Source organism: Brevibacillus sp. HB2.2, assembly GCF_013284275.1.
Lineage (GTDB): Bacteria > Bacillota > Bacilli > Brevibacillales > Brevibacillaceae > Brevibacillus > Brevibacillus brevis_D.
In genome coordinates this window covers 1-41773 of record NZ_JABSUV010000053.1, presented here as the reverse complement: position 1 = coordinate 41773, position 41773 = coordinate 1, and the positions used below count along the sequence as shown (strand labels likewise).

Sequence of the window (41773 nt, the reverse complement as noted above, 5' to 3'; positions counted from 1 at the left end):
CACAACAACCATTTCATCTTATCAGGTTGTCCAGGCCGTGTCAACAAGTTTTTTCAACATGTTTTTCAGCGACCTCATTAATCTATCACATACCTTGAGGGAAAAGCAAGAACTATTTTCACATCATTTTCGTGATCGATTAAGTAAAAAAGAAGAACAGGTATTAATATAACACTTAACCATTTTAAGTGCAAGTAAAAAAATAGAACCACCTGAGTTTTTCTCAGATGGTTCTATTCTACAAAAGACTAGTCGCGGTTACGCATGTGAGGGAACAACAGTACGTCGCGAATGGAAGGAGAGTTGGTCAACAGCATTACCAGACGGTCAATTCCGATTCCAAGTCCTCCAGTTGGCGGCATACCGTACTCAAGTGCTTCAATGAAATCGTCGTCCATATCATGCGCTTCGTCGTTACCAGCTTCTTTTTCCAAGAGCTGCGCTTCAAAGCGTTCACGCTGGTCAATTGGATCATTGAGCTCTGTAAATGCATTAGCATGCTCACGAGCTACGATAAACAACTCAAAACGATCCGTGAATCGCGGATCCTGGTCATTTTTCTTCGCCAATGGCGAAATCGCCACAGGATGACCGTAAACAAAGGTAGGCTGAATCAACGTATGCTCCAGCTTTTGCTCAAAGAATTCATTCACTACATGTCCGAACGTATGGTGAGGCTCAACGGATATGCCATGCTCTTTTGCCAAAGCACGCGCTTCGTCGTCGCTCATTTCCTTCCAGAAATCGACGCCGAGATTTTCCTTAATCAAATCTACCATGTGTACACGACGCCATTTTGGTGTCAGGTCAATCTCATTGCCTTGGTATTGAATTTTCATGGTGCCCAATACTTCCTGTGCAATATGAGCAACCATTTCTTCTGTCAGGCTCATGATATCCTGGTAGTCGGCATAGGCTTCATACAGCTCAATCATCGTGAACTCAGGGTTGTGACGAGTAGAGATCCCTTCGTTGCGGTATACGCGACCGATCTCATACACCTTCTCCAGGCCACCAACGATCAGGCGTTTCAAGTGCAATTCAATTGCAATACGCATATACAGCTGCATATCCAACGCATTGTGATGCGTGATAAATGGACGAGCAGATGCACCACCGGCAATCGCGTGGAGTGTAGGTGTTTCTACTTCCAGATAGCCAAGGTTGTCCAAATAACGACGCATCGAAGTCAGAATACGGCTACGCGTAATGAACGTATCGCGAACTTCTGGATTCACAATCAAATCCACGTAACGCTTACGGTAGCGAGTCTCGATATCTTTGAGACCATGGTATTTCTCAGGTAGTGGACGCAATGATTTCGTCAGGTAGGATAGTTCCTTTGCTTTTACACTGAGCTCACCCGTTTTTGTTTTGAAAACAACACCAGTTACACCGATCATGTCACCGATATCAGCCAAATCAAATACTTTGCTCAGCTCTTCCCCAACAGTATCCTGACGGACGTAGATTTGAATCTGACCGGAACGATCCAGCAGTTGAGCAAAGCTCGCCTTACCCATTCCACGTTTCGCCATCAAGCGGCCTGCAATCGTAACCACGTTCTCTTCCGCTTCCAGCTCTTCCTTGCTCTTTTCGCTAAAAGCTTTCGTTATATCTGCAGCGTGATGCGTTTGCTCGAATTTTTTACCGAACGGATCAAAGCCCCACTCACGCAATTGATTCATTTTGTCGTGACGAACTTGAAGAAGCTCGTGAAGCCCTTCCTGTTGCTGTTCTTCCTGCTGAAGGTCTTGCTCGTTTGCCATTTTGCTCACTCCTCTAGAAAATGCCTGCATTAACAATTTTGTACAGACTTTTATAATAGCGATACGGCGTACCTCGCAAAAGGTACGCCATAGATCCACTGCTTACAGGTTAATATCAAGAATCTCGTACTGAATGACTCCTGCCGGTACGTTCACGTCAACAATCGCGCCTTTTGCTTTGCCGAGGAGTGCTTGACCTACCGGGGACTCGTTGGAAATCTTGTTGTTCATCGGATCGGATTCAGCAGAACCTACAATCGTGTAATCCATAACATCACCGAACTCTAGGTCTTTCAGCTTCACGCGGGATCCAACGCTTACAACACCTGTATCTACATCTTCATTTGTGATGATACGGGCATTGCGTAGCATTTTTTCCAGGGTCAGAATGCGACCTTCAATGAACGCTTGCTCATTCTTTGCTTCTTCGTATTCAGAGTTCTCACTGATATCTCCAAAGCTAATCGCTTCTTTAATACGAGCAGCTACTTCCTTACGTTTAACCGTTTTCAAATCTTCAAGCTCTTGTTCCAGCTTTGTTAAACCTTCAGGTGTAAGGATGACTTCTTTTTCAGACATGGTTCAATTCCCCCGTTTTAAAAAATGATTCCATTTATACTGGGTAAAGTACAAAGGATTATATGTAGATGTTCTATACAATATACAGCAGAATGCAATCGTCTGTGAGGTTCAAAGGTAAAGCTGCCAGTGAGGACTGGCAGCTCGGCACCCAATATTACGGAGTATTATAGGATATGAAGGAACCCTTGTCAATGTCTGGAATGAACCACCAGTTTTAGTAGCTGACAGCCTCATCACTTGCTGTTTCCAGCAGTTCTTCGTTGTCATCTGCGTAGTTTTCGATCCAGTCAACAAAGTTCATGAGGACGCTGCGAAGCTCCTCTTCTGTCTCAACCGCATTCACGAGATTTTTCGTGTGCGTCGAGCCCTTCAAGCCTTTCAAGTAATACGCCGCGTGCTTACGCATCTCAAGGACTCCCACTCTCGGACCCTTCAGCGCGATTAAACGCTCTGCATGCAATAAACAAATATTCATCTTTTCACGTGCGGTTGGCTCTGGACCCAGCTCTCCCGTCGTCAGGTATTGAATGGTGCGATACAGCATCCATGGATTTCCGAGCGCAGCCCGCCCAATCATAACACCATCGCATCCCGTTGTATCCAGCATGCGTCTCGCATCCTCAGGAGTAGCCACATCCCCGTTCCCGATTACTGGAATCGAAACGGTTTCCTTCACTCGACGGATCCAGTCCCAGTCGGCTTTCCCTTTGTACATTTGTACGCGGGTGCGTCCATGAACAGCGATCGCTTTGCCGCCTGCACGTTCTACTGCCTTGGCATTATCCAGTACGTACAGATGGTCTTCGTCCCAGCCCAATCTCATCTTGACGGTAACCGGCTTGTCGACCGCATCGACCACAGAAGATACGACTTCGTAGATTTTATCTGGATCGAGCAACAGACGCGCACCTGCATCACAGCTCGTAATTTTCGGCACAGGACAGCCCATGTTGATATCAATGATATCCGCGTTCGTGTGCTGGTCTACATATTTCGCTGCACTCACCAAGGTTTCCTTGTCTCCACCAAAAATCTGCAAACTTAGTGGTTTTTCGCGTTCGTCGACAAATAGCATATCTATCGTTTTTTTGTTTCCGTGCACAATGCCTTTGTCGCTTACCATCTCGGCGCAAACTAATCCAGTACCGAACTCCTTGGCAATCAGACGAAAAGCAGGGTTACAGACACCTGCCATTGGAGCGAGCACTACGTTGTTCTTTAATTCAATATTGCCGATTTTCATCTATATTCGCCTCCTTATTCCCGCTTAGTCGGGGTCTTGGAGAGGACAATCCTATCCAAACTTCATTACATCACTTATTTATAGCACATAATTCATCGTAGTCTACCTGTAAAGTGCTGGCGATCTTCCGTAATACAGGCTCTGTTGGCGTACGAGTTCCTCTCTCTAGTGATCCAACAAAAGACAATGACACTCCCATCTTGTCCGAAAGGGACTGTTGTGTATACCCTTTTAGCTTTCGGAAGGACCGGATTCGATTTCCCAGTTGATTGCTCCCCACTCACGTACCCCCTTGTGATCTTCTACCAATAAGGAAAGATAATGATCAATGGTCTGGTTATGCTCAGGTAAAACGCCGCCTTCCCAAACGTCTCGAAGCGGCACGAGTACAAAAGCACGCTCGCTCAGCCCGGGATGAGGAATCATGAGATTGTCTTGCGAAACACGAGATGTCCCGTACAACAGTAAGTCAATATCAATTGTGCGCGGTCCCCATCGTACCGTTCGCACACGACCTAGCTCTCGCTCTACTGACAGAGCCGTCTCTAGCAGCTGATCCGGGCTCTGTTCTGTTTCCACAGCGATCGCCATATTTAGAAATGCATCTTGCTCGACGTAACCAAATGGATCGGTCTCATAAACAGAGGAGACACGTAGCACGCGAATTCCAGGTTGCTCGTTCAATCTCTGTATCGCCCGGCGCAAGTTCTGTGCCCGATCCCCGAGATTGGAGCCTAGCGCCAAATACGCACAAACTGTCATGAAGCAAAATCCTCTCTTCTACGGATCATCTCAATCGCAACCGACTCATAATGCCCATTGATCGGCGGATTCGGCTTGGTCACTTTTGCTTTGACTTCATGCAAAGGGAATTGCTCCAGTAGACGTTCTGCTATCACAGCGGTCAGTTTTTCTACCAGATGAAATCGTTCACCCTCGACAATTTTTTGCACACAAGTAAAGATATCGGCGTAATTGACTGTATCGTGAAGATCGTCACTTGCTCCGGCTTTGGATAAATCGAGCGATAGCTCCAAATCGACATAAAACCGTTGGCCCAGTTCAGCCTCTGCTCCAAATACACCGTGATATCCGTAAAAAGACATGCCATTGAAGTAGATTTTATCCACGGTTTAAATGCCCCCTTTTAGCATCGCGTCCATCATCTTCGTAACGCGCTTCATTTCTTTGACATCATGCACCCGTACCATATGGCAGCCTTTTGCCGCCCCGAGAGCAACTGTCGCTGCCGTACCTTCGACACGTTCATCTACAGGCAAGTCGAGAACATGACCGATCATCCGCTTGCGTGAAGTAGCAAGTAGAACGGGATAGCCCAGCCCTACCAGATCATCCAGCCTGCGCATCGTTTCGAGATTTTGCTCGACAGTCCTTACAAACCCGATCCCCGGATCGAGGATGATTCGCTCCTGCTTTACCCCTGCCTGCAAGGCGATCTGTACGGACTCACGCAGGTCTTTAATATAGTTTGGGAAAAAGTCGTGATAGTTCGTGTCTTCGCGGTTGTGCATCAGGATAATGGGCACATCGAGACGAGCAGCTACCTCTGCCATCCGCGGGTCACGCTTCGCTCCCCATACATCATTGATGATATGTGCCCCCTCCATAATAGCCCGTTCTGCAACCGACGCTTTGTACGTGTCAATGGACAGCGGAACAGACAATTCCTGCGAAAGCGTCCGAATGACTGGCAGCACTCTGTCCAGCTCCGTCGCCTCATCGACTGCTTCCGACCCCGGACGTGTCGATTCTCCCCCGATATCAATCAGGTCAGCTCCAGCCTCAACCATTGCACGCGCTTGTGCCAGTGCTGCCTCCACATCGACATAACGGCCGCCATCCGAAAATGAATCAGGCGTCACATTCAAAATACCCATGACTAGCGTACGCTCCCCCAATGGCAGGACATACTGGCCACAGTTCAGCTCACGCCGAGCACGAAGCTTGGCAGGCATAGCTAAAACTTCCCGTACCTCTGCCGCCAACGCTCGTAGTTCTTCTGTTTGGGTTTTCATATAATCCAACACCAAATCCATCTTCTTGTGTGAAGCCAACAGCAGCACGTATTTTTTGTCGGCAGTACGTGGTTGGTCTGAGATAACAGCTTCCGCATCGAAAGAGTGCATAATCTCTCTCACACTCTGTGCTGTTGCCACACTCATGTTTTCCGTGTGAATCTTCAGGCTCGTCCCCGCTTCCGTCATGCGTTCCGCTTCAGGAACAGGAACTCCCCTTTTGACAAGCTCCGAAACCATCTCAGCGAAGGTCGCAGCATGGATTCGAAATGAATTGTATTTCATGATCAAACTCCCTTTTTCCGTCTTCGCACATTGAATAGTAGCATACCATAATTTACTCGCTAGCCGCTACAGACTGACGGTAGGCGCGGTGCAGTTCGCACGAATATGTACCATATGTCGAAGGGACGGAATACCCGTCAATTTCGGTAATTGGAACGATCTCTTGCACGGAATTTGTCGTAAAGACTTCATCAGCGTTGAGCAGCTCCTCCAAGCGATATCGACCTTCTTCGACAGGCATCGATAATTGCTGTGCCAACGCCAAAACATGTCGCCGCGTCACACCATCAAGAATGCCCGTATCAATAGAAGGGGTAAACAACTGGCCGTTCTTGACCCAGAACACATTGCTCACAATTCCTTCCGCCACGAAGCCATCATGCGTCAAAAAAAGACCTTCCACATCGGGACGGGCACCGAGTTCTTGGCGAGCAAGGGCATTGTTTAAGTAATTGTGCGATTTAAAGCGCTGCTGGCCTTCTGCTGTCTGTCTAGCCAACGCCAATGTCTGCAACCGTTTTGGCATGGGAGGTACTGCCAGAGGTGCTACAGGTTTGGCAAATACGAATAAGGACGGGCGCTCGTATCCCCCTGCTACCAAGCCCACTCCTTCTGCGCCTGCTGTAACACTCAAGCGGACGTAAGCATCACGCAATTCGTTGGCATCGATGGTCATCAAGATGGCTTCTGCCAGCTCTTCCTTGGTCCAAGCAGGTTGAATCTGCAACGCAAAAAGCCCGGAACAAAGCCGGGCGTAATGGGCATCCCATAGAAATAGCTTGCGGTCGTATACACGTAATGTTTCAAACAAACCAATACCGTACAAAAACCCGTGATCCAATACCGATACGGTAGCCTCATGAGCCGGACAAATCGTTCCGTTTACATAAACGTGCATCTGCGCTCTCTCCCGATAATATAGTCGAGAGCATCATATCACACTTCCGAAGAAAGCACCGTTTTCTCCGAGCGTTTGCCGTGTACGAAACGCGAGATAGTAATGGAGATTTCATATAAAACGATGAGTGGCACAATTACCATAATATCGGAGAGGAAATCAGGCGGTGTAATGGTAATAGAGATAATCGCGAGCACCAAATAGGCGGGTTTGCGTATTTTAGCCAAGCGATGCGGGTTGAGAATCCCCAAATGGCTCAAAAACAAAACAACAACCGGCAGTTCAAAAAGCAACCCAAACGGCAGGCAAAGATTGAGCATGAAGGTGAAGTAATCGTTCGCTGTAATGACCAGTTCAAAATTCCCGTTGGATAAACCCAACACAAATTTGTACATCATCGGAAATAGCACAAAGTAGGCGAAGGAAAGACCGAAAATAAACAGCAGGAATAGAGCCGGGATATACATGAGCGCCACTTTTCGCTCTCTTTCTTCCAATGCGGGCACCACAAAACGCCAAACTTGATAAGCGGCAACCGGGATTGTAATCGCAAGCGCACCGACTGCTGCCAGCTTTACATAGATCGACAGGATATCTCCCGGACCAAGAATCGCCAGCTTTTCCCCTGAATGATTCGCTAACGCCAAATAAATATGATCCACAAATAAAAAGCAGATAACCATACTGACAACAAGAACGGACAGCACAATCAAAATTCTGCGGCGCAGGTCTGTAACATGCTCAAGTATAGGCATCTCTTTGCTCACTCGAACTCCTCCTCATGCGCGGAAAAAGGCAGTGCGTCTCGTGTACGCACCGCCTTCACTCAGGCTGGATTAGTTAATTCGTTTCAACGCTTCTTCTGGAGCCTTCTCTTTTTCATCATCGTCTTTGGTCAAATCTTTTGCTGCGGTTTTAAATTCGGTCAAGGTTCGTCCAAAAGCACGACCGATCTCTGGCAGTTTACTCGGCCCGAAAATCACCAAAGCAATGATCAGGATCAGAATTAATCCAGGAATACCGATGCTCGACAGCATAATCTGTTACACTCCTTGTCCTAGAAACCTGTAATAGCAATCACGCTCGGCATAGCTACTGCATTTCCGCCTTTAGGCCAGTGGCTGGTTGGCTTGTCATACGACTTCAGGTTTTCACCTGGATGCTGCACCGCCAGGAACAGTGTTTTTTCATCAGGGGTGAACCAAGGACCTGTCATTTCAGCGCCTACAGGTGCAGACGCGAATTGTGCGGCTTCTCCCTTGCTGTTACCCGTTGTTGGAATGAAAAACACACCATTGTTACCAAAGGATTTATAAATGCCGCTGTTCATCGACGAGGACGAGATGTCTGTCACGACCCACAGGTTACCCGCGCTGTCGAAAGCCATGTTGTCTGGCGCCGCAAAACCGCTTTGTGGTCCACCTGCTGCAAAAATCTCAAACGTAAACTCCAAACCTGCATGGTTGTTGTCATTCTCGAACAGGCGAACGATTTGTCCGTAGAAGTTGCCATGCTTGTCGTTGTTGGTCAAGGCAATGAAGACGGAACCATCAATCGGATGAACTTCCAGGTCTTCTGGGCGATCCATCGGGGTAGCCCCTACTGCTTTGGATGCATCTCGGCAGTTGAGAAGCACGTCAGCCTGAGAAGCGAACATCGGTTTGCCATCTGCATTGATTGCTTTTTTCAGTGCTTCGTTTGTTGCGAAATCCAACGCAATCCACTTGCCCTTACCGAAGTTGGCAACGTACAGTGTACCCTCTTCAAGCAGCTTGGAATTGCTTTTCCCCGCCTTCGGATCGTATTTGCCTTTGGATACATACTTATACACGTATTGGTCTTTCGCATCATCCCCCATGTAGACGACCAGTTGTCCAGACGGAGCCAGAACCATTGCCGTGTTTTCGTGGGAGAATCTGCCCAATGCTGTATGCTTCTTCGGAGTCGATTTTGGATCAAATGGATCTACCTCAACAACCCAGCCATAGTGCTCGGCTTCAGGCAGCTTGCAATCACCGACAACGTCCATGTAGTTTTCCTCGCAGGAAAGAATTGTATTCCACATCGTCACGCCGCCGGAGCAGTTCGCAAATGTTCCGGTCACTTCTTTAGCAATGGAAGCTGCTGGACCCGTCAGCACATGCTTGGTCAGCCCACTTACCCGACGACCATATTTGGAATCGGAAACAAGCTTCCATGTGCCATTTTCTTTTTTGATTTCAATAATGGAACCGCCAAGTGCATACAAGTACTTCTTGATTTGCTCAGGGGTACGTTTGTTGTCATCTGCATCTGCATTCAAATTGTCATAGCCATTTACGTAATATTCCAACTCACCTAAATATTCGTGATTTACCCACAAGAGGCCATGATCGGACTTGCCTTCGATTGGCAGGAAACAGGTGAAGTCGTTGTTGAACCCGAAGGTATCTCCTGCTGCATTGATCTTATCCCCATAGGAAGCCACTACATCGTATTTAAAACCTTCCGGCAGTACAACATCGTCTTTTGTAGTTGGATGAATTTCCTTGAATTTCGGATTGAAGTTATGCTTCTTTGTATCGAGACCAAACAGATGATCAGCCGTTTTTCCTGATAGGGTACCGCCAGCTGCCAGGGCAGGAATTCCTGTTGCTACCGAAGCCAACGCCGCTGTCCCTACACCGAGATAAGTCAAAAACTGTCGACGATTTACATCCATTTACTATCTCTCCTTTTTTACCTTCTTCGGTTTCATTGTACAAGCCGTATATCGAGGAACCATGAATGTTATATAAAGAGTATGTAAATAAAAAACCGCCCTCGAAAAAAGGCGGTTTTCCTGTCGTATCTATGTGTTAACCTGTCGTATGGCGCGCGTATGCAGTAAGGAAGTTCTTCAGCAATTGCTTGCCGTGCTCGGTAATAATCGATTCAGGGTGGAACTGGACGCCCTCGATTGGGTACTCCCGATGGCGCACAGCCATAATTTCACCTTCGGCTGTCCGAGCGGTTACTTCCAGCTCACTCGGAATCGACGCTTCCTCGATAATCAAGGAATGGTAGCGTGCCGCTGTAAAAGGGGACGGGATGTCCTGAAAGATAGTTTTGCCATCATGGAAAACTTCCGACGTCTTTCCGTGCATCAAGCGCTCGGCCCGAATGACTTTTCCGCCAAACACTTGCCCAATGGACTGATGGCCCAAGCAAACACCCATGATCGGAATTTTTCCGGCAAAATGGCGGATCGCATCCATGCTGATCCCCGCTTCATTTGGCGTGCACGGTCCTGGAGACACCATCAAATAATCAGGTGCCAGTCGCTCGATTTCTTCCAACGTAATCTTGTCATTGCGATACACTTGGAGCTCTTCCCCAAGCTCTCCCACATACTGCACCAAATTGTAGGTAAAGGAATCGTAGTTATCAATCATCAAAATCATCGTACACTCGTCTCCTCTCAACTCATCGTTCTCTGCTCGCTCAACTCAAGTGCTTTCCACAACGCTTCTGCCTTTTTCAATGACTCGGCGTACTCGGCCTCCGGAACCGAGTCAATCACGATACCCGCTCCAGCCTGGACATGAGCTACGCCATCCTTGATCACCATCGTGCGGATGGCAATGTTGACCTCGATATCACCATTGAAGCCAAACCAGCCGATTGATCCCGTATAGACGCCTCGCTTGACTGGCTCCAGCTCTTCGATGATTTCCATCGTGCGAACCTTGGGCGCTCCGGTGATCGTTCCTCCCGGAAAAGTCGCTTCGATCGCATCAAGCGCATCCTTGCCTGCTGCCAGCTCTCCTTTGACATGAGAGACGATATGCATGACGTGGGAATATTTCTCCACGACCATGAATTCGCTGACCTCCACGCTGCCAAAACGACAGACACGGCCCATGTCATTGCGTTCCAGATCAACCAGCATGACATGCTCTGCGCGTTCCTTTTCATTATCAATCAGTTCACGGGCCAATGCATCGTCTTGCTCATCCGTTAATCCACGCGGACGTGTACCGGCGATTGGACGCGTATGCACTTCCTTGCCTTTTACTTTTACAAGTAGCTCTGGCGAGGCACTAACCAATTGAAATTCAGGGAAGCTCAGATAGCCCATATAAGGAGACGGATTCAGCTTGCGAAGCACATCGTACACTTCTGGGGCAGTCACCTGCACCGGCTTACTTTGCCGTACCGACAGATTGACCTGAAAAACATCCCCTTGGGCGATGTACTCCTGCACCCGGCGAACAGCTTCCTCGAATTGGTCTTTGGCAAAGGATACGGACGCTGGCACTAGCTTGGCAAGCGGTCTTTTACGCAAAGCTTCCCAATCTGTCTCATCGTGATCCATTGCCAATGAAGCAATTGAGTCGATACGTTTTTCCAGCTGGAGTGCTGCTTGTCGATAGCTCTCTTCGGTCAAATTGCCCGCATTCAAATGCGTCAGACAAATGATCTCTCGGGTCTCATGATCAAAGACAAGAAGGTCTTGCATTATCATAACATACAGGTCTGGCAACTGTAAGTCATCAGTCGCTATCTGTGGCAAGCTAGGCTCAAAAAAGCGGTTCATCTCATAGCTAATATAGCCTACGGCTCCACCAGCAAAATCTGGCATACCTGGAAGCGCAGGCGTACGGTAACGAGAGAGCAGCTCTCGTAAAGCATTCAATGGGTTTAGAGCTTCTATGCTCTCAATTTTTCCTTCTGGGTACGAAACGATGGTTTCTCCTCGCTGACTGCGTAGCGTAGCGATTGGCTCATATGCCAAAAAGGTATACCGCCCAGCTCGTCCACTTTCCAACAGGACAGCATTTTGCAGAGAAGGCTGTAGTTTTGTGAGTACCTGCCACGGATCAATCGTCGAAGACCATGGTCTACGCAGGGCTAGGGGAACCAACGAATAAGATAAGGCATATGTCTGGCAATCAGCAAAGGTAGGGAACATTCTTCCTCTTCACGCTCCGGTTTTCACTATTTATCCGTTCATTATATAGTTGCCTGACACAAAAAGAAAAGACCACGTCGCCAACGTGCGCTTCGTGGTCATACCGGTATCTTTTTACAATCAATCTTCGAACTGATACAGAGGCGTGGACAAATAACGCTCCCCATTCGAAGGAATGATAGCGATCACTTTTTTGCCTTTGCCCAGCTTCGCTGCTACTTGCAGAGCCGCATGGATCGCTGCTCCAGAAGAAATCCCGCCGAGAATGCCTTCCTGACGAGCTACACGACGCGCGGTTTCAAAAGCGTCCTCGTTTTCTACCTTAATGATTTCGTCGTAAATTTGTGTATCGAGAATATCCGGGACAAAGCCAGCCCCGATCCCTTGGATCTTATGTGGACCTGGTTTGCCGCCAGACAAAACTGGCGAAGCCGCAGGCTCAACAGCCACGATTTGTACATTCGGATAGTGTTCACGAAGAACCTGCCCTACACCCGTAATCGTTCCGCCTGTACCGATACCGGAAATAAACGCATCTACGCCGCCGATTTCCTTCGCTTGGTCCAACAGCTCACGGGCAGTCGTCTCGCGGTGAATGGCCGGGTTTGCTAGATTTTTAAATTGTTGCGGAATGAAATAAGAGCTATCTTCTTTCGCCAGCTCTTCCGCTTTGCGAATCGCTCCGCCCATCCCTTCGCTGCCTGGTGTGAGAACCAGCTCCGCACCATACGCACGCAACAGGTTGCGTCGCTCCATACTCATCGTCTCTGGCATGACCAGAATAGCACGATATCCTTTTGCAGCAGCAACCATCGCGAGTCCAATACCGGTATTTCCGCTCGTAGGTTCAATGATGGTATCACCCGGTTTTAGACTCCCATCTGCCTCTGCTGCCTCAATCATCGACAACGCAATTCGGTCTTTTACACTGCTGCCCGGGTTGAAGAACTCCAGCTTCAAGTAAATGTCTGCAATATCTTCGGTGACAACACGATTCAGCTTTACAAGCGGAGTAAATCCAATCAAATCGGTAATGGAATTAGCCACGCGCATATGTTCTGCCCCTCCTATTTTTCATAACCGAGTAAAACGCTAGGATTTATTGACATAATTATATCAACGGTAGCCTATTTGGTCAATGAGGCATTTGCCCAGAAATCTGGACCCCTACCGATTTTCGCAATCGCTCCAGCACGACATCCAGCGACTCAACCTGGGCAAATGCGATTTCTCGACGCAGCTCATCTTTTACCTCTTCAAACGTCCGTTGACTGGCTTCCCTGCGCTCTGTCAGTTGATAAATGACGTATTGATCTTGTATTTTGATCGCTTCGCTATATTTGTCTTTCTCCAGCTTTTCTACAATGGGCTTCGCCTCGTCAGGCAATCGATTATCCTTGATGGAAACCCAGCCTACATCGCCGCCATTCACCGCTGTATCCGCATCAATCGAACGCGCTTTGGCAATCGTCTGAAAGTCGGCTCCGTTTTTTAAATCAGCCAAAACTTGTTCTGCTTCTTTTTGAGAAGCCACGACGATTTGTCCTAAACGCACCTGCATCGGTCGGGTATAACGGTCAGATCGGCTATTGTAGACGTTTAATATCTCTTCATCCTTGATGGTCATGTCCTTCGTTGCCAAGGTTTGCAGCAGGATTTGATAAGAAATCTCTTGCTTTAGGGCTTCCACGGTCGTCCCCGCTTGTTTGATTAGCGCAGCCTCAAACTCACTCTCAGTCCGACTGCCGTAACTGTCGCGAATCTGGGAAAGCTCTTGCTCCAGCTGCTTCGGATCAACCGTAATGCCGGATCGCTTCGCCTCTTGAAAAACGACTTCCCGATTAATCATGTCGTTTAGCACTTGCTTACCGAACTTTTGTTTCAGTGCCGTTACATACTCGTCGTTGCTAATCGTCTTATCCCCTACGATGGCGGCAGGCTGCAGCTTGCCTGATGCCTGGTACCATGCCCAGGTAACGGCAAGCAGCAACAATACAAGCGCCCCAATGAATGCCCACAACCCTTTTACGTTGGTCATGCCAACACTCCCCTACTTGACGCCGCGCTTACATGTCTTTCAGGATGTCTTCCAACGCGGATCTGTCATAATGGTAACGTTCATTACAGAAATGACAGTGTACTTCTGCTTCGCCCTGTTCCTCAATCAGACCTTCCATTTCTTCGCGTCCCATGCTGATCAGTGCCTGAACTACCTTATCCGCTGAACATTTGCAGCTAAATTGAATCTCCGTGCGGCTCAGGATTTTTGGCTCATCCAATACGCGGGCCAAAATCTCTTCAGGAGTCAAACCTTCGCCAATCATGCGAGAAACCTGTGGAAGCTGTCCTAGACGCTCTTCAATGGCTGCCACAACCTCTTCAGGCGTATTCGGCAACAGCTGAAGAATAAAACCACCCGCAGCCAAAACAGAACGGTCCTCAGGATTAACCAGTACACCCACCCCTACTGCTGAAGGCGTTTGCTCGGACATCACAAAATAATACGTGAAGTCTTCCCCAATCTCACCAGAAACGATCGGCGCGCTGCCTTGATACGGCTCCTTGAGACCGAGATCTTTCGTTACGTACACAAACCCGTCTGTTCCCACTGCACGCGCTACATCGAGCTTGCCTTTATCGTTTAGCTCAAAGTGGACGTGCGGGTTGGATACATACGCGATTCCTTCACCATGTGCGTTTGCTTCCGCCATGATCTGCCCGATTGGTCCGCCTCCTTTTACTTTGACATGGAGGCTCTCGTTTCCTTTTAACATAGCCCCCATCATCAAGGTAATGGTCAGCGTACGTCCCGCTGCGGCTGTCGCTGTATTCCACATGTCGTGACGACGACGCATATCTTCAACAGATTCTGTCGTGCGTGCGGCAAATGCACGAACATGCCCATTAAAACCAGTTGCTCTTATCATATAATCGCCCATGTAGCGATCCTCCTTTTCAATCATGAAGCTATCTTACCAGTTTACCACAAGGAGAAAAAGACTACGCCTCTCCCGCTGTGAGTCTGACACTTTGAGGATTCGACCATTTCTGACAGAAAAGACCCCTCTGTACGAAGAGGGGCCGAAATAACTAAATCCTATGTTAGGTTAAATAATCTTTTAATACGTGCGAGGCTTTTTGCGTTCGCAATCGGTCAATCGTCGTCGCTTCAATTTGGCGAATACGCTCGCGGGTAAGACCAAACATTTTCCCCACTTCCTCCAGCGTGTACACTTGATCATCATAGAGACCATAACGCATGGAGATAATTTCTTGGGCGCGGGGACTAAGTCGATCCAACGCTGCGCGCATTTGCGAGCGAAGGTCTACTTTTTCAATCCAGTCATCCAGCGAGGACAACCCATCATCCATGATTTCTGCGTAGCTCAAGCTCTCGTCTTCATGCCAAGCCTGCCATTTCTCACTATCCAGTTCAGCGTCGATGGATTCCATCTTCATCATGAGAGCCAGTTCAATGGCCTCCACCTTTTCTAATGGAATATCCAGGAGTACGGCAATCTCCTGCCGATCTGGCGTCCGGTTCAAAGCATGGACGAGATGTAATACTTGCTTTTGATACTGGCGAATCTGCTCATGCATGTGGACAGGAATGCGAATCAGAGTTGCTTTGTCGTTGATGGCACGGGTGATCGCTTGAGAGATCCACCAGTGCGAGTAATGATAGAGACGCACGCCTCGTCCCACATCAAATTTGTCAATCGCGGTAAACAAACCTATCGTGCCCTCCTGAATCAAATCCAGGAACGGCATCCCTCTTTTCAAATGGCGCAAAGCGGTACTAACTACGTATCGTAAATAGGCGCGCACAATCGTTTCACGTGCTTCAAGATCGCCATCCCTTTGATAGCGAATCAGGCAAGCAAGCTCTTCTTCTTTGTCCAACATAGGTGTTGCAGCGACGCTTTCCAAAAACAGTAGAGCAGAAGTGTCCGATCGAAGCGATCTAGGGACAACAATTCCCAACTGTGTCTCCACTTCCCGCCAACGACGGGGAGTTGAATGGAACGAGGAGGTACTCAGAGTCATATGCAACCCTCACTTCTCTGGAATGGAAGATCACGATGAAGTAGGTGAGTCACGGAATGTTTTACTGTATCCGTATTTCGACAAAACCTGTCCGATTCCTGCCAGTTAACAGAATATTAACAGTTCTCCTCTCAGAATAGTTGATGAAAGCCCTTTCATAGGCTAGAGTTAAAAGTTTATGAAGAATAGCCATCCTCATTAACCAAGGATGGCAAAAAGACAATGTCGAATCTTCTGATAAAAACGAAGGCTACTGATACAGGTGACAGGCGACGAAGTGGTTAGTGTCCACTTCCTGCCAGATAGGCTTCTTTTCGGCGCATACGGCTTTGGCTACTGGACAGCGCGTACGGAACACACAGCCGCTAGGTGGATTGATCGGGCTCGGAACGTCACCTTCAATAATGGTACGCTCGCGGCTTTTCTCCAAATCAGGATCGGGGACAGGAATGGCCGACAACAACGCCTGCGTGTAAGGATGCTTCGGTGATTCGTAAAGAATTTCACTGGCAGTCATCTCGACCATATTGCCAAGGTACATGACGCCAATCCGGTCACTGATGTGCTTGACCATCGCCAAATCATGCGCGATAAACAAGTACGTCAGCTTTTGTTCCTGCTGCAATTTTTTCATTAGATTAACGACCTGTGCCTGAACCGAAACATCGAGTGCGGAAATCGGCTCATCAGCAATGATGAAGGTTGGATTGACGGCAAGTGCCCGCGCAATCCCTATCCGCTGTCGCTGACCACCACTGAACTCGTGCGGGAAACGGTTGGCATGCTCTTTCTGCAGGCCAACCATCTCCAACAGCTCGATCACACGGTTCATCCGTTCCTTCCCTTTATATAGCCCATTTAGATGCAAGCCCTCAGAAATGATTTCTGAAATGTTCATTCGGGGGTTCAGAGAAGCATACGGGTCCTGAAAAATCATTTGCATATGGCGTGTCAGCTTGCTCCGCTCAGCAGATGATGCCTGATGGACATTTTGCCCGTCAAAAATAACCTCACCTGTGGTCGGTTGATACAAGCCAATAATTGTACGGCCTGTGGTCGATTTGCCGCAGCCAGATTCCCCTACCAGTCCAAACGTTTCCCCCTCGTATATATCGAAGGAAACATTGTCCGCTGCCGTAAGTGAGAGCCCTTTACCCAACGTAAAGGTCTTTGTCAGGTTCTTTACCTGGACCAGCTTCTTTCGTTGCATCTGGCCACTCCTCCCCGTTATCCGTTTACCAGTATCGTCTGGAGACGCAATGTTCCTTTTCGAGCTTGTAGCCATCCAGCTTGACGATCTCGATGGCACTTCGCGAATCCGGAGAATGAATCATTTCGCCATTCCCCATGTAAATGCCCACGTGATGGACTCTGCCTTTCCCTTCTTCATGGGCAAAAAACAGCAGATCACCCGGAAGCAAAGCTTCTTTTTCCACGAGCTGTCCGGCTTTTGCCTGATCAGATGCATCACGCGGAATCTGGAGACCGACAGATCGATGCATGTTGTACGCAAATCCTGAGCAGTCATACCCGTAAGAGGACATGCCTCCCCATAAATAATGCAGATTGAGGAATCGCTTGCCAGCTTCTACGATTGCCTCTCCACGATTACTGGAAAGCTCGATGGGCTCGTTTGCTTTCACAATTTGGACGTCAGCTTTTGGCAAAAGTCCTGTGCCGTTCGGTGTCGCTACCGTTACCCAGTCTGCTGTTTCCTCAATCAGCGGCAGTTTGGTCAAAAAGGCAAGCTCCAGGTCTGGCTTTTTGTCAGCTGTATGTAGACGGGTAAACGCCGCCGTGACCATCGCCAGCTTTTGACCTGGCTGTACCTCAAAAGCATCTGACCATGGTGCTAGCTGGCGAGACGGAATCCAGCCAGGATAGCCTGTTGCGTTTTTGTTCGTAGTCTGATCAGGAATCAGAACTTGTGACCATTCCTCTTGCTCCTCGACTACTTCTACGCGGGTACCGTACAGTGCTTGTGTCTGAATCGCGTTATTGTCGTAAAAACCAAGCTTCTCCTCCACAGTAAGGGAAGCGAGCCAGCCTCGTGCATCTACCGGGGATTGGAGCGCTATGTGGTCAATATCACGCGGCGACTCCGGCTTGGTCCACACAGTGGCAACAGAGACAGAAACAATGGCAGATTTCATCTTAGTTCTCCCCCTCCCACAGGCTAATGGAACGAATACCGAGCCCAGACTCTCCTGGCATGCGCATCAAGCGACCTTCGTATGTTACGCCACCATCTATGCCATCGTGCAAAAGCATCAACGGCGCATCAAAATCAAAACGGGTGATGTTCTTCTTGCTGGCTGCAAAATGTGCTGCTGCTGATACAGCCAGACGCGATTCGATCATGCTGCCAACCATACATGGAATACCGTACTCTTCAGCCAATTGGTTGATCAATTGTGCTTTGTAAATGCCGCCAGCCTTCATCAGCTTGATATTAATCATGTCAGCCGCACGGTTTTGCAAAACCTGCAGGGCCTGCGCTGGTGAAAACACACTCTCGTCAGCCATGATGGGCGTATCGACCGAATCTGTTACCCGCTTCAAACCTTCCAGATCATGCGCTTTTACAGGCTGCTCAATGAGCTCGATGCCAAGACCCATGTCCTCCATTTTGCGAATGGATTGCACCGCTTCTTTTACATTCCATCCCTGGTTGGCATCAAGACGAATCTTCACCTGATTGCCCACGGTTTTGCGAATTTCTCGGATGCGCAAAATGTCATCCTCGATATTGTCCTTGCCGACCTTGATTTTCAGTACGTGAAAGCCTTGCTTGAGATAGGCAGCGGCATCCTCGCCCATTTCTTTCGGGGAATTTACGCTGACGGTATAGTCCGTCTCCAATTGGTCACGGTAGCCACCCAGGAATTGATACAACGGCATTCCTGCGCGCTGAGAAATAAGGTCGTACAACGCAATGTCTACCGCTGCCTTCGCACTCGTATTTCCTACCATGGATTGGTGCAAGGTTTGAAAAACTCGTTCATAGGCAAGCAAATTCAAGCCGATGAGCTGAGGTCTCATCGTATTCATAATCGCCGACTCGATGCTTTCGATGCTGTCTCCGGTAATGACGACAGTAGCCGAAGCTTCGCCCCACCCGACCATACCGTTGTCGCAGGTGATTTTCACCAGAACCGATTCCAGACTATGCACCGTACGCAAAGCCGTTTTAAAAGGCTTTTTCAATGGAACAGATATTCGTTTTACTTCGATGGCTTGAATAATCATGTTTTCCTCCATCTTCTCCAGCACTCGTGCTTTCTTTCGTGTTTTTTCTAATAGACATACTAAATTATAGCACTATTAAAAATTCTAGCAAAAAAGGGGGGAGAGTCATTCCATCCACCTGAAATGACTTCTCCCAACTCACTCTTTCTTACTTCACGACAGCTTTTCTCAGGTCTGTATAGCTCAGTGAAGAGCTTTGTACACCGCTCACTTTGTCGCTTGAGAGCAAGGAAGTGTTGTAGAAATAAAGCGGTGCGATTGGCGCTTCATCCACCAAGATTTTTTCTGCATCATGCAGCAGCTTCAGACGTTTTGCATCGTCTGGCTCCTTGTATGCGTCTTGGATCAGCTTGTCGAATTGCGCATTGCTCCAGCCCGTACGATTGCTTGCTGCCTTCGATTGGAAAATGTCGAGGAAGTTGATCGCATCACCGAAGTCAGGCAACCAGGAAGAACGAGCAATTTGATACTGCAATTGCTTTTGCATATCCGTCAAAACTTTTCCTTCTACCTTTTGCAGCTTCACATCTACGCTCAGCGTCTGCTTCCACATTTCTTGCGCGGCTTGTGCCGTTTTTTCGTTAGCCGTTCCGCTGCGGTACGTGAGTGTAACCTCTGGGAGCTTTGTGTAGCCTTTTTCTTTCATTCCTTGTTCCAGGAGCTTCTTCGCTTCATCTGGGTTGAAGTTCACCAATTCTCCGCCTACCTCACGGAATTGTCCTTCACCGTTGGCATCAGGCAAACCATAAGAAACGAAGCCTGTTCCCGGCTTTTGTTGACGCATCAGCACTAGGTCGACCAGTGTCTTACGGTCAATCGCCAAGCTGAAGGCTTTACGAATATTGGCGTTATCAAATGGCTCCTTCGTTACGTTGAAACGATAGAACTCTGTACCCGCTCCATCACGCACGAATACTTTGCCATCTTTGAACAATTGGTCTGCCATGTCTGCAGGAACGGTTGTCGTTCTGTGCAGCTCTTCGTTCGTAAACATTTGATACTCGGTATTCTCGTCATCAATCATTTTCCAAACAGCACCAGGCAGTGTTACGTTTGCTGCATCCCAGTACGTATCGCTCTTCATTATTTTCAGTTCACTGTCATGCGCCCATTCTGTCAGCTTGAATGGCCCGTTTCCGACAAAGCTTGCTGCTTCTGCAGCCCATTTCGGATCTTTTTCTACAGTTGCTTTGTGAACAGGGAAGAAAGCCGGGTTTGATGCCAACAGGAGCGTCCAGGAAGCTGGTTGAGCAAGCACGACCTCTAGTGTTTTGTCGTCCAACGCTTTTACTTTTACGCCATCCGCCGGTCCTTTACCACTGTTATAGGCCTCCGCTCCCTCAATAATATACGCGAGGGATGCCGCTGGAGAGGCCAGTGCAGGATCAAGCATGCGTTTCCACGCGAATTCGAAGTCCTGAGCCTTTACCGGTTCACCATTGGACCATTTGTTGTCACGCAGAGTAAAGGTGTAGGTTTTTCCATCCACGGAGACCGTCCATTCGGAAGCAGCCGCTGGTTGAGGCTTTTGATTTTCGTCTAGGCGAGTCAAGCCTTCCATCAAGTTGTTCAAAATGTTATAGGACGGCTCATCGAAGCCAATCGGCGGATCCAATGACGTCGGTTCCTTGATATTATTCAGCAACAGGAGCTTTGCTGCTTGATCGCCCGGCGTTGGAGCATTTGGCTGAGCGGTGTTACCTGGTGCAGGCTCACCCGATGCAGCTGGTTGACCCGATGTACAGCCAGCCATGAGCATGGACACCCCCAGCGTAGCCGTCAGCAACAATGTTGATAGTTTTTTCACTGTTTCTTCCCCCTTATTTTTTTGTTTTTGTATGACGTAAAAGGATAGCGCCGTCAGCCGACACCCTCTTTTACACGAACAAAGCCGGGCTTGACCACTGCCCTCGACAACTATGAATCAGGTCCCCGTTGGCGGTTGCATCGACGCTAACAACTTCTTCGCCCGTGGGTCCTGCAACCAACAGGAAACCGCATGTTTGCTATGAACATGTGTCTCCGCAGGCTGGTAATTCCGACATACTTCTAACGCGTAGTCACAGCGCGCAGCGAATGCACAGCCAATTGGCGGGCTGAACAAATCCGGGGGTGTTCCAGGTATCGGGCTGAGCGGTATGGAGCGATCGGCATCCAAACGAGGCATCGACGCCAACAAGCCTTTGGTGTACGGATGCTGCGGATTGTAAAAAATGTCGCGAACAGGCCCGGACTCTACCACTTTTCCGGCATACATAACGTTGACCCGATCCGCAATCTTGGCGACGACTCCCAAATCATGCGTGATAATAATGATCGAGACTCCCGTCTTTTTCTGAATGCTTTTGAACAGCTCGATGATTTGCGCCTGAATCGTCACATCCAACGCTGTTGTAGGCTCATCCGCAATCAGAATGGACGGCTTACAGACAAGCGCAATCGCAATCATGATCCGTTGGCGCATCCCGCCACTAAACTGATGGAGGTACTGCTTGAGACGACTTTCTGGAGTGGCGATCCCCACCAAGGTGAGTATTTCAATCGCTTGCCGCTTGGCTTCGCTTCTGGTGACCTTTTGATGGCGAATGATTCCCTCCATAATCTGCTCACCAATGGTGATCGTCGGGTTAAGTGATGTCATCGCATCTTGAAAGATCATGGAGATTTCTTTCCCACGCAGCTCGCGCATTTGCTTTTCCGGCAGCTTTGCCAGATCCTGCCCTTTAAAATGAATGCTTCCACCCGCGATTTTTCCGATATGCTCCGGGATCAGTCGCATGATGCTCCTTGCAGTCACGCTTTTCCCACATCCGGATTCACCAACAATCGCCAGTGTCTCCCCTTTGTTCAAGGTAAAGTTCACGTCCCGAACAGCGTTCACTTCACCGCCATGCGTCTTGAATGTGACCCGAAGCCCACTGACCTCCAGCAGCCTTTCCGTTTTATCCATGTTGCCTACCTCCTTGACTTCGGATCGAACGCATCGCGCAAGCCATCACCGAGCACGTTGAACGCGAGCATCGTCAGCGAGATGAGGAAAGCAGGGAAAAAGAGCCGCCACCAATGACCGGACAAAATGATGGGGAGTCCATCGTTCGCCATCACTCCCCAGCTAGCCATTGGCGCCTGAATACCGAGACCGAGAAAACTCAGAAACGCCTCTGAAAAAATCGCAGATGGAACAGATAACGTGACATATACAATGATGATGCCAATTGTGTTGGGCAGCAGATGTTTACGAATGATGTAGAAAGGCTTTGCCCCCATTGTTTTTGCTGCCAGTACGTACTCTGAGTTTTTCATTTGCAGGACCTGACCACGCACAGTCCGGGCCATCCCGATCCAACCAGTCGCACTTAAGGCGATAATAATGGTTAAAAGTCCGGGCCCCATGACGACCATTAGCAAAATCACCACTAACAAATAAGGAAGGCCGTACAAAATGTCCACGAAGCGCATCATGATATTATCGATTCGACCGCCCAAATATCCGGCAATTCCCCCATACAAGACACCAATGAAAAAATCGATAAGTGCTGCCGTCAAACCGACAAACAAGGAAATACGCGCACCATACCAAACACGCGTGAACACATCGCGGCCAAAATCATCAGTACCAAACCAGTTCACTTCCGACGGCGGTTTGTTTTTCATAATAATCGACTGTTTGGCGTATTCATGACCAGAGATCATCGGTCCAATCGTAGCCATAACCCCAAGCAAGATAATAACTACCAGCCCCAACAAAGCCAGCTTGTTTCCTCTCAGACGAAGCCAAGCTTCTTGCCAAAACGTCAGTTGAGGTCGCACAATCGCTTCCGCATTGAGGTTGTCTTTTCGCATGGGGATAAATAAATCATCAGAAACGATCATCCTTCGCTCTCCTTTCGATGAAGCTTAATTCGTGGATCAATGATGCCGTACAGTACATCGACGACAAACATCAAGAAAATCAAAAGTGCGCTGTAGAAGACAGTCGTTCCCATAATGACGGAATAGTCACGGTTATTAATGCCGGCTACGAAATATTTCCCCATCCCAGGAATCGCAAATATTTTTTCGATCACAAAGCTTCCTGTTAAAACGTTAGCAATCAATGCACCTAAAAGCGTGACGACAGGTAAAATCGCATTACGCAGTGCGTGTTTCAACACGATCGTTACCGGAGACAGCCCTTTTGCACGAGCGGTTTCAATGTATTCCTGGGTTAACACTTCCAGCATGTTGGTACGAGTCAAACGAGCGATAATCGCAATCGGACCAAATGCCAATGCAAGCGCTGGCATAATCACATGCTGCCAAGACCCCCACGTTGCGGTTGGCAACAGCTTCCATTCGACCGCCAAATATTTGATTAATAAGGAGGCGACAACAAAGCTGGGAACAGATATCCCGATAACAGCAATAATCATGGCAAGGTAATCAATGAGACGGTTATGTCGTAGCGCGGCGATCACACCAAGCGCAATACCGGTAATAATCGCAAAGACGACAGAAATCAGACCGAGTTGAAAAGAAACGGGGAATCCACGGGCGATCATTTTGTTGACCGTATCCGAGCTGTTGGCAATCGATGGTCCAAGGTCAAACTGCACCAGCTTTTGCAAGTACAGCCCGTATTGGACGAGTAGTGGCTTATCCAGGTTGTAGTAGGCATTGAGATTGGCAGCAACTGCTTCGTTTAATGCCTTTCCTTCTTTTTCAAAAGGAGATCCCGGAACGGCATGCATCAAGAAAAAGGTGAGGGTAATGATGAGCCATAACGTCACGATCATGGAGATAAATCTGCGGAAAACAAAAGATAGCAAGGACTCTCCTCCTTTTCATCAGAAACTGACCTCTCGTAATAAGCAAAAAACCCAGCAAATGCACGTGATCATGGCATTTGCTGGGTTTTACTTACGTGTATGCCGTGCATACGAATAAATAAAGCAGCGGGTGTATTCATTTGGTGACTGTGGCTTTATTTCTCGTGGAAACTGCTTGTTTGTACTTCTTTTGCGCGTCCTTAAACGCTGCGATCAATGTTTTTTGGGAAGATCCAAAATACCGAAAGCGAATCTCTTCACCAATTTCCTCCGACGCCATAATCGAATGACCGATAAAGATCGACCGAGCAAAATCAGACGTCAGTTGGACCGTGGAAGAACAAGCTGCATCTACGATCTTGTCATTGGAAGTATCGACAACCAATCCGATAAAAAAAGCACTGAATTGCTGTGTAATCGGATTGTTCGAAGAGGACTGTGCATCGCCTACGATATAAATGGTATCTTTATCAAACAAATCAATAACCCCACTTTTACTATGCTTAACGGACCGGCAAACGGGATGTTCGGAGAGCGACTTCCTCACAATCGCAAGCTGGGTAAGCACTTTCCTACATAGTACCAGAAGATTTCGCAATTTGTAAATAAGTCTGACTAATCTTTCAGTTCTTCTACAGATACGACCGGAAACGAATGCGACGGCATCATCGGCAGAAACGGTCGCTCGTCGATGTAGGCAACTACGACATGCGATGGACCCACCATTGTTTTCGGTGCAAGCTGCAATTCCTCCCCACGCTCAGTTACGACGGTAATCTGCAGCATTCCACCTCCCGGACGAGCTGGCCCTTTCGTTGCTCGCTCTGTCACGAGTGTTTTCCCATTGTACTGTAAGCGTAATTGGTGGTCATTACGCCACGAACGGAAATCCACATAATAGCGGGAGAATGGAATGGGATCAGTGGTCACACTGTCTGCTTGAGGGACGAACATGGCCTGCTCACGACGATAGCCACCATTCTCATTCATTCTTTCATCAAAACGTTCAAGAGCCTCGTCTTCGAGCAGATCAATCACACCTTCTGTTTTCAGTACAGGATCAACAGCAAAGGTGGCGTGATGATTAGACAACTCCATGAGTATCTTCACTTCTGTTTTTTTCTGCATGGCGAGGTCTGCATCTACAATAAACATACCTACCAACAAAAAGAACAGCATCGTAGAAATGGATAAGATATTTATACCCGTAACGATAGCCTCCTAACGGGAGCTTTTACAAATCGTAGTCCATGATGTTAACTGTACCTATTCTTTGGACTTGCAAGGAATCAGCTGGCATCGGAATCCACGTGGTAAAGCGAGGGTATGGAATTGCCAGCTCCACGACAAACTCATCTTCGTGGCTCCACAGAACGGGATCGTGTGAACGAGTGCGAGTGACACTGACAAACAGCTCCTGATCTGGAATGGAAAGCTTTTTCTCCCTCAGCTCCCGAGTGATCAATGCACGAACCTCTTGTTGCAGGTTGGCTTCACTCGTCCCCCCGTGGTTGCTGACATATTTCGTAGCGGCTGCGCTCACTTCCAATAATTCGTTCCTGGCCTGAACAACCGTATGTACCTGTAAAAGCCCTAATGGAACGAGTAGCATAACCATAATGTTCAGAATCACAGCGATTAATTGCCCCATTAGCCTGTACCAAAACGCGTTACTTCAGCGAGCAAATCACCGAAAAACTGCGTGCATGCCGAAAAGAGATTTTGCGGACCGGTGAGAAGCAACCCTACCGTCAAAGGCAAAACAATCGCCATTACAGCCAAAATGCTAATCATTTTATTCATTCACTACCACCCTGGATCAAAGTATTCGGACGGACGGCTTCCCGTAAAGGAAAAGGATGTATCCCCCTCCACAAATTTGTGCAGCCATTGGGTCACTTTTGAAGGCTGGATGGTAACCGACAAGGTAATCGCCTCCTGCCGCTCTTTACGAGCTCGCTCGCCCTCGGTTCGAGGCCAGCTCCCAGCAAACGTATCCCCTGTCACTTCCCAACCCAGTCCTTTCATTTTCAGAAGATAGTAATCTGCTAATGTCGGCTCCAAATACCCGATGTCCTGCATATCATCCAGTAAGTCAGCATAGATTCCACGGGCAATCGCCCTTTCCATTGCGTACAAGTGGTAAGCTCCCAGTGCGGAAGTGATCAATAGAAGGACCAGTAGACAAATAAGAAAGACTTTTGCTTTCACCATCGTTTTATAAACGCCAGCTCTTCTTTAATGGAAGATGACCGTCGCTGCCCGATACACCCTTTCCTGTTGTGTCTGTTTAAGCTGCTCCTCTGGTTGGAGTTTCCAAAGCACCGCGCACAAGCTCCCTACCATAATCGAAATGATGAGAAGTACGTGGATGTGCAGCATCATTTAGACGACGTATAGGATGTGCCGTTTTGCATCCTAAAGTTGATGTTTTCATTTCGAGTATCATAGTTCAGCGATGTGATGGATTGGTTAATGCTCTCGGCAGAATCGTTTGCCGCAGGGCTTAACTCATTGCCGTAACTGCTAACACCAATTCCTAACACCATGACGCATGCTAAAAATATAAAAAACATTTTCGACATCTCAATTTTCTCCTTTTCTCATACTTGATTTATTTAAGGTATGGCTTTATCGATCCACCCAACTGCTCGATCTCTCAGCCCATCTTCCCTCACTACCGATGTGTTTATTTCAGACAGGCTCGAAACGATTATTCCTAAAGAGAAAACGATGCACATGATGATAGATAATAGCTTCGTCATGAGTTGCTCCTCCTCAGGTCAAATATTTATCCAGTATTTCTGTAAGCAGCTTATACCAAGGAAACATAGCTACCAGTAAACCCATGTAAAATGCTGGGTAGACAATGACCGTGTAGCCAATCCCTAAAGACTTTATCTTTTTTCGATGACGAAACATTCTTCGGTGATCGACAGCCCATTCCATTCGTTGCATAGTTGCACTTACTTGTCCTTCACTCAGCGTCTCAATTGTACGCATACTTGATACGAGGATAATACCGTCGTCGACACCGATTTTGCGTTTAAAGCTCTCAAGCGCTTCGTTAGGGTCTCTGTTCCACTCAGATAAAGTAGGGATATACTCCTTTAGCTTTCTAGTCGGTCTTGCTGCCTTGACCATGGCATTGTAAATGGGCACCTGATTTTCTAGAAGGGTCACATAGCGATTGATAAATCTGGCGATATCTGTGCTCAGCATGTCCTCCCTGTGATTTGCCCACGTCTTCAAGCCCATGTAAGGCAGCATGTAACTACCTGCAGATGCCAGACACATCGACAGAAGTGGGAATGATTCCACTCGACTCACAACGACCCACATAAGAACCAGGATGTAAACCATACTTCCAGTCAACAATTGCAGAAACACCCACTCTGGCTTCCCCCATCCAAATGGCCTTCCTGCTCGTGAAAGTAACTGTTCCCATTTGTCGTCTTCGTCAGGCTTGAGTGCTTGCTCCCACTTTTCCCACCACACCCCAGAAACAAACAGCTTCGGCTTTTGCTTATGAAACAAATACTTCCCAATCATAAACGCTGCACTAAAAACAAATAGAGCGCCTAATCCAAGGTAGGTATACATGATTAGCATTGGCATTAGCGATATCTCCTTCCCCAAATAAAAGCCAATAGGATCGAAAAAGTCCACACAGTCGCCGCAATCGCTAAAATGGCTTGTCCATCTGGCGTGTAGAAATAGAGACGGTAGGAATCCTGAAGCAAACCTTGATTGTAGGGGATCAAGCAAATGCAAATCGCTATGACGATTAGCAGGCTGATCCAAATAGAGTATATTTCACTATCACGCTCATGCTTTTCATCTTGTTGTACAAACATCTCATTCGTTAACCGATTTAGTGGTGATTGAATATCCTCTGTTTCTCCTTCCAAACCGCTGGAAATATACGTTGCAAAGTCAAAAGCCCACGGGTGGTCCAGTCTCTGCGCAAACTTCTCCACTGTCGCAACCGAGTTTCCCCCATCCGAAAGGCTATTGTTTAGCAGAAGGAGGTCAGGCAGTAACTCTTTGGGGCATTCCTCTATCATTTCGCGAAAAGTAAGGACAATGTTTTTGCGACTGTTATAATAACGGGCAAACAATTCTACGAAGCGACAGAATGAGCTAATTTTTTTATTCATTTGTACGGTATAGCGTGCGTATAGAATCAGTGTTGGCAGCAAGAGGAATAACAGAAAAAGCGATAAGGATACAACCATATTTCCTAGCAAAATACCCGAGATGAATCCCGCTATCGCGCCAATCATGGATAGTAATAAGTATCCTTCTGGCGTACCTCCCACGATTTGACACCAACGCTCAAAGTGTTCATACAACATTCGCCGAGTAGAATGCCTTAAAAATTTCTCTCTCCATACCTCAACTGTACGTGGGAAGAAAACGCGTGGGCTTCTCCATCCCTTATACAGGTGTAAGCCGAGAAACAAAAAGCCAGAGAAGAGACATAGAAACACCGGGAAAAGAAACGTGTAAATCATAGTTGCCTGCCTATATCGGTAAGACGTAGCTCTTTCAACACTTCAATGTCTGCTTTGCCGACGTAACACATGTATTCAACTAAATGTGGGCTCAGTTGATTCCCCGTCCATTCATAAGCTCCCGTCTGCATGTTGCGACCTACCAGGGGAATAGATTCAACTCGATTAAAAGAAGAGTTCCACTCCGTCGTATGAATGGCATCAATAAAACGGTGACCACTGTTGCGGTATGTAAGCGAATTGACAAAATTGACTGCCCTGCTAATCCTCTCCTGCGTCAGCTCGACACTCCGCCCTCCGTATTGATAAACAAGATCGGTCAGATCATGTAGCGCTCTATGTGCAAATCGTTCGTGCATTGCTCCGATTGTAGCGTCCGTCCCTCTGATTCCGGCATTTATAAAATGGTACGCTTCTATAGGCTCACGAATTTCTCCAATCAAAATGGTATTGGCTGTCGACCGGTACATGTCTTTGAAGCAATGCTCTAATTCAATGCCGATTTCCTCCACGTTTTGGAGTTCAATCACTTCCCCTGGCCAAATATCACCAAATCGCATCTCGTGTTCACTTTCAAAGATCGTGATATATTCTGTCCGAGGGTCCTTCAGCTTCAACATACACATCATCAACGTGGTTTTCCCAGCAGCCATCGGTCCAATAACCAGCACATTGCTTCGTCCGTACACTTGCTGTTCCATTAGCCATTGAATTCTTTCGTCGAAGGCTGGCTGTTGTTGTGTACGGAGTTGGTCGAGCGAAAAAGCAGGTGTTGTAAATCGTCTAACCAGAATGGTCGGTACTCTGGAATAAGGGAAAGTAAACATGGTCAATCTTGCTTTTAGCGAATGTAAGTATCCGCTCAATCTAGGTTTTTTCTCGTTAAAAGATAGACCCGCTGTATTGGTCAACTTTTGTTGGAGGGTTTCAACCTCTTTCCAGCTGGGAGTGTAAGAGAGAAATTTTTTGACTCCTTGCTCCAAGTACGCAATGTTGCGGTTTGCAGAAATTCGCACTTCCTCTACCCACGGAGATAAATGTAGGACGGCATCGAGTATGCCCCACCCGTAAGTGGAAAAGGTGAGACCTTCGTAACTGTTAACATGCGGCAAAATTTGTTCGGTTACTGGTCGTTGGAGGACTTCCTCAAAATAATGCTGTAAGCGAAGAATAATATGGTTGTGACTATCACGGTCTCCCTGCTCTGCCAAAGCGAGAATTCGTTGCATCTCCAGCTTCTCTTCTCGAGTTTTGCCAAAATGATTTAAATAATCTCTTGCTACTTGTTTCATGTCCTCGATAGTTTGGATGTCTGATTTAACTGGTTGTTCTCGTTCTATCCCTCTCATCAGCAAAACACCGCACTTCTATCCATATATTGCGCCTTAGCAATTTCCTTCAAACTGCTGATGTACGATTTGGGAGCGAAAAACTCTTCTATTAATACGCTGCTGCTCTGATGTGATTGCATGAGCCTGTTCTCCGAAATGCGTGGTACTACACCATAGACCGAAACACCCTCTCCAATTCGAAAGGGTTGCCCAGGGTCTAAATGACTGAGCAGAACCTCGCATTTCACTCCTCTTTCTTTCCATTTATACAACCACTCTCTAGCACTATCGATACTAAAGGGATCAGCTCTCACGAATAAAAGATTGCGGTCAACAGTATGAAGCAACCGCTGTAAAGTCTCAGACTCAGGAAAGCAGTAACCCCAATCGACGTATACATAGTCAAATTGCCTGCGAAACACAGTAATTAGATTGCTTAATTCTGAGCTCTTCCACTTGCTGGCAGCATGTGCGTAATACAGATTAGGTAAGTGTGCGCTCTGTTTGCAGACATTGCTCCAGTTACGCTTGGCAGTTGTTTGTATATCAATAAAGTCAGGACGAAATAGAGATAATTGATGTTGTTGGAGCTTGAAGAATCTTGATAAATCTGGTTTAGCTTCATTCATATCAAGTACAACAATTCGCTTTTCAGGATGCTGCCTCGCTAGTATGACTGGATAATTAATACAAAAAGTAGTAATGCCAGAAGCACCGTAGCTCAATAAAGCGTAAACGAACCCCTTTTCTTTTGACGATCCGATATCTGCACACTCTTGCACGAAGCCTAGAATCAGACTGATCTGATGACGTATTTCTTCTTGGGATAAGTGCGCTGATAAAATGTATACATGCTCTACCCCAGACTCCTCAGCTACCTTCTCAATCATCTTCTCATCCCGATAGAGAGGGACAATAATTAACGGTGAGTTAGGCGGGAGCTGTGCTTTCAGTGCCGGAAGCCATTCCCAAACGGGAGAGTTGAACATTTCGGAAAATATCACGGAAGCTTCTGGCATATAAAGTTGCACAAGCCGTGAAAACTCCGCCGCCGACTCAGCTACCAGCACATCACTATACATAGGCATATACGTCTTGGCGAGTGACTTCATCGGATAACAAACTAAAATTTTCATGACGCTTGCTCCTTCGAACCCATGATATGACCTACCTGAAGCATCCCATATGACATTGCCTCGGTTATTATCACATACTCCTCGTCTGTCAAATTAAAGCCGATAAAAGCAGGTAGTGCTGTTGGCTGTACCCGGTAGTCACGATATCGCTTTTCTCCATTCTGCAACGGTTTTTCTCGTGATCCATGAAAGATAGAATCCATCTGATCAGGCGATGGTAACAAGCTTGGCTTTAATGTATAGATCTCAATACCATTACTGTCCCTCACACTTGCAAGCTGACTTTCAAATAACATATCTGCCGTATCATTAGTTTTTCGAAAATGCAGTGGTGTAGGATAGTCTTGCAGCTCCGAAAGACTCTTGTATTTGACCCAAATTTTCACATGATCGCCTTTGCGTAATTCCGTTAACGGATGGATGGATAGTAGGGGGAACTCGTAGCGCGCCTCCCCTTTTTCCGGTAAAAGCTGCGAATCTGTCAGCTTTTCCACTAATAATTGCTCGCCTTCGTACATTGTCTGCGTGCTCCTTTTCCCCAGTACAGTATCCAAATCGCGCGCTGAACCTGGAAGAATTTCATCCACCTCTTCCTGTACGAGTATCACGTCATCTTGTGTAATCGGCTCGAAGGCTGATATTTCTTTCCCTGCAGCTACCTTAATAACTGGGGCAAACAGCTTTTCGGCAGCCATCGCGTCAATATATTGAGTCGCCGCATAAAAGGACGACCCTGCTAGCAGAAATGAAATTAAGCAAATGACAAGTAATGTTTGCTTCTTCATAACATCCTTCCTTTATAAGCATGAATCAATGACTGAAACTCAATTTCTTCCTCGGGGAAAATCTCCAAAAGTAGATTGGCTTTGGCGCTTGCCATTGCTGTTTTCTCTCCATTCATCAACGGAATCATATTAGTTACCTGTGTAGCTCCCGGCTGCTGGTCCCATAGGGAGAGCGTTCCTTCTACTTTTTTCATGATGCTTGTCCGAGACAATTGGCTATTCCATTTGTTTGCTATCATTTTTATTTTTCTTCTTTCTGTCTTCCACCAAGCAGGGGCTGGCTCTGCCAGGAACAAGCGGGTAAGTCTAGCCAAATCGGCATCAAAAACTACCCATATTTCATCGGCATGCTCAAAAATTTGTTTGGAGTGAGCATCATTCCAATAGGAAGAAACATCAATAACCACTATGGGACTATCCTTACAAATTCGTAGTAACCAGTTGGCTGTATCTGTTTGAGAAGATTCCTGCTGAAGTCGTGCTGGGGATTCTATCTGGATGCGAAGATGGTTATTCTGCATGAGGAGCAATGATGTAGGAGAATCTCTTACTTGTTGTCGAGCTCTACGTTCAAAATCAAGAGCAAAATAATAATAGGATGTCACTTTTGGCAACTCGCAAAGGGTAACAGGAATGCCTTTTCCTGACCATGCATACGCTAGGTTACTTGCAAGAAAACTAGCTCCAGCCTGTGCGTACAAGCTCATAACGGCAATACATTTACGCTGATACGACTCCAGTTGCTCAACTATTTGTGGAGAAGCAAGCTTTTCTTTAAGTATCCTCCATTGCCGCTCTTCCTCAATAGACTGTGAAAACTCCTGCTGCTCCAAATCACGGAACCTGGAGACAAAGCGGCTCATTTGGTGAAACATGATTATCCCACCTGGGAGTCATTTGATTTATTTTTACTAGCAATGTATTTCTCAAATTTCTCAACCATCTCTCGAACAGTAAGGGACTTGCGGTGATAATAGTATATTTTGCGCAGCCGCTCCCGTTCCTGAGCAGTCATTTCTGGTCTCACTTTCATGGCTAGCTCAATTAACAGAGCGAGCTCGACGTTGTTAGGTCTCCCTCTTCTTGGAGGATTGGCAAATAGCTCCTGCTGCTTTTTATTAAATGCGTTTGGGTACTCTACCAGCCACATGTCTACCAACGTTTCAATATCTTCATGTGTACGTACTCCGAGCTTCATCAAGTATTTAAAATAGGTGGGGATGGGACGTTCACGTATCTGCCCATCTTGCCATCGGGCGAGGAATCCATTTGGCATTGTTAGGAGCTTGGTTACATCTCGGATGAGTGCTATCCGATTTGGCGATTGGTATTGAACGACTGCTTCTTTTACTAGCGTAAACAAAATGTCATGATAATTGACGCCTTTATACCCGCTTCCATACTCTGTGATGTACCATTCCTCAACTGCTCGATCAAAATCTCTCCGGCAATTCGATAACTGAAGCTGATTCAGATGCTCATAAAACTCTTCCAGATCATACTGAACCATAAACTCTTCCTGGTAATCCCCAAAAACAAAAGCAATAAAGGATTCCTTAAACTCTTCCAATGACAACAATGTCAGCTTGTTTGTCTCCTCATAGCAGCGGTTGACTAATTCGATTGCACTCTTTGCCAACACGTCAAAATACCCCCATTTTCCTTTTTATAGAACGATAGATATTCTCCAACAGCGTTCTCGACGCGGCGAATCTTATTTAGCCTGGCAAACCAGGCATTTCGCTTTATGGGTCGCCTCACACGCACCCGTGCAAGGCGATTAAAAGAACCTACTCGGTTACAAAGTAAAGTTCTTCTCCGGTCGCGAAAAGAAGAGCAATCCTTCCCGCGCGCTCCATGACGGTTGGAGCATTCTCCATTACAATTAGCCCGTCATTGAGTACTACTCTGTCTCCAAATCGATGTACGGATTCGATCTGGAACGCTCCCTGCGGAACTCTTTCCACTGAAAGATGTCTGCCAGGTTTGTGCTTCTGGTAGCGTACTTGTCGCCCTAGAAGCTGCTCCACGGATGCAGAGCATTTCTGGTGAGCCTCTACTGTTGCCATGCGCAACGCCTCCTTCTCTCACCTGTAGAGTACGGCCGTTTCATCTGCTTATAAGCCTATGAAACTACCTCTACCGTAAAAAAAGACAGCAGGGTTGTGCAAATATTTTTATAACTCATCCCAATAAGAGGGATCACTAAGTTCAGGATACATTTCAGTGACCATATCAAACGGTGAAAAGTAAAGTGTATCGACGAGAATCTTGAGTTTATATGTTTTCAGGAGCGTATAGGCTCTCTCTGTTTTGCTGAAGATACTTGGCAGTTGACGCAAATCTGCTAGCTTTAGTAGATGCTTGCACATATAGTCGACACATATTTTTGCCCGTTCCTCACCCTTTATACTCTGAAAATAAGCTGGGGGAAAATGACGTCTTATGCCTGAAAGCACTTCTTGGTAAACCCATAACACTCGTTGTTCTTCTGTAAGCCGAGGTAAATACGGATAAGCGAATTCGACGAAGTAATACACATCCTCAGCCTTTGCCTCGATGGGCGGTTCAATAAATTCTCTCACCAAATGAAGCTTCAGTTCTTTGACATCCTGCAAGTTCAATTCACGTCTCGCCTGCTCAGGAGTCCATCTTTTTACATTTTCAATCGCATATCTTACAACTAATTGGACTTTTTGCTTTCGGTACTGCACATCTTCGAACTCATACGGGGAAAAACGCTTTTGCTCTCCGTTAAGAATTCGTTTGTACCGATCGACTATTTTTGAGGGCACTGTCATCTCACTCCTATCCCCATTTTTGGAATATACTACTAAATTACCATGCGGGATTAGGACAAAAATAACAGCACCTCTGTTCAAAATTGTGACTTTATTCATAGACCCCAGACTGGGAGACTCTGTTCATTTTTACAAAAAGCTCATCCCAAAATACAGGTATATTCTTTTCAACCTTTACTTCTAAATGATAGATTCCTTGCAAGTACAAATAAGGCCGTTCACCTTTTTGGTGAATGACAGAGACCTCATCACTTGTCCCCTCCAGATTCGGCCTGTTTAATCTCCAAAGAATCCCCGCTTCTTCACGAGCCCCGCGAATGATATCCGCATCACGACGTTCAGCTTCTTCTGTTGTGGCAAACAATCTGATTTGCTTATCACCGTTTGTATCCACGTACTCCCATTTTCCAGCCGCACGTGCTCCCTTAGTAATCAAATCTGCTGTATGTTGCATCTTCATTTTTAGATAATCTGTCTGCTCCAAAAATAACAGGATAGAGAGCAGACTGCCCAAGCAGAAGAGAAAGAAGAGCACAGTAATCATGGTTGCCCCGCGCTCTTCCTTCACTCGAATCAAAAAATGATGCAACGAATCATTCATTGCTTCTCCTCCGCATTTTCAACCATCATGTGATAGCTTTCAGTTATCTCGAATAATTCCCCCGTAGAGAGAAGCCGAAATGAAACTGTTGCTTTAGCTTTTACATGACTGCCTTTTCTCCAGCCGTTCCCATCAAGCTCCAGCTGCACATCTTTGTGGAGGACTCCGATACCTTGTGCTAATTCGGATGTACCTCTCTGTTTCGCATGGAATTTGGCCAAACCGAAATTGGGCTGCACTGCAGCAATTCTCCCTGCCTCATACGCAGCCGCCAATGCCTTTTGCTTGTTGTACATCATGCTGAATTGGTCAAAGGAGAATACGATCAAGATCCAAACTAAAGGAAACACCAAAATAAACTCAATCATCTGGCTGCCTCGCTCATCTTTCACCCTCGCACGTATCATTCGTCCCATACGTGTGATCATCCGCTTGCTCCGATGACATCTCGCACAGATTGGAGCACAAAAGCACCCAGCAAATATACAGCATAGGGGAATGAAAAGGCTGTTTTTTCCCTGCCTGGAAGCCACACTTGTCGATGAGCTGTCCATCCGGCTGCAATAATTTGAAGATTGTTGCGTAGGCGAGCCCAATTTTGCGGATAGAACACCATCACAATCAGGCATAAGATGATAGAATGCAAAAACAAAGAATACACCACACTCCAGCTTGTCCAAGCTCCAACAGCCATCAGCAGCTTTTGATCGCCCATCCCCATTCCTTTTAAGATTACGGGACCAACTGTCAACAAAAATGCTCCTGCCACACCTAGCACTGCTCCGGCTAATAATTCACCTTCCCACTGATACCATAAGCCGACAGCAATCGCTGGAAAAACAAGCGTATTCGATATTCTTCTTTGTCTCCAATCCATCCATGCTGCCGCTCCTAATACGCCTAGCAAGACTACGTTTGTCATTTGCTTATTTTTTCTTGCAGTTCCTTCAGCTTCTCGTCTTCAGCAGTACCTAGTTGTGTCAGTGTCGGAATAAGCACAATCAAGATGACGGCAATGATAATGACCATTTCCACGATCGTGACACCGTCCTCCTCATACCAAAAACGCTTGACGTAATCTGCGATGGTTCCCATTCCATTCACTCCTCATTGAGATTTTGGTTCTATTTTCACTCTGCCAAAAGACAGCGCCTCTCGCAAAAATATTTACATGCGCTTATTTTTCTACAGGCTTTCTCCGATGCCAATGAATGCAGGCCCCATCACCAAGAACAACAGCGGCAGACCCATTAACAAAATGACAAAAGGCAATAATCTGATATTTAACCGATTCATATGGGTAGCAGCTTCGTCCTCTTGTTGTCTCACTTGCTCCTCTACTTGGACAGACAACTTTTGTGATATGCTAACCCCTTTTTTCATCGCCTCGTTCATCTCTAGTGCGATGGTAGTCAACGAATCTACCTCCCACCGAAAGGCCAGCTCTTCAAGTGCCTTTCGCCAGTTCCCATGCTTTTTTTCTCCCATTTCTAGGCTCGCGAGTTCTCTGCCAAGTCTGGCATCAAAACGTCTCGCTGTCTGCTTAACAGCCTGCTGCAACGGCATGCCTGCTTCCACCAATGACTGCACAATGCTGAAAAAGATTGGGACCTGCTCTCGAATTTCAGCTTTAGCCCGCTTGTCCACCCGATCTAATAGCATGTTCGGTAGCAAGTACAAAAATAAGCTAATCGTTAAGGGAAGCCCAGTCACCATACCGATTTTTTCACCATGAATCATGCTTATTGGCAATGAAGCTAGAGATGAAACGATGAAACACATACTGATGAGCCGGAACAAAACAATCTCTGTCAGGCTTATATCAATCCCCAGACGCGCCAATGTTTCCTCTATTTTTTTCTTATCGACACCCGTCCATTTGTAGAAATGCTGTAGCAGTACCTGGTTTTTCTCCAAGCTTCGAACTAGTGTCCACCTTTTTCGTCCTTGTTGAAACGATTGCTCAAGCTTGGCTTGTTTCACGGAGTCAATCCTGCCCAAAAGGGTGGCGGATATTGGTTCTCCCTTACTCACACAAGACGGCAAGCCGTATAGAAATATAGCAACACTCACCAATATACTAAGAACGAGAACGAACATTGCACCCTCCCCTATGCTCCCCTGCTTATGCTTTTATGCGCAACAAAACGAATTGCTTCACCCCCAATCAAAATAGAAGCCAAGCTTCCCAAAATAAGAAACCGTCCCCCGATTGTGGCCGTAAGTGGGTCGAAATGATTGGGATTATTCACATACAACGCAATGACAAAAACAAACGGCATGACGCTTAGTAAATTCACTTGTGCAACGATCTGTGCCATAGCTGCTTTTTGTCTACGGAGCGACTGTCTGCGCCGTAATATCGAAGAGGCAGCCAAATCGAGCGTTTTAGCCATATCTCCGCCCATCTCACGTTGAATGTGGACAATGGTCGCTAAATATTTGACATCTGCTGATCCTGTGCGTTCAAAGAATCGATTCATTACGTGCTCTAATGGGACTTGTGCCCGCAATAGCTCTACAATACGCCTGTATTCCTCTAATACGATTTCTGATAAAAATGGACTAGTAGCTACCTGTTCAAACGCATGCAAATACGATGGAGAAGTACGTAATGAACTGGCCATGAGTCGAATCGCTTTTACATTGCCTGCTTCGAAATCGTCCTTTCGACGGGCCCCCCATACACTCACTAACCGTTCGGTAAACATAATCCCTGCCAGCAAAGCAGGCATTGCCATCCACCAAGACTGCAAGATCTGACTACTCACACCAAATGACGCGATCCCCAATAAAAAAGAGAGGGTCACATACTGGTTTACCCCCCACCCTGAGCGCGATTTCGCCAACCTCTCCTCAAACTGCTTCCAAATCGTTTTTCTGTCCTGTTGCAACACTTCTACGATTTCGTGCTTCCCCGCCGGTTCTCGCATATACACTTTGTTGGGCAAGATCAATAACAGGATGGCCATCCCTATCCCGATTGCAACAGGTAAGCTAATGTCCATGCTTTCCCCTCCTATAGCGGTATTGGTGTGGTGAAAAAGACGCGCTCAATCTCCTCTCGAGACAGGCCTTTCTCTAGCCATCGCTTAATCAGTCGCTCTGGGCGATAGCCTGTCCATTTGAAATGGCCCTTTACTCTCCCATTCTCCACCCCTGTTACTTCGTACACGTATATATCCTGCAAATACACCCGATCAGGGAGAACCTGTTTAATGTTGCAGGCTCGCTTTATCCATTCTTCATGCGATTGACCCGTCCCCACTACCTCCGTTATCGCTACCACCTTGCGACTACCATCTTCTTCAAAACGTTTTACTTGAACAATCAAATCCAGTGCTGAACCGATCATTAAGTTGCGCTCTTCAGCACTATACCCTTCATCTGCTTTTCCAAATAAAATGGGCAATGTTGAATCGACCAAAGCTCGCGGTGAGTTTGCGTGCGCTGTGCTCCAGCTACCAGGGTGGTCCGTATTCATCGCCCAAAGCATATCTACGATTTCTCCACCGCGTGTCTCACCGACCATAATGACATCCGGCCTTTTTCGCAAAGACAAGCGAACACAATCCTTGATCGAAAACCCACCCTTCCCCTCGTAATTCGCAGGTTTCGCTAAAAATCTGCGCACAAAAGGATGCTGAAGCTTCATCTCCAAAACATCCTCGATCGTAATAATACTTAAATGATCAGGGACATATTGGGAGATGAGATTGAGCATGTGTGTCTTGCCTGAGCCTGTTCCTCCACTGACAATGCCAGATGCGCGAGATAAACGGACGGCTCTGTTTAAAAAGAGAAGCATCGGCTCGCAAATGGAACCGTACCGTAAATAATCGGACTCACTGAGTAGCTCACGGTGCTTTCTAATCGTGAGCATATGACCATCGGGAGAAATAGAACGATGCGTAGCAGCAACCCGGGAACCGTCTGGAAGCTGTGTATGCAGCTCTGCTTTCGTTTCATTAAACTCACGTCCCATTGTCGCTGCAATCTGTTCTAATAAGCGCAGCAGCTCTTCCTCATCGCGAAAAACAGCAATCTCCGGAGATTCAAGACGACCAGTACTTTTTCTTTCAATGACGAGATAGTTATAGCGATGAAAAAGAACCTCCGTGATGTCGTTATCCTCTAATAAAGCGTCTAATGGGCCCCACCCCGTCAAAGAATGCAGCAGCCGTTTTACTTCTGCTTCCATTTGTATGGATGTCAGCGTGGTTTGCGACTCCAGCAGCATTCGAATATCTGCCGTCAGCTCATCCATAAAGAGTGAAGAATGTTTTTCCTCCCATAATCGCTTTCCGTATTTCTCAACAATCTGGGTACGAATCGATGTTTCTCTATCTGTCCCAACCCATTTTTCATTCGTCCGCTCATGATCAGGAGCTTGCATTTTTTCATGAAGCGTCGTAGGAACTCCCGCCATTCCCCTCCCCGCTGATCGTAATTCTTGCGCAGGGCGGACTTGATTTGATATGCCTAGTAACTGTTTTTTATCGAACATGACACCCTCCCTTATCCCCATAACCATTTGAAGAGAGATGTTTTCTCTTTTTGTTTCTCTTTTTCAGTAGCCTTCATTTGCTCCCCATCTACGGGAAACAGTGCTTTTCCTAATGTCTCAATGGCTTCCTTGGCTGGAATTCTCCCTGACTGGAGCATGACTGGCGTTCCGGTGTTAATCGATTTTTTCACTTCCACATCATCAGGTATGGAGAAAATTTTTTTGCTGGGGTGAAGCTGGAAATAGGCACGAATTTCATCTAAGGTAAACATTTCTTTCCTCTGCAAACGATTCATGCAAATTTGAATGCGTTCTTCAGGGTACTCTGCTTCTCTCAACAGTTTCAGCAATCGTTGAATATTTTCAATGGAGTCTACCACCGGATTCCCCACCATCACGACATGCTCTGCAAAAAACAGAGCTTGAATCGTTGCATCTGTTGTATCAGGAGCCGTATCAATAAGAATGACGTCATAGTTGCTCTGTTTTAACGTTTCGAGAATTAGATATAAATGATAGTCACGGATTTCAAAGCTTTGCCGAATATCACGGGGGGACGTAAGTACATGCAAGCCTGTATCAGGATGAGCAACCACATATTTCTCGATATGTTGGGGAGATAACGGCAAGGCTTGTGCGTATTCCTGCCATTCCTCACTGCTAATGGAATACGGATCTTTGCCTTGATCCTGAATAAACGAATGCAATTGAGCATCAAGATCCTTTACCCACGTAAAAAGATTAGGGGTACGGGGGAGATTCAAAGTAGTCGCAAAAGTACCGAGATCAAGATTGAAGTCAACAGCCATAACCCGCAATGGGACGCCCTCGTTTTTTTGCATGGAAAAGAAAATCGCTAGCTCACGAGAAATAAATGTTTTTCCTACGCCACCTTTGGGACCGTAAACAGTAATAAGCTGTTTGGGACGAGTCATTTCAGGAACTAAACCACCCGTGATCGGCTCTGAGATCGAAGGCTGCTGACTCGGATAGCTCCTGGTTTGTTCCTGGATTACATACTGGTGTTGTTGAGGCGCAGCTTCTGCTACCATACCTGGAGGCTGTATCATCATGGCTAACGCTTCGATTTGCCCTGGTTCAATGGGCTTGGCAATAACCCATAGACCTAAGTTCCGGAAAAATGGCTCCCACATCAGTTCATTGCTTGAGCAAGCAGCAATAAATGAAAGATGAGGAAAGGCTAGCCGAAATTGCTGACACAACACACCTCTTTCCGTTCCCTTTATACCACCCAGCAACACCAAATGGGGTTGGTTTTCCTGTAATTTTGCCCATGCCTCTTCCACTCCGAGTGCTTCCCCGCACACTTCAATCCATCTACTGTTTATAAGTTGCGCCTTTAACAAACGAACTGAATCACGATCATCATCTACTATGAGCAAACGCCTTTTCACTCGTGCTCCTCCTTTTTAATACCCCAGCGAGTTTTCGTCTTCATTAACTCTGAAGCGAATTTTACGTCTCCTATTCCTGGATTTCCCTCATCCTTTACTGCAGCCAAGCCCAATCTGATTTTTCCATAATGAAGTGCGTGTGTTAGCAGAACAGCCTCATCACGTGTCAGGGAGAGAGTCACAGCTACCAGATTGGGATGATCGCCTTCCATTTCGCGTTGAATGCCAATGATCGGCATGTTTTGCAGCAGTAGTCCGGAATGTGCTCCTGTCTCATCTTCAAAGGAAGCATAGACGTGCACCCTTTCTCCGCTTGATACATGCGGTGAAACTCCTGCAACATTGTCTATGGGAATGCTCATACCTGTCATTTTTTCTGTGATCACTCCGCTACCTTGCGCATTACTGGTTTGCTCCAAATCACTTTGCAATAACGGTCGGCCTCCCTTCACTTGACGGGTGAATGCTAAACCGACAAGACTCTGTCCTTCCTCCCATGGAATCAAACCTGGAATTGGGGCAATGGGTTGTTGAAAGATCCCTCCCAGTCTCAGTGTTAATGGCTCCATATCCCTTGCTTCAAGTAATTGGCCACTTTCTTTTTCCACTGTTGATCGCAATTGAATATAGGTCACTTGATGCGGCTTCAAAATGATGTAGGTCGCTACGCCTATACATGTAGCGAAAAGCAATATAGCCAATAGTCGTAACGGATGTATAGACATTCTCCCCCTCCTCTCCATTGTTTCTAGCGTAGAGGAGAATAGAGGGACAAAAAAAGAAAACAAAAAAAACTGTGCATTTGTTTTGCACAGTTACCCTATTACACA

Annotated in this window: 48 protein-coding genes; all 48 read right to left on the bottom strand. The window is 46.9% G+C overall.

Features of this window, described 5'->3' with window-relative positions; all coding sequences use genetic code 11:
• Positions 1-248 precede the first annotated feature (248 nt).
• On the bottom strand, positions 249-1769 hold the full coding sequence (gene lysS / locus HP401_RS35090; RefSeq protein WP_173607237.1) for a lysine--tRNA ligase: 1521 nt from the start codon (positions 1767-1769) through the stop codon (positions 249-251).
• A 102-nt stretch (positions 1770-1871) separates the two neighbouring features.
• Positions 1872-2348, bottom strand: coding sequence for a transcription elongation factor GreA (greA, locus tag HP401_RS35085; protein WP_007725265.1), 477 nt, complete (start codon positions 2346-2348; stop codon positions 1872-1874).
• Between the two features lie 217 nt (positions 2349-2565).
• Positions 2566-3594: a tRNA dihydrouridine synthase DusB gene (gene dusB / locus HP401_RS35080; RefSeq protein ID WP_173607236.1), complete on the bottom strand. Its 1029-nt coding sequence runs from the start codon at positions 3592-3594 to the stop codon at positions 2566-2568.
• Positions 3595-3664: 70 nt separating this feature from the next.
• Entirely contained in the window at positions 3665-3874 is a 210-nt protein-coding gene (locus HP401_RS35075; protein WP_012683949.1) for a helix-turn-helix domain-containing protein, read from the bottom strand.
• Complete coding sequence (folK, locus tag HP401_RS35070; protein ID WP_012683948.1) at positions 3826-4356, bottom strand: 2-amino-4-hydroxy-6-hydroxymethyldihydropteridine diphosphokinase; 531 nt, start codon at positions 4354-4356, stop codon at positions 3826-3828. Before folK ends, HP401_RS35075 begins: the two co-directional genes overlap by 49 nt.
• Entirely contained in the window at positions 4353-4724 is a 372-nt protein-coding gene (folB, locus tag HP401_RS35065) for a dihydroneopterin aldolase (protein ID WP_064203224.1), read from the bottom strand. Before folB ends, folK begins: the two co-directional genes overlap by 4 nt.
• A 3-nt stretch (positions 4725-4727) precedes the next feature.
• A complete protein-coding gene (gene folP, locus HP401_RS35060; protein WP_173607235.1) occupies positions 4728-5915 on the bottom strand; it encodes a dihydropteroate synthase in 1188 nt (395 codons plus the stop codon).
• Positions 5916-5967: 52 nt separating this feature from the next.
• Complete coding sequence (pabC, locus tag HP401_RS35055) at positions 5968-6813, bottom strand: aminodeoxychorismate lyase (protein ID WP_173607234.1); 846 nt, start codon at positions 6811-6813, stop codon at positions 5968-5970.
• A gap of 38 nt (positions 6814-6851) precedes the next feature.
• Positions 6852-7580 carry a twin-arginine translocase subunit TatC gene (tatC, locus tag HP401_RS35050; protein WP_173607233.1) on the bottom strand — a complete coding sequence of 243 codons (729 nt, stop codon included), beginning with the start codon at positions 7578-7580 and terminating at the stop codon, positions 6852-6854.
• Positions 7581-7649: 69 nt separating this feature from the next.
• A complete protein-coding gene (gene tatA, locus HP401_RS35045) occupies positions 7650-7850 on the bottom strand; it encodes a twin-arginine translocase TatA/TatE family subunit (protein ID WP_017247013.1) in 201 nt (66 codons plus the stop codon).
• Positions 7851-7870: 20 nt separating this feature from the next.
• A complete protein-coding gene (locus tag HP401_RS35040) occupies positions 7871-9514 on the bottom strand; it encodes a PhoX family protein (RefSeq protein ID WP_173607232.1) in 1644 nt (547 codons plus the stop codon).
• Positions 9515-9650: 136 nt separating this feature from the next.
• Positions 9651-10235: an aminodeoxychorismate/anthranilate synthase component II gene (gene pabA, locus HP401_RS35035; protein ID WP_012683942.1), complete on the bottom strand. Its 585-nt coding sequence runs from the start codon at positions 10233-10235 to the stop codon at positions 9651-9653.
• A gap of 17 nt (positions 10236-10252) precedes the next feature.
• Positions 10253-11746, bottom strand: a complete 1494-nt coding sequence (locus HP401_RS35030; RefSeq protein ID WP_173607231.1) for an anthranilate synthase component I family protein — start codon at positions 11744-11746, stop codon at positions 10253-10255.
• 120 nt (positions 11747-11866) lie between these two features.
• A complete protein-coding gene (gene cysK / locus HP401_RS35025) occupies positions 11867-12799 on the bottom strand; it encodes a cysteine synthase A (protein ID WP_012683940.1) in 933 nt (310 codons plus the stop codon).
• 82 nt (positions 12800-12881) lie between these two features.
• Positions 12882-13784 (bottom strand): peptidyl-prolyl cis-trans isomerase, encoded by a 903-nt coding sequence (locus tag HP401_RS35020; protein ID WP_173607230.1) that lies wholly within the window; start codon positions 13782-13784, stop codon positions 12882-12884.
• A gap of 28 nt (positions 13785-13812) precedes the next feature.
• The gene (gene hslO / locus HP401_RS35015) at positions 13813-14685 is read right to left on the bottom strand and encodes an Hsp33 family molecular chaperone HslO (RefSeq protein WP_016738840.1); all 873 of its coding nucleotides are present in this window, start codon (positions 14683-14685) and stop codon (positions 13813-13815) included.
• Positions 14686-14848: 163 nt separating this feature from the next.
• A complete protein-coding gene (locus tag HP401_RS35010; RefSeq protein WP_016738841.1) occupies positions 14849-15793 on the bottom strand; it encodes a sigma-70 family RNA polymerase sigma factor in 945 nt (314 codons plus the stop codon).
• 250 nt (positions 15794-16043) lie between these two features.
• Positions 16044-17003: an ABC transporter ATP-binding protein gene (locus HP401_RS35005; RefSeq protein WP_064203231.1), complete on the bottom strand. Its 960-nt coding sequence runs from the start codon at positions 17001-17003 to the stop codon at positions 16044-16046.
• 25 nt (positions 17004-17028) lie between these two features.
• Entirely contained in the window at positions 17029-17946 is a 918-nt protein-coding gene (locus HP401_RS35000) for a C40 family peptidase (RefSeq protein WP_173607229.1), read from the bottom strand.
• 1 nt (position 17947) lies between these two features.
• Positions 17948-19042, bottom strand: coding sequence for a dipeptide epimerase (locus tag HP401_RS34995; protein ID WP_173607228.1), 1095 nt, complete (start codon positions 19040-19042; stop codon positions 17948-17950).
• Between the two features lie 148 nt (positions 19043-19190).
• On the bottom strand, positions 19191-20849 hold the full coding sequence (locus HP401_RS34990; protein ID WP_173607227.1) for a peptide ABC transporter substrate-binding protein: 1659 nt from the start codon (positions 20847-20849) through the stop codon (positions 19191-19193).
• 117 nt (positions 20850-20966) lie between these two features.
• Positions 20967-21992, bottom strand: coding sequence for an ABC transporter ATP-binding protein (locus HP401_RS34985; RefSeq protein ID WP_173607226.1), 1026 nt, complete (start codon positions 21990-21992; stop codon positions 20967-20969).
• 5 nt (positions 21993-21997) lie between these two features.
• A complete protein-coding gene (locus HP401_RS34980; RefSeq protein ID WP_375140440.1) occupies positions 21998-22885 on the bottom strand; it encodes an ABC transporter permease in 888 nt (295 codons plus the stop codon).
• A 26-nt stretch (positions 22886-22911) separates the two neighbouring features.
• Positions 22912-23850: an ABC transporter permease gene (locus HP401_RS34975; protein ID WP_173607224.1), complete on the bottom strand. Its 939-nt coding sequence runs from the start codon at positions 23848-23850 to the stop codon at positions 22912-22914.
• A 136-nt stretch (positions 23851-23986) separates the two neighbouring features.
• Positions 23987-24328: a DUF3870 domain-containing protein gene (locus HP401_RS34970; RefSeq protein ID WP_012683929.1), complete on the bottom strand. Its 342-nt coding sequence runs from the start codon at positions 24326-24328 to the stop codon at positions 23987-23989.
• A gap of 137 nt (positions 24329-24465) precedes the next feature.
• Positions 24466-25029 (bottom strand): hypothetical protein, encoded by a 564-nt coding sequence (locus tag HP401_RS34965; protein ID WP_173607223.1) that lies wholly within the window; start codon positions 25027-25029, stop codon positions 24466-24468.
• Between the two features lie 55 nt (positions 25030-25084).
• Complete coding sequence (locus HP401_RS34960; RefSeq protein ID WP_173607222.1) at positions 25085-25501, bottom strand: hypothetical protein; 417 nt, start codon at positions 25499-25501, stop codon at positions 25085-25087.
• Positions 25501-25653, bottom strand: a complete 153-nt coding sequence (locus HP401_RS34955; RefSeq protein WP_012683926.1) for a hypothetical protein — start codon at positions 25651-25653, stop codon at positions 25501-25503. The genes HP401_RS34960 and HP401_RS34955 overlap by 1 nt, the downstream gene beginning before the upstream one ends.
• A gap of 3 nt (positions 25654-25656) precedes the next feature.
• Positions 25657-25980: a hypothetical protein gene (locus tag HP401_RS34950; protein WP_234128145.1), complete on the bottom strand. Its 324-nt coding sequence runs from the start codon at positions 25978-25980 to the stop codon at positions 25657-25659.
• A gap of 488 nt (positions 25981-26468) precedes the next feature.
• Complete coding sequence (locus HP401_RS34945; RefSeq protein WP_007725181.1) at positions 26469-26615, bottom strand: hypothetical protein; 147 nt, start codon at positions 26613-26615, stop codon at positions 26469-26471.
• 13 nt (positions 26616-26628) lie between these two features.
• A complete protein-coding gene (locus tag HP401_RS34940) occupies positions 26629-27468 on the bottom strand; it encodes a hypothetical protein (protein ID WP_173607220.1) in 840 nt (279 codons plus the stop codon).
• Positions 27468-28172 carry a hypothetical protein gene (locus tag HP401_RS34935; RefSeq protein ID WP_254457200.1) on the bottom strand — a complete coding sequence of 235 codons (705 nt, stop codon included), beginning with the start codon at positions 28170-28172 and terminating at the stop codon, positions 27468-27470. The genes HP401_RS34940 and HP401_RS34935 overlap by 1 nt, the downstream gene beginning before the upstream one ends.
• 191 nt (positions 28173-28363) lie before the next feature.
• The gene (locus HP401_RS34930; RefSeq protein WP_173607218.1) at positions 28364-29716 is read right to left on the bottom strand and encodes an ATPase, T2SS/T4P/T4SS family; all 1353 of its coding nucleotides are present in this window, start codon (positions 29714-29716) and stop codon (positions 28364-28366) included.
• On the bottom strand, positions 29716-30834 hold the full coding sequence (locus tag HP401_RS34925; protein ID WP_173607217.1) for a hypothetical protein: 1119 nt from the start codon (positions 30832-30834) through the stop codon (positions 29716-29718). Before HP401_RS34925 ends, HP401_RS34930 begins: the two co-directional genes overlap by 1 nt.
• Positions 30831-31619 (bottom strand): SAF domain-containing protein, encoded by a 789-nt coding sequence (locus HP401_RS34920; protein WP_173607216.1) that lies wholly within the window; start codon positions 31617-31619, stop codon positions 30831-30833. Before HP401_RS34920 ends, HP401_RS34925 begins: the two co-directional genes overlap by 4 nt.
• The gene (locus HP401_RS34915) at positions 31616-32494 is read right to left on the bottom strand and encodes a CpaE/TadZ family protein (RefSeq protein ID WP_142498980.1); all 879 of its coding nucleotides are present in this window, start codon (positions 32492-32494) and stop codon (positions 31616-31618) included. Before HP401_RS34915 ends, HP401_RS34920 begins: the two co-directional genes overlap by 4 nt.
• 2 nt (positions 32495-32496) lie before the next feature.
• A complete protein-coding gene (locus HP401_RS34910) occupies positions 32497-33261 on the bottom strand; it encodes a hypothetical protein (RefSeq protein ID WP_012683917.1) in 765 nt (254 codons plus the stop codon).
• Between the two features lie 148 nt (positions 33262-33409).
• Entirely contained in the window at positions 33410-33688 is a 279-nt protein-coding gene (locus tag HP401_RS34905; protein ID WP_012683916.1) for a hypothetical protein, read from the bottom strand.
• Positions 33689-33796: 108 nt separating this feature from the next.
• Positions 33797-34414, bottom strand: coding sequence for a DUF4046 domain-containing protein (locus HP401_RS34900; RefSeq protein ID WP_087349809.1), 618 nt, complete (start codon positions 34412-34414; stop codon positions 33797-33799).
• A 97-nt stretch (positions 34415-34511) separates the two neighbouring features.
• A complete protein-coding gene (locus tag HP401_RS34895; RefSeq protein ID WP_064203246.1) occupies positions 34512-35021 on the bottom strand; it encodes a hypothetical protein in 510 nt (169 codons plus the stop codon).
• Complete coding sequence (locus HP401_RS34890) at positions 35018-35449, bottom strand: TadE/TadG family type IV pilus assembly protein (protein ID WP_087349805.1); 432 nt, start codon at positions 35447-35449, stop codon at positions 35018-35020. The genes HP401_RS34895 and HP401_RS34890 overlap by 4 nt, the downstream gene beginning before the upstream one ends.
• Positions 35446-35943: an A24 family peptidase gene (locus tag HP401_RS34885; RefSeq protein WP_173607215.1), complete on the bottom strand. Its 498-nt coding sequence runs from the start codon at positions 35941-35943 to the stop codon at positions 35446-35448. Before HP401_RS34885 ends, HP401_RS34890 begins: the two co-directional genes overlap by 4 nt.
• Positions 35940-36116: a hypothetical protein gene (locus HP401_RS34880; RefSeq protein ID WP_012683911.1), complete on the bottom strand. Its 177-nt coding sequence runs from the start codon at positions 36114-36116 to the stop codon at positions 35940-35942. The genes HP401_RS34885 and HP401_RS34880 overlap by 4 nt, the downstream gene beginning before the upstream one ends.
• 90 nt (positions 36117-36206) lie before the next feature.
• On the bottom strand, positions 36207-37004 hold the full coding sequence (locus HP401_RS34875; protein WP_309145165.1) for a type II secretion system F family protein: 798 nt from the start codon (positions 37002-37004) through the stop codon (positions 36207-36209).
• A 128-nt stretch (positions 37005-37132) separates the two neighbouring features.
• Positions 37133-38029: a type II secretion system F family protein gene (locus HP401_RS34870; RefSeq protein WP_173607213.1), complete on the bottom strand. Its 897-nt coding sequence runs from the start codon at positions 38027-38029 to the stop codon at positions 37133-37135.
• A gap of 11 nt (positions 38030-38040) precedes the next feature.
• Positions 38041-39528, bottom strand: a complete 1488-nt coding sequence (locus HP401_RS34865; RefSeq protein ID WP_173607212.1) for a TadA family conjugal transfer-associated ATPase — start codon at positions 39526-39528, stop codon at positions 38041-38043.
• A gap of 11 nt (positions 39529-39539) precedes the next feature.
• Positions 39540-40943 (bottom strand): CpaE/TadZ family protein, encoded by a 1404-nt coding sequence (locus HP401_RS34860; protein ID WP_173607211.1) that lies wholly within the window; start codon positions 40941-40943, stop codon positions 39540-39542.
• Positions 40940-41668 carry a Flp pilus assembly protein CpaB gene (gene cpaB, locus HP401_RS34855; protein WP_173607210.1) on the bottom strand — a complete coding sequence of 243 codons (729 nt, stop codon included), beginning with the start codon at positions 41666-41668 and terminating at the stop codon, positions 40940-40942. Before cpaB ends, HP401_RS34860 begins: the two co-directional genes overlap by 4 nt.
• Between the last annotated feature and the right edge of the window lie 105 nt (positions 41669-41773).

Coding starts and splice junctions, on each gene's coding strand:
- HP401_RS34925 (WP_173607217.1), bottom strand. CDS start 30,834: ATGAAAATTTTAGTTTGTTATCCGATGAAGTCACTCGCCAAGACGTAT.
- HP401_RS34995 (WP_173607228.1), bottom strand. CDS start 19,042: ATGATTATTCAAGCCATCGAAGTAAAACGAATATCTGTTCCATTGAAA.
- HP401_RS34895 (WP_064203246.1), bottom strand. CDS start 35,021: ATGAATGATTCGTTGCATCATTTTTTGATTCGAGTGAAGGAAGAGCGC.
- HP401_RS34965 (WP_173607223.1), bottom strand. CDS start 25,029: ATGCTGTTCTTTTTGTTGGTAGGTATGTTTATTGTAGATGCAGACCTC.
- pabA (WP_012683942.1), bottom strand. CDS start 10,235: ATGATTTTGATGATTGATAACTACGATTCCTTTACCTACAATTTGGTG.
- HP401_RS34885 (WP_173607215.1), bottom strand. CDS start 35,943: ATGACAAACGTAGTCTTGCTAGGCGTATTAGGAGCGGCAGCATGGATG.
- pabC (WP_173607234.1), bottom strand. CDS start 6,813: ATGCACGTTTATGTAAACGGAACGATTTGTCCGGCTCATGAGGCTACC.
- greA (WP_007725265.1), bottom strand. CDS start 2,348: ATGTCTGAAAAAGAAGTCATCCTTACACCTGAAGGTTTAACAAAGCTG.
- HP401_RS35000 (WP_173607229.1), bottom strand. CDS start 17,946: ATGAAATCTGCCATTGTTTCTGTCTCTGTTGCCACTGTGTGGACCAAG.
- HP401_RS34865 (WP_173607212.1), bottom strand. CDS start 39,528: ATGTTCGATAAAAAACAGTTACTAGGCATATCAAATCAAGTCCGCCCT.
- HP401_RS34950 (WP_234128145.1), bottom strand. CDS start 25,980: ATGGAAAGGGCGATTGCCCGTGGAATCTATGCTGACTTACTGGATGAT.
- HP401_RS35030 (WP_173607231.1), bottom strand. CDS start 11,746: ATGTTCCCTACCTTTGCTGATTGCCAGACATATGCCTTATCTTATTCG.
- HP401_RS34905 (WP_012683916.1), bottom strand. CDS start 33,688: ATGGCAACAGTAGAGGCTCACCAGAAATGCTCTGCATCCGTGGAGCAG.
- dusB (WP_173607236.1), bottom strand. CDS start 3,594: ATGAAAATCGGCAATATTGAATTAAAGAACAACGTAGTGCTCGCTCCA.
- lysS (WP_173607237.1), bottom strand. CDS start 1,769: ATGGCAAACGAGCAAGACCTTCAGCAGGAAGAACAGCAACAGGAAGGG.
- HP401_RS34940 (WP_173607220.1), bottom strand. CDS start 27,468: ATGCCAATGCTAATCATGTATACCTACCTTGGATTAGGCGCTCTATTT.
- HP401_RS35020 (WP_173607230.1), bottom strand. CDS start 13,784: ATGACCAACGTAAAAGGGTTGTGGGCATTCATTGGGGCGCTTGTATTG.
- HP401_RS35040 (WP_173607232.1), bottom strand. CDS start 9,514: ATGGATGTAAATCGTCGACAGTTTTTGACTTATCTCGGTGTAGGGACA.
- HP401_RS34880 (WP_012683911.1), bottom strand. CDS start 36,116: ATGGGAACCATCGCAGATTACGTCAAGCGTTTTTGGTATGAGGAGGAC.
- hslO (WP_016738840.1), bottom strand. CDS start 14,685: ATGGGCGATTATATGATAAGAGCAACTGGTTTTAATGGGCATGTTCGT.
- HP401_RS35010 (WP_016738841.1), bottom strand. CDS start 15,793: ATGACTCTGAGTACCTCCTCGTTCCATTCAACTCCCCGTCGTTGGCGG.
- HP401_RS34960 (WP_173607222.1), bottom strand. CDS start 25,501: ATGGGGCAATTAATCGCTGTGATTCTGAACATTATGGTTATGCTACTC.
- HP401_RS34890 (WP_087349805.1), bottom strand. CDS start 35,449: ATGATCACACGTATGGGACGAATGATACGTGCGAGGGTGAAAGATGAG.
- HP401_RS35005 (WP_064203231.1), bottom strand. CDS start 17,003: ATGCAACGAAAGAAGCTGGTCCAGGTAAAGAACCTGACAAAGACCTTT.
- tatA (WP_017247013.1), bottom strand. CDS start 7,850: ATGCTGTCGAGCATCGGTATTCCTGGATTAATTCTGATCCTGATCATT.
- folP (WP_173607235.1), bottom strand. CDS start 5,915: ATGAAATACAATTCATTTCGAATCCATGCTGCGACCTTCGCTGAGATG.
- HP401_RS34980 (WP_375140440.1), bottom strand. CDS start 22,885: ATGCGAAAAGACAACCTCAATGCGGAAGCGATTGTGCGACCTCAACTG.
- HP401_RS34920 (WP_173607216.1), bottom strand. CDS start 31,619: ATGAAGAAGCAAACATTACTTGTCATTTGCTTAATTTCATTTCTGCTA.
- cpaB (WP_173607210.1), bottom strand. CDS start 41,668: ATGTCTATACATCCGTTACGACTATTGGCTATATTGCTTTTCGCTACA.
- folK (WP_012683948.1), bottom strand. CDS start 4,356: ATGACAGTTTGTGCGTATTTGGCGCTAGGCTCCAATCTCGGGGATCGG.
- HP401_RS34930 (WP_173607218.1), bottom strand. CDS start 29,716: ATGAGAGGGATAGAACGAGAACAACCAGTTAAATCAGACATCCAAACT.
- cysK (WP_012683940.1), bottom strand. CDS start 12,799: ATGCGCGTGGCTAATTCCATTACCGATTTGATTGGATTTACTCCGCTT.
- HP401_RS34945 (WP_007725181.1), bottom strand. CDS start 26,615: ATGACGAAGCTATTATCTATCATCATGTGCATCGTTTTCTCTTTAGGA.
- HP401_RS34870 (WP_173607213.1), bottom strand. CDS start 38,029: ATGGACATTAGCTTACCTGTTGCAATCGGGATAGGGATGGCCATCCTG.
- HP401_RS34955 (WP_012683926.1), bottom strand. CDS start 25,653: ATGAATAAAATGATTAGCATTTTGGCTGTAATGGCGATTGTTTTGCCT.
- HP401_RS34985 (WP_173607226.1), bottom strand. CDS start 21,992: ATGGATAAAACGGAAAGGCTGCTGGAGGTCAGTGGGCTTCGGGTCACA.
- HP401_RS34915 (WP_142498980.1), bottom strand. CDS start 32,494: ATGTTTCACCAAATGAGCCGCTTTGTCTCCAGGTTCCGTGATTTGGAG.